The sequence below is a fragment of the Rhizobium sp. BK418 genome, assembly GCF_004341105.1.
GTDB lineage: Bacteria > Pseudomonadota > Alphaproteobacteria > Rhizobiales > Rhizobiaceae > Rhizobium.
In genome coordinates this window covers 55788-112796 of record NZ_SLZK01000008.1, presented here as the reverse complement: position 1 = coordinate 112796, position 57009 = coordinate 55788, and the positions used below count along the sequence as shown (strand labels likewise).

Below are 57009 nucleotides of genomic sequence, written 5' to 3'. Positions count from 1 at the left end.
GCGCGATCCTCTACGGGCTTCGTACGAGCATCCTCGTCGGCATCTCCAGTGCAGCAATCGCTTTGATAATCGGCGCCTCGATCGGCCTTATGAGCGCCTATACCGGCGGCCGTCTGGATTCCTTCCTGATGCGCGTCGTCGATATCCAGCTCAGCTTTCCGGCGATCCTGATCGCGCTGATCTTCCTGGCGATCCTGGGGCAGGGGGTTGACAAGATCATCCTGGCGCTGATCGTCACGCAGTGGGGCTATTATGCCCGCACGATTCGCGGTTCGGCGCTGGTGGAACGCAAGCGGGCCTATGTGGATGCCGCCCGCTCGATGGCGCTTCCGGACCGGAGCATTCTCTTCCGCCACATCCTGCCGAACTGCCTGCCGCCGCTGATCGTCGTCGCGACCATGCGTGTTGCCTATGCCATCATGCTGGAAGCGACGCTTTCCTTCCTCGGCATCGGCTTGCCCGTCACCGAGCCTTCGCTCGGCTTGCTGATCTCGAACGGATTCGAACATCTCCTCTCCGGGGACTACTGGATCAGCTTTTTCCCCGGCCTCGTGCTTCTGTTGCTCATCGTTGCCATCAACCTGATCGGCGACAGCCTGCGCGACATCCTCAATCCTCGGCGGGAAGGCTGAGACATGACCCAACCGATACTTTCGATCTCCAACCTCAACACCTCGTTCCGCGTCGGCGGCGAATGGCGGAACGTGGTGCGCGACGTCAGCTTCGACCTCGGCGCGAAGGAGACCGTTGCCGTGGTCGGCGAGTCTGGCTCCGGCAAGAGCGTGACGGCCATGTCGATCATGCGGCTCCTGTCACCGGGCAATGCGCGCGTGACCGGCAGGATCGACTTCGAGGGAAGGAACCTGCTAGACCTGCCCCTGGACGAGATGCAATCCATTCGGGGAAACCAGATCGGCATGATCTTCCAGGAACCGATGACGAGCCTCAATCCGGTGCTGAAGATCGGCAAGCAGATCACCGAGGTTCTCGTCCAGCATCGCGGCATGTCCTGGTCGCAGGCAGAAGCCGAGGCGGTTCGGCTCCTGGAAAAGGTCCGTATTCCGTCGGCGAAGTCACGTCTCAACGAATACCCGATGAATTTCTCCGGCGGCATGCGACAGCGTGTCGTCATTGCGATCGCGCTCGCCTGCGATCCGAAGCTCCTCATCGCCGACGAGCCGACGACGGCGCTTGACGTCACCATCCAGGCGCAGATCCTCGAGCTCATCAAGACGCTGCAGGAGGAGGAAGGCATGTCCGTCCTCTTCATCACTCACGACATGGGCGTGGTGGCCGAGATCTCCGACCGGACGGTCGTCATGTATCGCGGCGACGCCGTCGAGACCGGTACCACGCGCGAGATCTTCGCCGGTGCCAGGCACCCCTATACGCGGGCGCTGCTTTCCGCCGTGCCGCAGCTCGGCTCGATGACCGGGCTGGAGCGGCCGCTGCGCTTCCCGCAGGTCGACATGACCACTGGTGAAATCCAGCCTGTGAAACCGACCGTGGACACAGTGAAACATGATGCCGCGCCGATCCTGAAGGTCGACAACCTGGTAACGCGTTTCGACATTAAGAAGGGTTTCCTGCGCAGGACCATCGGCCGTATCCACGCCGTCGAAGACGTGTCCCTTGAGTTGCGGCAGGGCGAGACCCTCTCACTCGTCGGAGAGTCCGGCTGCGGCAAGTCCACCACCGGCCGCTCGATCATCCGGCTGACAGATGCGAGATCCGGCACGATCGAGATCGACGGGAAGAGGGTGCTTGGAGCGGGCAAGTCGCAGCTGGCGGATATCCGCCGGGAAGCGCAGATGATCTTCCAGGACCCATTCGAAAGCCTCAACCCTCGCATCCGTATCGGGGATGCGATCGCCGAGCCGATCGTAACGCACGGTCTCGCCGATGTTGCCGAAGCGAAGGAGCGGGTAGGCGAGCTGCTGCAGCGCGTCGGCCTCTCGGCATCAATGGCGGACCGCTTCCCTCACGAGTTCTCGGGCGGCCAGCGCCAGCGCGTCTGCATCGCCCGAGCGCTCGCTCTCGAACCGAAGCTGATCATCGCCGACGAGTCCGTTTCCGCGCTCGACGTCTCGGTCAAGGCGCAGGTCATCAACCTGATGCTGGACCTGCAGGAGAAATACGGCCTCGGCTATCTCTTCATCTCGCACGACATGGCGGTGGTGGAGCGGATCAGCCATCGGGTGGCAGTCATGTATCTCGGCGAGATTGTCGAAATCGGCCCGCGGCAGGCTGTCTTCGAGAATCCGCAGCATGAATACACCAAGCGCCTGATGGCGGCGGTACCGATCGCCGACCCCTCCCGCCGCCAGACGCGGCGGATTTCGAACGACGAGATCAAGAGCCCGTTCCGCGCGGCCGACTATGAGTCGCCGAAGCGCTCCTATCAGCAGGCCGGAGCAGGGCACTTCTTCCAGGTCGTCTGACAGGAGCGGAGACAGTGATCGTCACGTTTGGTTCAATCAATGTTGATTTTGTCTTCTCGGTTGCGGACATGCCGCAGCCCGGGCAGACGCTGCTGGCGAAAATGTCCCCTTTACAGCAGACACTATACTTGCAGGGTCCGCGCAGGTTGATCTGATGGGTGGCTATAGAGCTGATGGGTAACTGTGAGCCCTAGGCTGAAAAATGATATATGATTCCATATCGATAGAATACTTTGATACAGCTTTATATATCGATATTGTATCGCTCCTCAAACTGCTCTATATATTATCCTGTATGTTTCGGATCGTGCGATACAGGATAATGATATGGCATATAAAACGGAGTATATAACGCAGCAGCTACGCGCTGCGCGCGAAGCGCAGAAAATGAGCCAGCGCGAGCTGAGCGCACGATCGGGCCTGACGCAAAGCCATATTTCTCAGATAGAACGGGGCACTATGGAGCCCGGACTCGGCAGCCTGGTGGATGTGGCGCGCGCGCTCGACCTCGAGATCGTCCTTGTCCCGAAAAAACTGATGCCGGCAATCCGCAATATCCTCGATAGTGCATCGGCATCGAGTGATGTCCTGACATCCGGCCAGCGCAAGCTGGTGGGGCGCCTTGAGCGGTGGTTTGCGCAGCACAGGGGCGGGTTCGGTAGTGCTTCCGAGGCAGATACTTTCAAAGATAGCCTCGCGCTCTTACGGCATCTTCCTCTGTCGGCCGAGGAGATGGACACATTCAACGAGGCGACTGCACGCCTTGACCGGTGGCAGACTGATCCGCCGTCCCGTCAGGAACTGAGCAGGATCGCACATGCAGTAAGAAGCCTACGCAACGCCGCGGTGCACCGCGACCGTGACGTCGCGGTCCCTCGCTCGGCCTATGCGCTGGATGAGGAAGACGATAATGCCTAAGGTGACGGTACTCGATGTCAGGCTGTATGGGGAACCGGTTGCGACCCTGACGAATCTGCAGGACGGTCGCACCATCTTCGCGTTCAACGATGCATATATCGAAGACGAAAAGCGGCCGACGCTTAGCCTGTCCCTGAAAGACCCGTTCGGGACGCTAATCACGAAGTTCAGGCCGTATAACATGGTGGTCCCGCCCTTCTTCTCGAACCTACTGCCTGAAGGACCGCTGCGCAAATACCTCGCTGATCGTGCGGGTGTGAAGCCGTCGCGGGAATTCTTCCTGCTCTGGATGCTCGGCCGCGACCTGCCTGGGGCTGTGACGGTGCATCCCTCCGAAGGGGATGACGCGCCTCCGGATGACGAGCAGGCTATTGTCGAAGCGCGGCCGAACGCGCTGCGCTTTTCGCTGGCGGGTGTGCAGCTGAAGTTCTCGGCCTTTAAGAACGACAAAAAGGGCGGCGGCTTGACCATTCCGGCTGAGGGCACGGGTGGCTCGTGGATCGTGAAGCTGCCGTCTCAGCAATATAGTGGCGTGCCCGAGAATGAGTTCGCGATGATGACCATCGCCCGCATAATGGGCATGGACGTGCCCGAGATTCAGCTGGTTAATCTCGACGCCGTGAGCGGCCTGCCTCAGGGAGTGGGTGAACTGCATGGGCAGGCGCTGGCGATCAAGCGTTTTGACCGCACGCCGGAGGGAGCGGTGCATATCGAGGACTTTGCGCAAGTCTTCGGCGTCTTTCCCGACCAAAAATACGATAAGGGCAATTACAGGATGATCGGCCGCGTACTGGGGATCGAAACCAGCACGGCCGACGTGGCGGAATTCATCCGGCGTCTAGTCTTCAGCACGCTAATCGGCAATGGCGACATGCACCTGAAGAACTGGTCGCTCATCTATCCTGATCGCCGCACCCCTGCGCTCTCGCCAGCGTATGACCTGTTGTCGACTATCCCTTACATCGAGGGGGAAGATACGGCGGCGCTCAATTTCTCCCGTACAAAAAAGATGGCGGCGCTGTCGAAGGACGAGCTGGCGCATCTGGCTGCGAAAGCGCAGCTTTCCGAAAAGCTGGTGATCGACACGGCGCGCGAGACGGTTGAACGTTTTAGGGCGGTATGGGAGGCGGAAAAGAAAAACCTGCCGATCGCCGCCAAGGTCACCGACACGGTTGATACGCACGCACGGAAGGTCGAGCTGTATCGTGAGTTCGCGAATTAGTGCCCTGCGGCTCGACATTCAACTTACCGAGCCTTGGCGCATATTCAAGGCGTTAGCCCATCCAAAACAGGATGGCCGTTGGTTCGAATCCCGTCAACTACGCCAGATCTCAGATGATGAGGGCCTTAGGTTCTGCTCTCATCAAGGCAGTAAAGGTTCGCAAAACCTTTAAACATAAAACTCGGGCATCTAATGAGGCTCATCGGCCGGAATATGTAGTGACACGCCTGCTTTTTCGGCGGCCGCTCGCAGTCGCCTATCTCTGGTCCACAAGGTTGCTTTCTGCTCAAGACGAACGGATGCCAGCAGATGCGCATCAGTGTAGCCAATACCCATGCTGAAAATGCCGTATCGATCGATCATCATCATGACTTCGTCGTGCGTGGCGACAACAGCTCCGCGCTGAGCTGCAAAAAAAGCAATGACACTGCCGCGATCTCGAAGGCTGCCAAGAGCCAACTCTCCGATCACGCTCGGATGGCAAAGCAGTCGATCGTCTTCGATTATCCTTCGTAGCTCGGCATCGCCATATCGGAAATGATCAATCCAGATCGAGGTGTCTACCAATATCACTTAACCGCCGTGCTCCGACGGCGCGGGGCTGCCTCGGCCTCCGGCATGGTTCCTCCTAGAGCGATGAGGCGTTTTCCTGACTCCACCCGAACCAGCGTCTCCAACGCCTGGCGGACGAGTGCCGCGGTTTCCTTGGTGCCGGTCAATGATCTCGCCCTGTCCATGAGGGCGTCGTCGAGATTGATGGTTGAGCGCATCAGCTGACCTCCGTGTTAATGACGTCAGAAATAGCACCATTTGGTGAAAAAATCTACGCTTTCGCTTCCATGCACGGACGTGGTCTGCGAACGTATTGGAATTGAGCCGTGAAGTTGAAATCAGTGCCATCCGTGCCACGTGCAAAGTCCACGGTTCGAATCGGTTCACATCAATAGATCCGATTTTGTCCGACCCGGAGACATAGGTAACAGTTTGTTCCTAAGACATGGGTGACAACCTCGTGCCGAACGGGTTGTCGATGGTTTGTAAGGTTCTCTGCTCCAGATCGATATATCCGAGATCATAGGGCATGAAGCTGACGAGCCAAATACCGTCCTCGACTTGGGTAACCGATGGAAAGGGTGCTCGTCTCAACGGTCTTCGTGGCTGTTCCGTTCGCCGCGCTCAACGCTTGCCTCCCTCAATCCTTGGAAGGCTTGGCGTCCGGCTCCTGCTGCGCAGTGCTCGATTGCTGACAATTACGCCGGAGGGCACCGCATATTTATCGGCGGCGCGCAGAATCTCGCGGATCTCCGTGAAACCGAGCAGATGATCTCCGACCGGAGTTCCCCGCGCGGTCGTCTTCGGGTGACCACGTCCATCCAGTACGGGAGATTGTCGCTGGTTCCGCTGCTTGGCGAGTTCATCCGGCGGCATCCCGGCATCGTGCTCGAGGTCAACCTCACCGACACGATCGTGAACGTCGCCGCCGGGCAAGCGGACGTTGGCATCCGCTTTGGTCCCGTGACCGACGGGGCGCTGACCGCGCGAAAGCTCGGCGAAACGCGCAAGGTGATCGTCGCATCCCCGGAATACCTCGCGCGTCGAGGCACGCCGCAGGTTCCAGAGGACCTTCATGACCACGACTGTCTTGGGTTCAACTTCAAGCGAGCCGCCCCAACCTGGCCGTTTCGGAAAGACGGGCGCGATTATCAGTTGATCGTCAAAGGCAGTGTAGAAGCAAACAACGGCGAGGCGCTTGGGCAACTCGCCGCAGAGGGTGTCGGAATTACGCGCGTGGGAACGCGGACGGTCGAGGACGCGATCCGGTCTGGGCGACTCGTGCCGCTTCTCGAGGAGTTCAATCCTGGAGAGGTGGAGGAGATCCATGCGGTATTCGTCGGCGGAGCCCATGCCGGTGCGTGTCAGGTGTTTCGTCGATTACCTCGTGGAAAACTCACGCCTCCTTGGAACTGGCCGTCCGGTGCGTCTGGAACTGGCGGTTCAAATGCCTGATGTTTGAGTCTACGGGTTGAGTGTAACAGCGGTTCGATTCCCTTCAACTGCAAGATTACGACTGTGGTCAGTCGCCGTGGCCTGAAAACGTACCCTACGGCGAGTGTAGGGCGTGGGTCCGCTTGACAACAAGCTCCTCACAAAAGGAAGTTGCTGCGGTTGTATGTATGCACAAAGCCCATCTTGGCTAAATTGGCGTTCGAGATATTAGGCTTATCGGCTGATGGCACTTCGGTTTCGACCACGAACGTCGACACTCCATGATCAGCGCCTTCCTGTACGCGAGCTTGAATCAAAGCTTTCTGGGCACCGCGGTTTCGAAAGCTCGGCACGGTCGTCCCGCCGCCGAGCCAGGCAATCGATCCTGACGCGAACATCGCTCCCGTTCCCACAGGTGTCTCCCCGTCTAACGCGTAGAAACAAGACCATCTGTGTCTTCCGACGATTGCAGCCCACAGATCGGTAAGGCTTTGCGGAAAACCAAACCCGGCACACATCATGGCGCCAAACTCCTGGGCTTCATCGGGCCGAACTTTTCGTGTTTTCACTGGGCTCGGCGACAGAATAGGGACAGTGTCGGTGGTTCGTTTCAGCTTTGCCCACCCAGGACCATGAGGAAGCAACCCTTTCGACTGGATCCAACGTCTCAGGTCGTTGGATGCATCGTCGACGTTGAGCTGCAAAAACCGGTTCCCGCGTCTTTCTTTCATCCAGTTGTAAGCTTCATCGAGATCTTCACTCGTCGTAAGGCCGAGGATGCGGTTAAGGCCGGTCGCAGGCGCGTTTGGAAGTGAAATCGCGCATCCTCCATTGATGGACACACATTCGAACTGTTCCTCGCCCCGCAATCGGTCATGGGCGGCCTCATAAAGATCAATGAAAGCTTTAGCCTCAATGGCGTCTTCAACTGTAGGGCAAGGCTGATCAAAAGAACGAGGATCCAAGGGGCTACTCCTAAAGCAGAAACGTCGCCGAAAGCGGATTAAGAGACATTCGATTGGATACGGAACGATCGCCGCGGCGGCTTCCCGTAGATTTGTCCGAACGGAAAGTTGGTGATAGCATTTTGCGCAGACGGACACTGCCTGAAGCGATTTGTGGGCAAACAAAACGAACGTTCAAGCGCAAGAATCCGAGATGAGACGTGGTACACGTCGTCTCAAACCAGCATGCGGTCCAAACACGTTTATATACACCATGATAACTGGCTAAGCCGGTGCACGTCTAACTTTTCCGAGGGCTATGTGTCAAACGCCGGTGGGTCGCAAGCTTTGTCGAAACAAACCGCTTACAAATTTGGCAATTTCCGGCTCATGCCAGAAGCCCAAGCTCTCCTGCATAACGGTCAGCCTGTTGGGCTTGGCGGACGAGGTTTTGATATTCTAACTCTGCTTGTGAGGCGGGCCGGTGAAGTAGTGAGCAAAGCAGATCTTTTCGCACACGTGTGGCCTGATTATATCGTTCACGACCATAACTTGAAGGTCAATGTTGGCAATCTTCGCCGTTCGCTGGCCAAACTCGATCCTGCTGCTGATTACATTGCAACGATTCCAGGGCGGGGCTACAAATTCGTTGCTGCTTTGGAACGCGACAGCCCGCCTCCAGCTCGGCAAGTTGCTTCAACCACAAGCCACTACATTGCGCCACCCCGAATTGGGCAGCTTCTCGGCCGAGAGGACGCAATCCGACAACTCTCTGAAATGCTCGACCAACCCGGTTATGCCACCATCGTTGGGCCGGGTGGAGCAGGAAAAACATCACTTGCGGTTACGGTTGCTCAGCAATCGTGCCTGACCGGCGAAGCCATTGCCTTTGCGGATCTGTCGGCGCTCAGCGACCCGCGATTTGTGGTGCCAGCGATCGCTTCCGCTCTCGGCGTCTCCCTTGGATTTGATGACCCGATCGCAGGTGTGATCGATGTTCTTCGTAGTAATAAGCCGCTTCTGATCATTGACAATTGTGAGCATGTCATCGCGATGGCGGCGACGATCGTCGAAAGGATATCGTCAGATGTTCCTTCTGCCCGGATCATTGCGACCAGCCGCGAGCCGCTCCGGACGCGGCACGAGCAGATCCATTTTCTCGCCGGACTCAGCTATCCGGAGCAGACGGTAGCGCTTTCCCCCAAGGACGCCCTGCAGTTTCCCGCAATCCAGCTGTTCATTTCCAAGGCGCGGGGTTCAGCAGATGCTGAGCCTCCCGACGACTATGTCCGCAGCGTCGTTTCGATCTGCACACGGTTGGATGGCTTGGCCCTCGCGATCGAACTGGCTGCCGGCACGGCCAGCGTCCTTGCGCCCTCGACGCTCGATGACCTCTTCAAGGATGGCTTCGATACGATGAGCCGGGGAGCAAGGGATGCCCCCTTGCGCCACCAATCCCTGGAGGCGACCCTGGACTGGAGCTATCGGCTTCTTCCTGACCGCGAGGCAGTCCTGCTCGGCTTGCTTTCGGTGTTTTCCGGCCGTTTCAACGCTGACGATGTCGAGGCCTTGTATTCCGCCGGCGCCCTCGAGCCAATGACTGGGCGGGACGCATTGTCGCAGCTTGTGGCTAAATCGCTGGTTTCCGCAGAATATGATGGCTCAACTATGTACTATAGGCTTGCCGAAAGCACTGGCGCCTATGCCGCGCGTCGTCTTTTAGGTTCTCCCTACAGAGAAAAGGCAAGACGCCAATTTGCCGTTCGCACGCGGGATAGGCTGCAGGCTGCCGAACGGGAATGGTCGTCTCAGACCTCTCGTGAATGGCTCGGGAAATATCGGAGGCAGATTGACGATGTGCGTGCTGCGATCGCCTGGGCATTCGATCCCGTAGGCGACGCCGCATTGGGGGTCGAACTGGTGGTCGCCGCATTGCCGCTTTGGCAAGAGCTTTCCGCTTTCAGAGAAATGCTGGAGACCATCGATCTTGCAAGCTTGAACAGCACTGCCCTTGTAGGGCTTGCCCCATCGGGGCGGACAAAGCTGTCCACCGCACGGGCCTGGGCCATGACACTTGCGCGCCACATGCATCCGCAGACCGACGATGCATGGCGCGAAAGCATTTTTCATGCGAACGGTTCTCGCGATGCCGAGTTTCAGGTGCGAGCGGTTTGCGGACAAGCTGTTTTTCTGGCCTATTCCGGCCGGCCGCGCACGGCACTACGCACGATGAATGATTTTGCCGTAGCAAAGGGTTTGGACTGGGCAACCGCGCCTGATGGGAAGCGGCTGTTGGCGCATATCCAGATTTACGCAGGTGAGCTGAATTCGGCATCAGCCCATCTGGAAGCGCTGATGAATGATTGGGGCCACGTGGAAGAGGGTCATGGCCTTTCCCGGTTTCAGGTCGACTTGCCGGCCGGCATACGCCTATCTCTGGCGCTTGTGTCCTGGTTACAGGGTGACTCTAATCGTGCGTCCAATCTAGCCAATCTTGCGATCAGACGAGCCGTTGATCTCGATCACATGATATCCCTTGGCAATGCGATCTCTCTGGCGGCGTTGCCGATTGCTTTCGTAGACGGCAATCTGGAAACCGCTTCGCAGCTTCAGCGGCAGTTGGCCGACGTCAGCCGCCGTGAAAGCGTTGGCATTTACGAGGGTACAGCCACGTTTTTCGCCGGTGCCATCCAGTCAGCACGAGGTGACAAGGATGGTTTCACCTTGATGCAGGACAGCATCGCCGGATTACTGCGGGGCAGCTGGCGGGCTCGCGTCCCATTCTACCGCAGCCTGTTGGCGGAGGCCTATATAGCAGCAGGTGAGATGCAACTTGCCGAAAACACCCTGCGCGCCGTACTTGGGGAAATCGGAATACGCGAGGAACGATGGTGGCATCCTGATCTCTGGCGCGTTGCCGGAATGATTGAAGCCAGAAACGCCCGTTCAAACCAGGCGATGCGCTATTTCCAGAAATCCTTGGATAGTGCGGTTGCGATGGGTGCGGGCGCCGCGACTAGACGCACCCGCCTTGCTATGTCCGCGGTGACTGTGCGCTGAACTTGTAGCATCAATTTTTTGTAGGCTTGCGAACCCGCTCGCGAAGCGACGCATTTTCCTGCTCCAATTGAGTAATCTTGTCGATTAGGTGCTGGAAGGCCGACAGAAATTCGGCCTCCGTATATCGTGGCTCAATGTGCTGCGGACAATTCCAATCGAACGCCTCAAGCTTGAGCTTGAAAATTCGCTCGGCGTTGGCTCGATAATCGCCGTCGGTGATGCTCACCGTGAACGCTGGATCCGCGTCGAGCGCCAGCTTTTCGGCGCGGGCATAAATCTTCAGGCGCGTACGGCCGGGATAGTCCATCAGGAACAGGCATGTCCTGTCGTTTTCTGCGAGATTGCCGGTGCTGATATACTGGCGATTGCCGCGGTAGTCGAGAAAGGCAAGCGTGCGGTCGTCAAGCACCTTGAGAAAGCCTTTGGGCCCGCCGCGATGCTGGACATAGGGCCATCCCGTCTCGGAAACCGAGGCCATGTAGAAGCTGTCGCGCTGCGCAATGAACGCGGTTTCTCTCGTGGAAAACCGCTCGAATTCGCGGTGTCCCTTGAAGTCGTGCCACAGACGATCCGCTCCCATTTCCGCTTGCGCCCTGCGAACTGAAGGAGTGATCGCAATATCCATAAAACCATAAGTCATAGCGTCTCTCCTGACTGCATTGTCGGCTCGCAAGGCATCGGGGAATGCAAGTCTATATCACCTCTCTCGCCGCCTGCTGCGCGCGTTCATAGCTCTCGGCCACAGCGGCATAGTTCGGAGCAACGAGTCCATAGAGCTTACCGAGTTCTGCAGCTTCGGGACGAGCCCATGTCCGGTGGAGCTCAGACAGTAAGGCATTGGTCGAAGTCGGCTTGACACCACCTTGCACGAAACGGGCAAGCGAAATCAGAGAGACCATTTCGCTCGGATCCCCCGACGCGTCGAGGACCGCATAAACGTCGTAGCCCGCGGCACGGGCGTCAAGTGCTGGAAACATCACGCAGACACTCGTCCAGACGCCCGCCATGATGAGAGTGTTGCGGCCGGTAGCGCGTACTGTTGCAACGAAATCTCCATTGTCCCATGCGTTCACTTCGCCCTTGCGCGGCACATAGACGGCATGCGGAGCCAAATCGTGGATTTCGGGTATCAGTGGGCCATTGGTACCGGCCGGTTCCGAGGCGGTGGTGATCACCGGGATATTTAGCAACGTGGCGAGCCTGGCCATCACCTCGACATTCCTGCGCAGATCAGACACGGAAATGTCCTTGACCGTCTGGAACAGTCCCGACTGGTGATCGAGAAGCAGGATCAGGGCGTCGGTGGGGTCGATGAGGGCTGCGCCGCCACCGGTCGGAAGCACACTCGTTTTGGATTTGCTATTGTACATGGTCGTTGTCCTTCTTTGAGTTTCAGTTAATGGGTCAGGTTTCGGGCGAGGAAATCGCGCATTAGGGGGATCATCTCGTCCGCCTTTTCTTCGAGGGCGAAATGTCCAGTGTCGAGGAAATGAAGTTCGGCGTCGGGAACGTCGCGGAGGTAGGCGCGCGCACCGTCGGGCAGGAAGATGGGATCGTTCTCGCCCCACAGGATCAGCGTCGGCGGCCGATATTCCCGCAGATAGGCGTGGAAGGCCGGATAGAGAGCGATGTTGGTTCGATAGTCGTAAATGATGTCCAGCTGGATTTCGACGCTGCCCGGACGGTCGAGGAAGAGCTGATCGTACAGCCACACGGCAGGATCGATCCGCGCCTCATCGCTTGTGCCGGCGAGATACTGGAAGCGTGTGCCGTCAAGCGACAGGAACGGCCGCATGGCGTCACGGTTTGCTGCACCGTTGTCGGCCCAGTAAGCCCGCGTCGGCGCCCAGAAATCCCCCATGCCGTCTTCGTAAGCGTTGCCGTTCTGAATGATCAAGGCGGTCACCCGGTCTGGGTGTGCGAGCGCCAAGCGAAATCCGGTCGGCGCTCCGTAATCCATGACGTAGAGAGCATAACGTTCAACACCCAGCTGCTCGAGAAGACTGTCGACGACGGTCGAGAAGGTGGCAAAGCCATATTCGAAGTCGCTGGACGAAGGCATTTCCGACAGACCGAACCCCGGAAGGTCGGGCGCAATCACATGATAACGGTCGGCGAGCGCCGGAATGAGGTTGCGGTACATATGCGATGAGCTCGGGAAGCCGTGCAGCAATACCACCGCGGGTGCGCCCCGCTCGCCCGCCTCACGGTAAAAGATGTCGAGTCCGGCGACGCTGTCGGTTCTGTGGTAGGTGACGGGCTGGGTCACTGTCCGCCTCCTTGCCCCAGACCGCCGGACGAGGCCGCGGCTGCCGCCACAATGAACGCAGCGACTTCCTTTGGGTGCGAGATCATAAGAGCATGACTGCTATCGATTTCTGTAATCGCTGCTTTTGCTTGCTTGGCCATGCGTCGCTGCGCACTCGGGGGCACCATCCGGTCGGCAGATGCGACGAGATAGAAGCTGGGTTTGGTCTTCCATGCGGCATGCGTGACGGGCGCAATGACCGCTGCAAGGCCCCACGGTAGCTGTGCAGCAGACATGAACCGCGTTATAGCGGGATCGACATCGGCGGCGAACGCTTCGGGAAATCGGGCCGGGTCGACAACCAGGTAGCCATCCTGCGGAGGAAGCAATGGCGCCTTCGCTTCGCCGGGCTCTTCCGGCGCTTCGTTCAGACCCGCAACAGACTCGCCGACATCCGGCACGAAAGCCGCGATGTAGGCCAGCGCCTGGACCTTCGGGTTGACGCCGGCTTCCGTGATAACGGCTCCGCCGTAGCTATGGCCGACCAGAAGCACCGGGTGGTGAGCCGATGCGATCAGACGCTCGGTGGTGGCAACGTCACCTTCAAGTGAGGTGGTCGGGTGCTGAGCGACTAGCACTTCGAACCCGCGGCCAACGAGTTCGCTATGGACGTGCTGCCATCCGGAGCCATCAACAAAGGCACCGTGTACCAGGACGATCGAGAGGGATGGCTCCCCAGCTGCCTGGGTGCCCGAAACGGGATTGGTCATGATCTTTTCCTTTGGGCTGGGCGCGGGGCTGCTTGCCCCGCGGAACCGATTAGCTACTCGACTAATTACAAATCTTGCGGTCGAGGAAGTCGCGGATCAGCGGCGCCATAACGTCGAGCTTGTCTTCAAGAGCGAAATGGCCGCTGTCGAGAATGTGCATCTCGGCGTTCGGAAGATCGCGAAGATATGGGTGCGCGCCGGACTCAGGGAAGATCTTGTCGTTCTTGCCCCATACGATCAGCGTCGGCGGCTGACGATCGCGGAAGTAGGCCTGGAACTGCGGATAAAGTGGTACGTTGCTGCCGTAGTCGCCCAGGAGGTCGAGCTGGATGTCCTTGTTGCCAGGGCGATCAAGCAATGCCTGATCGACGATCCAGTTGTCAGGGCTGATATGCGCCACATCGGTCATGCCGTCGGTATATTGGAATTTCGTGGTTTCGAGTGTGACCAGGCCCGACAATGCCTCCCGACGCTTCGGTGTCTTCTCGGCCCAGTAGGCCTTGATCGGATCCCAGAATGCGGCGAGGCCTTCGGTATAGGCATTGCCATTCTGCACGATCAGGCTTTCGACCCGCTCCGGGTGCTTCAGCGCCAGACGGTAGCCGATCGGTGCACCGTAATCCATGACGTACATGCTGTAGCGGTCGGCTCCGACCTTTTCGGTCAGCTTGTCGACGATGTTGGTCAGGTTCGCGAATGTGTAGGAAAACTTCGTGTGATCCGGTGCGTCGCTTTGGCCATAACCGGGATAGTCCGGTGCGATCACACGGTAACGGTCCGCAAGCAGCGGAATAAGGTTGCGGAACATATGTGACGAGGTCGGAAATCCGTGCAGTAGCAGGAGGACCGGTGCGTCCTTCGGGCCGGCTTCACGGTAGAACACGTTCACACCGTCGATCGTCGTGTGCTTGTACTGGATGACCGGGACAGCCGTCCCGGCGATGACAGCGTTGTTCGGCACGCAGCGGGCTTCGGCCGCCATAGGAGAGATGGCCAAAACAAATGCGACGGTGGCGAGAAGATGTTTTTTCATAATGCTTTCCTTTTTCAGAATTGGGTGCCGATCCACATCAGCGCCTCTGGAAAAAAGGACTAGCATTGCCGGTCATCGAACCCGGGATAAATAAGGGTAAAAAGTTGAACGGTGCGCCGTTGCTGACCCACGTCAAAGCGTTAGAAGCGATTGCCTTGAGCACCAGATACGGGATGCCACCGCATCTCCGATCTCGCTTAAACTAATATTAGCAGGCCGAATTTGATCGATTGGCTCGAATGGTTCCTCGTCTGAGCTACCGCGGGCATCAATCTGAACTTCCATTATTGAACATCACACGGTCGAGTGTTTGGCACGTCGAGAGCTCATACTCGGCGCGCACCCGCGGCGTCTCAGGTCAGAGAGCGGCGATCAATCGAATCTCGACGTCCATTTGGCATGGACGTCTGAACGGACGATCCGCCCTTTGAACTCGACTACAACGTGCGCGTTCTTCCGAATGACCGTAGGAACAGATTAAGCGAGACAGCGACCTTGTCGATGTCGCGAATGTCCTGCGAATATTGACCGGTATAGAGCTTGACAATCATGTTATCGCGAGCTGAGCCACTGAGTTCGAAATGCAGGTGCAGGTAAGAAGCTTGTTTGTCGCCGCTGCGACTTATGCTCCTTCGTCGTTGAGTGACCTGTCTGAGATCCGCTTTGAACGGGGCGAAGCCGGCGAATTTCAGCGTGACCGATTTGGATTGAAATCGGGCCATGCTGGGAACTGCAACGACCGCCTTGTCCAATGCCAAACTTATAACCCGCCCGGAGACATCGTCGACTGTCGCCGCTTCGTCGAGTTTGAACGCGTGAAACAGGCGCCGGGGCTTCTCGAAGCAGATGAGAGACGCAATGAGAAGGACGACGATATTGATACCTGACCAACAGGCGGCGATCGGCGAAAACTGACCTTGTACATGCGACGTTTCCGGCACGATATTGACCAAGAGGCCAAAGACGGTGACCGTGATTAGGCTTGCGATCCAGGCAAAGCTGTAGCGGTCGAACCGGTTCGACTCGTTACCGCTGCCCTTTGGTGTCACTCTGAACGGCTTGCCAAATGGTCTCACCAGGCTGGAGACCACGGTGGGCAACATGCGGAATGTCGCAAAGGTCCCGACCGCGCTGGAAATCACAGGCAGATAGCGCGTAGGCGTGATCCACAGCATAAGCAGAAAATACGCTGCGAGCAGCGGCACCTGATGAGAAACGTAATCGGCGATGTCCGTGAAATAGAGCGGGAGCAGCCCGCACCAGAGATAGACGATCGGCACGAGCAATATCATTAAGCGGACCAGATACTGTACCAGCCATGATATTGGCAGGAACATGATCCGTTGAAAGAGCGTCAATCCGGGGCCGCGCAGCGGGCCATTGTACAAGTAAAGGGTTTGAATACCCCCCTGACACCACCGTTCGCGCTGCACAAAATAGCCGGTCAGATTTTCGGCGGCCAGTCCCATCGACAGCCGCTCATTCAGATAGCGCGTCTTGTAGCCTTTGTTGAGCATCGAAAGAGTTGTTAGCAGGTCTTCTGTGATCGATTCCGTCGGAAACCCGCCTATGGCGTCGATGGCCTTGCGGCGGGCAATCGAGCACGACCCGCAGCAGAAACTGACATCCCAGGCGTCTCGGCTGGGCGCGATCTCATCGAAGAACAAGCGCTGCTCGTCCGGCCAGATATTTTCCAAGCCGAGGTTTGATTGCACCGGATCGACGTTGAAGAAATGTTGAGGTGTCTGGACGATGCCGATGCTTTCATCGCCAAAGAAGGGCAGCGTCCGGCGAAGGAAATGTCGATAGGGAACGAAATCAGCGTCGAAGATTGCAACAAACTCGCCCGAACTGACTTTCAGCCCATTGTTCATATTGCCTGCTTTGGCATGGCTGTTGTCGCCGCGAGTGACGTGGATGGCGTTCTTCCCCTCGCAATAGGCCTTCAGCCAATCCCGGCGTTGATCGTCAAGCACGTACACATTCAATTTGTCGGCCGGATAATCCAGCGAAAGGGCGCCGATGATGGTTCGCTCGAGCACGTCGAGCGGCTCGTTATAGGTGGGAATGAAAACATCGACAGTCGGGAGTTCGCGCTCCTCGCGCGCAAAGAAAACGCGTGCTAGCCTGTCCGCTTCTCCGCTCCGATCAACGTAGCGGCTCATCAATACCAGAAAAAGGACGACCTCGACGCAAGCCAGAATCTCAACGCTAAAGAGGATCCAGACCCAATAGAAACTCGGACCGTCGTTGGGATAGGGAAGCACAGTCTCCGTCAGGCGCCAGACCATGTATCGCAATGCGACTGCCGCGACGAACGCACAGGTCACCGCTCGTGTCCAGGTGTGATGGCGCGACCAATTGAACGGCCCAAGGAAAAAGAAGGCCAGCACGAGAATGGTCGGAACCAGTGCTACAAGATACTGAACCACAGGCTTTTGACCCAATTGGACACGTCTATGCCGTGTTTGGCAAACCGGACCTGCACTGTGCGTCCCACCTGGCAGGAGTTCGCAAAGTCGTCGTTCATGAAAGATGGATCGAGGCGAACCCTTATGCGGGCATTGCGTTGTGTCGACGGCGGCAAACTGGCGGCAAACGAATCGGTCTCGACAGAAGCCGAACTGCCTCTCACAGAAATGACCGTGCCCTTGAAGACATCGCTGCGACCGAACAAGCGGACCTGCGCAACAAGTCCCGGATAGATCTCGTCATAGTCGACCTCGGGAACAAGGATATCCACGAATAGCTCTCGACAGTCGAGAAGGCGCATTAGCTCGTCGTTCAGTACGACGTTGGAGCCGTTGACAATACTTCTGCTCCACACAACGCCGTCGAACGGCGCTGTCGCGGTTGCGGATTCAAGGTTGTCGACGCGGTTTCCCTCTTCGATCAGCTGCTTTTGAACTTCGGTGGCTCGCGTCTCATTTTCCGCAATGCGCGAGTTCAAGTCGTTGATGCGAACGATAACCTCGTCCTCGCGCTGTCGCGAGTAAGGCACATCATTCTGTCCGTCGCCAAAGACAAAGATCCCTTGACGGACCGCATTGAGTCTTTGTTGCAATTGATCGACGGTTAAGTTGCTGATTTCGACCTCGCCGCCGGTCGCAGCTCCGGCGGCGCGCGCGGCCTCAACCAGCTTCTGCGTAAGAATGCCTTTCGACTCGAGCTCCATTCGGCGGTTCAGGTCGACCTGAGCGACGAGATCCTGAGCTTGTGACACCTCGACCTTCTTCTGCAGGATCTCGACTTCGCGTTCAAGATTGGCGATGGTGGTCTGCTTGTAGACTTCCAATCTGGCAGATAGCTCCTCGCGAAGTTGGGAGAGCTCCTCCCGTTCTCTTTTCAGCGCCGCAACGCGGTCGAGCGCCGTGTTGCGATCTGCTTCGAGCGAAGCAAGGATCGCGCGATTGACGCGGCTATTCCTGATTTCTGCGAGAGACTGTCCCCCTTTGACCGGGCTTCCGACCTTGAGGGGCTCTTCCGCAACCGTTCCGTCGATTGGGGCATTAACGACAGCGAACCGCGCATTGACCGTGCCATCTAGGCTCGTAAATCCGGTGATCGCCGGCAATGAGAGGACAACCACGAGTGCCAGCAGCAGCAGGCCGACAGTGATGCGTGTGATGCGATAGTTCCAGATCATCTTGGCATCCGAAGGTGTCGCTTCAGCAGCCATCTGCACCTGTCGAGCTGGCACAATGGATGCAACCACTTCTTGCATAATCTAACCCATTGAGAATTAATAGACAAGTGATGGTCGTAAACCTGCGGCAGAAAGAGGTCATTCATGAACTAGCGGACAACCGTCAGCGGCGGTCGATATCTCTCGGTGGGATGGCCAGGCGGGAGATGCGTGGGCGCTGAATTTTAGGGTGATGCCGAAAGCGAAGAAGCGACATGCAGCCAACCCCAGGCGCATCAGTCGCCGATGCAGTACCGTCATCGAGCCGGCAAAAGCACCGCTCTTACGCCGCGTTCGCCAGCTCGACGCGGTTACGGCCTGGGGTCTTGGCGCGATAGAGCGCCTTGTCCGCGGCCTCGATCGTCGTCTGAATATTGGTACTGCCTGGTTTGACTGCCACAACGCCGATGCTGACAGTAACCTTGATCGCGGCATTGCCGACAATCAAATTCTCCGCCTCCATCGTATGGCGGATTTTCTCGGCGACGATCGATGCCTCGTACTCTTCCGAATCCGGGGGAAGAATTATGATCTCTTCACCTCCGTAACGGGCGGCGATATCGCTCTTGCGAGCCGTCCGGCGGATGAGGTCAGCGACCTTCGAGAGCACAGTGTCGCCCACGTCGTGCCCCAAGTATCGTTGATCTTCTTGAAGTGGTCGATGTCGAGCAAATTGATGGAAAAAGGTCGCCTGCGATTGCCCGCTTCCACGGCGCAGCGATCTGCCGCCCGCTGAAAGACGCGGCGATTGGCAGCTTCGTCAAAGGATCGACGCTTGCCTCATTCTCAAGCACACGCACCATACGGACGCGCTGCTTTTCTCGCTCGAGCAGATCCGCAAGAAGGACGCAAGAACATTGGCAAGCATGACCGGCGCCGCCGCTCGAAAAGTGCTACAAGGATGACGCTCACCGCGCCACCTGTTGCGCCGACGCCCCCGAGAGCCAAGCGACGGCATAATTTCACTCGCTCATTTAGTTAATGCGTTCTAAGTTTTTTCGTCGCGATCAGCATGACAAGATCTTCTGAGGCGTCTGCGAGCGCCAGCGCCAGTTCCGCTGCCGACCATCCACGCTTCTGCAAATTGACGAGCATTTCCACCATCGCGATTTCGACCGCTCTTCTGCAGCTCGAAATCGGTGTCAATTCAATCTGTTTCTCATCGCATGTGGTGGTCATCGTAGCCTCCGTTCTGCCACAAGAAAGGGCAGCTTCGCATGAAATTCGCTAACCGGTAGAATAGTAAGGGTTGCGTGCAAGGTCGCGTCATTACGCACTGACACAGATGGCGCTACCGCTGCGCGCAACCCCTCGCTCTGCCGTCACCATCGATCGGCGTCAGGAGCGTCTTGCATAATTGAATCCGAGGAAACCTGCATCACCGGCGGCAAGAATTCCGCACGGTGACGGAAGGTTGTATGACGAAAAATCTCGGTCATCGACCGAAGATTGTGCAGAGAATGCACGAATATGACTCAGATGGTTACGACTATACTCCCATGTTCCCGTTTTATATTGAATAACTGTCGCTTCGCGTCCATCGCACCCTTGAAACTACATCGCGCTTGCTCATGAATATTTTGGAATTTCCGAATTTTATTCGGAATTCATCATCGCTTATTTAGATACAGGACCGGGACGCAATTGTCGTTATCCGTGCATCCTGAAAATTATCGTTCCGTACATTTCTGCTCGCAAAAGAACATGATAAATAGCTTATGCACGTGACGTTCAGCCACCTCCTTTTCAGGCGGCAATGCGGAGGTCTCATCCGCCAGAACGATTATTTCCTCTCAATTTCAGCAGCCGGATCGGCTTGTGCGCTGGAGGAATTGGATGGATACGGAGTCCGAACCGGGAGATGACCGCGCCGCTGGACAGAAGTGGCCGGCCCACATGGAGCGACGGCGCTGGCCGCGCGAACCGGCCATGGAGAAGGAGCGCCGCCTGGATATTGCGCCCGCGCTGGTGCCCTTACGTTTCTCCACACAGGATCTGCCACCAAAAGACCAGTTCCAGGCCTGGCGTGCGCATATGGCGCCGCTCGTCGACGTTCACCTGCCGGACGAAAAATCACCCGACGACGGCTTTCTTGCCGAACAGATCGGCTGGCATGTCGGCGACATACTCATCGTCCAGCAGCGCACGCAGGCTCACAGCTATATTCGCGATCAAGCCACGCTGCGATCGAGCCCGATCGACCATTGGAACGTCGGCCTGCTTCACAGCGGCCGGGTCTGGACGGAGGTCAGCCGTCACGTCACGGAGGCCGGTCCCGGCGACGTATTTTTCAGATCCCTCGGTTATCCCCATCGCGGGCGGATGATTGATTCAGTCGCGGTGCTTGTCTTCCTGCCCTATGAATTGTTGGCTGCGAATGCGAGCCTTCTCCAGGGCGCCAACAACACGCTTCTGTCCGGCAGCCTGGCCGAGCTACTCACGACCTATATGACGGATCTTGAAACGAAGTTGAGCAATCTGGCGGCAGGGGAGGTGCCCCGGATCGTGCAAACCATCTCCGACATGGTCGTCGCATGCGCCGTGTCGTCCTCAAGGCCGCAAACTGGTCAGATCCAGACCAGTATGGGAATGATGGAGCGGGCGCACCGCTACATTCACCTCAACCTCCATTCAAACAATTTGACACCTGACATCATGTGCCGTGCCTTGGGCATCTCGCGCACGCGGCTCTACCAATTGTTCGAAGCGAACGGGGGCGTCTCCAACTACATTCGCAAACGTCGATTGCTGCAGGCATATGCGGATCTCAGCAATCCTGCCGACAACAGGCCGATCTCGGAGATTGCGGAAGCGACCGGTTTTGACGCCGCTGCCAATTTTACGCGCGCTTTCAGTCACGAATTCGGGTCCAGCCCCCGTGAGATCCGAAAAAGCGCGGCGACTGAGCGCCCGGCGGTTCCGGCTGCGCGTTCCACACGGATTCATGGGACAACGATCGGCGATTGGCTGACGCCTGCAGGCTGACTCGATGTCAGCTTTGTCTTAACTAAGTCTGAGATCTACCCCCGGGTGCAATTTCTTCAAGTTCGGAAGCGACTTCGACTGCCAGGGATATTCCGAGCTTCCGCGCACCGTGAATTGAACATTCGGCTTGTTGCGAACCTCAATCGTGAGCTTCGCGAGCAGGTTGATTCCGGATGAATTGAGAAATTGTAGACCCGTGAGGTCGATGGTGACGCGATCCGGTTTGGCGTCCAGAATATTCACGACAAGGGAAAAAATGGGCGCGTAGGCCTCCGTGCTGGGCAGCCGCATGATCCCATCGAAGTAGATTTCCGTACCTTCCGACCAGACGCGATATTCTTCTTCCTTGATTTCCATATCGACCTCTCTCATCAATTCGCTGCATCTGGAACTGTGATGGATGCGTAGGTTTCCAGCGGAATTCTGCCGTCTGGCTTGCCTGCTCCAAAAACCCACGCAAAATGAGCGCCATAATCGCTCATGAGGGTCAGAAGTCCGAGACCTGAGCCGGTCACATTTGTGCCAATTGCATTCGCCTCAATTCGCCTGATGAGCAGCTCGCTCGGGTCGCCTATCGTGATTTCCGACAGCAAGTGCTGGAACTGCCGGGATGTTTGCTCATCGACAAGATTGGAGACTTTGGCGCGGAAGACATTGTTCCCAACCGAAGCCTCTATGACAATCTCGCCGGCTGCACGGAATTTTACTGCGTTCTCGACAAGCTCGTTCGTCAGATAGCTGACATTGTGCCTGACCTCCCTGTAGAGGCTGCGGGATGTGCGGTAGCGCAAGGCCACGACCTCGGCGACGAAATCCGACGTAATCGCGCAATGTTTCCAGCCGAGATCGAGGGGGCCCTCAAAAAGGCGTAACCTTGTGACATTTTCGTTTGTTCCAGTCGCCAGATCTTCCAATCCATACAAGGTCGTCATTCGTTCACCTGTGTCTCATAACCACGAGTGTGATATCGTCATGGATCTTCTGCGTGCCGATATGCGCCATCAAATCCTCGATGATCCCGGCCTTGACGTCCTCGGCGCTCAAGCCGTATCGCCGACCGGCGCTTTCGCAAAGCCGCTCGATACCAAAGAGTTCTCCGTTACGATCCTCGGCTTCCGTCACGCCATCCGTATGCAGAACGATTATATCGTCGCGGTCGAAGGACACCTCGCGCGTTGCCACGAAGGACGAAATATCCGGCTCCAGGCCGATCGGCAGGCCGAGGTCAAGCGTATCGATCCGCTCCACCTTTCCGAATTTGCGAACGACGATCAGTTCTTCGTGCTGGCCCGAAAGTGTCAGGCGTCTGCCGTCGTAGTCCAGGAAGGCGAGGGAAAGATGCTTGTTTGTGCTGGTCCTGACGAGGTTCTTATAGATGGCGCGGTTCACCCTGTTCAGAAACTGCGAGGGCTCCATGTCGCCAGCTTCCTGCAATGCCCGCGCAATCGACTGGACCATCAGCATCAAAACACCGCTTTCCAGGCCGTGTCCCGTAACGTCGCCGATGCCGATCTTCAACCGCGTTCCTTCCCTCAGGACATCGTAGTAATCGCCCCCGACCTCGTCTGCCGGACGCATGTAGGCTGCGATCTCCAGATCCGAGATCTCCTCCAATTCGCCGGCTTTGGGAAGAACCATCATCTGGATGCGGCGCGCAACCGCAAGCTCCGCGCCAAGGCGCAGGTTTTCGCTGCGTAACTGTTGGTTCAAAGTGGAGATCTGTAGGTTCGCCTCTTCGATCTCCTTTGTTCTGTCCTCGACGAGCTGCTCGAGATTTTCCGTGTGGAAACTAATCTGTTCCGCCATGCGGTTGAAGGCCGTTCCCGCTTCGCCGACTTCATCATGCGTCGGGATGTCCACCCTGACGGAATAATCCTTGGCCTGAATGCGTTTGGCGGCTTCGGCGAGCGAACTGATGCCCCTGGTGATGCGCTTCGATATGGCAAAAACGGCTGTGATGACAAAGCACAGCGATACGAGGAGTGCCAGAATCTGGTAGATCAGAATCCGATTGGTCGCCTGTGAAATTCCGGCCTGTGCAGCAAAGAGCGAGGCATAAATCTCGCGCTCCGGCACGACGATGCCGAGCAGCATGGCTTCGCGTCTGACAGGGCCGGAAAGCCATAGGTTCGTCGGCCGCAGCTGCTTCAAGACAACGAGATAGGGAACCTTTTCGCCATTTTCATCAAGGCGAATATGCCGCAACAGACCATCTTCGCCCAGCGGTAATTGGGCGACTTCCGGCTGCCGGCTTGCCTTCAGTGAACGGTTTAGGCCCGTGACACCCTCGCCGCCTTGATTATTTGATGCCTGAAGGCCGATGATTTTCTCACCCGTCGGATTGATGGCGACCACGTTGCCGTCCGACATGGCCAGAAATCCGAAGCCGCTGCTGGCAACCTTGACGCTCTCGATGATTCCAGCAAGCTGGTCGAGCGTGATATCGGTTCCGGCGGCGCCTGCGACTTTCGTCCGATCACGGGACCAGAGCGGTTGAAAGAAGCTGACGATGAGCTTTCCCGTGATTGCATCCGTATAAGGGGCCGTCTGCGTGATGTCACTGTCGACCGGGCGCTGCCCTCTGTCCTTGCCCCATTGCTCCCACGACTCATAAAGCCCGGGAAAGAAGAAGGTCCAGAACGCCGCGCTGTTGTGCCCAGGATAGAGCCTGTCGAACGTCTGGGCCTGGGCCGTATAGGGCGTTGTGCGGAAAATCGGACGCTCCATCGGGCCGATATAGTACATCTGAAGCTTCGACAGACCGTCCGACAGGAGACTTGGCGCAACCAGGTCGAGAACTGCACTGGTTTCGATGTCCTTCTCGACCTCCGGCAATGGAAGGTGATCGGATCCCAGGAGATATCCCCAGACGCTGACGACGGAAGGTGAGCCGGGCAGGTTCTGTGCCCATCCTCCGTTCACATCGTAAAAGACCTTGGTGGATCCTGGAGAACCGAGAGCCATCGCCTGGCCAATCCTGGCTTTTCTCGAGGGGTGATCGATCTGGGCCTGAAGAACGCCGGCCAACGTGCTGACATCGGAATGGACCTGGTTGAGGAGCAGGTTGACGTGTTCGGCCGTCGTTTCCGCATAGGAACGGATATAGCCTTGGTTGGCTTCCTCCAAACCTTGGCCGACCTCGGCGGCGGCATCACGCGAGAGCCTTTGCACATTCCAAAGCGCCAGGCCGCCGGTTACCAAAAGGTCGAAGAGTACGGCGCTTCCGACAACGAAGACGAACTTCGCGCGAAACGAGTGCAAGCCAAAAGGTGCGGTCCCTCGAGCGGGTGTGCTCATGACGGTTTGCGTCCGGACGCCGCCCAGATTGGCCAGCCGGCATAGCCCTTGGGATGAAGGGCAGCAAAGATGTGGTCCCTGAAACCCTGCCGGAAGCGTTCTATGAATTCGGGAGGATCCCCGCGCTTGACAGCCATTTGTCCGGCATAGACATTCTCCCAGGCTGCGATAACGTCGGCGAAATCCTGCGGATCTCCATCGAGATTGGTGACCATGAAGGATTCGACGAGAATATCCTCAAAGCCAGCGTCGGTGAGATATCGGCGGCTTTTCGGGCCGAGTTCCACGTCCATTTCGAAGTGGCTGAATAGCTTTGCCACTTCATTATACGTCCATTGAATGCTCTGTGAGCAGGGTTCGCCCAGGCAATGCGAATTCTTCTCGTTTGTTATGTATACCCTCCCGCCCGGCTTGCAGATCCGGAGAAGCTCTTTCAGAAGCACATCCGGCCGGTTGAATATCTGAAGCGAATGACGGCAGGTGACCAGGTCGAACTGGTTGTCTTCGAGCAGCATCTCGGAGGCATCGCCGTAAGTATATTCGATATCGGCAACACTGAAGCTGGCGGCGACCTCGCGCGCATAGGCGAGACTTGCCTGGGAATGGTCGAGCGCCACGATCCGCGTTGGCCGGAACTCTTTTTTGACAAGCATGGCGAAATCACCAATGCCGCAGCAAATATCGGCCATCACGATTCCTGGTCGCATGCCGTGACGGGAAAGGATCGAGCGCTCGTGGCGCCAGGTCATCCTGGTTTGTGTGCGCAATATCGGAATGAAGCTCGTATCCTCGACGAAGCTCTGGCCGGGATAAAACCCGGAATCGTAGACCTCCACCGTTACTCGCGGCTCAATGTTGCTCAGATGTTTGAACATGCGCCCGGTCCAGCCAACGACGCTTGACGTCACGACAACGAAACGAAGATCGGATCTTGTTCGGCAGGTGTCCAGCACGACGCGGGCAAAGGCCTGAAAGGCGGTGTTATTCATCTGAACGAGGCGCTTTACGTTGATGTAAAGAACCCCTCGCACATCATCGATCGCCTCCTTGAGCATGAAAATGCTGGCGGCGATCTCATCGACGGAATGTGGTCGGATCACGCCAGCCAGGACGAATTCCTGGCTTTTGGAGTCGAAGTCTGCAAAGAAGGGTGTTGTGTTCAACGCATGTTTCCTTCAAGCGGCAGGTCGACGACCAATGTGATGCTGGCTGCAGTGGGTTCCTCCAGGTCGAGGCGAGCATCGAAATTGATTGCCAGATCAAGAAGCATGACCTCCCTGTTTGGCGTCTGATCGATTGAAATCGCACTGAGATAACGTGCTATCGCATCTTCCTGTCGGGATCTCGACACCGCCTCGCGATAGAACTCCCGCTGTCCGGCGGGGCAGGTGAAACTGAGCCTCACACGTTCCGTCGCGTCGTATCGATAGACGGCACAGTCGATCAATCCCCGCGCAGATCCACCGCGAAACGATACTTCCAACAATTCATTGAGAGCAAACGAGAAGAGGTTCGAATGGCGGATCGGATCGCTGCGATTGTGGCTGATCATCCGCGCCATGAACGTCGACAGTTGATCGCAATGCTGCCAGTCGGAAAGAAATGTCGCCATGTCCATCTCGAACCGGAGGAGGGGCTTGAAGGCGACTTCCGCTGACTTGTTGCTGGCTGCATGCATACCGTTTCCTCCTCCCATATCCGCTCCGAGGGAGTTTAAAAAACTGATATTCACATTCTCCTTGGATCCAAAGGCGGCGTTCGACCGGAAATCGAGAAGTTTTCAAAGGCGACGGGTGGCATAAGCCTGCCGAGGAACACACCGAGCTCTTCGGCGGGCATCGGCTTGCCGAGGAAATATCCTTGCAGCCGGTCACATTTTGCTTTTTTGAGCCAAGCAGCTTGTTTTGCCGTTTCAACACCCTCGGCAGTGACGCGCATACCGAGCCCGTGAGCGAGGGCGATAATGGATTGAACGATCGTCCGACTCTTGTCGTCGATCTCAAGATCCTTGATGAAATACCGGTCGATCTTAATCGTATCGAAGGGAAAGTTCTTCAGGTAACTCAGCGACGAATAGTAGGTCCCAAAATCGTCGAGCGAAATCTGCACTCCCAGCACCTTTAAGGTATTGAGGGTGTCGAGATTGTTGATTGTGCGCTCCAACAGCACAGACTCAGTGATCTCAAATTCAAGTCGGTCGGCACGGATGCCAACGAGGTCCAGGGTCTGGGCAATGCGATCGGTAAGGCCTGCGTGCAGAAACTCCGCTGGGGAGAGATTGACAGCCACTGTAAAATGGGCCGGCCACGACATCGCTTCACGACAGGCCTGTTCAAGGAGCCATTGACCGATGTCTCTCATCAAACCGTCCGTCTCGGCCATGGGGATGAAGATATTGGGCGGGATGATGCCAACGACTGGATGATGCCATCGCAATAGTGCTTCGAAGCCGACGATCGAAAAAGGAGGTTGTACGAGTGGCTGATATTCGATGAAGAACTGGCCCTCTTTAAGGGCGGTTCGCAGACTGCGGCGCAGCGTCTCCCGCTGTTCCAGAACCATGAGCATGGAGCGGTTAAACTTCCTTGCCCTGTGCCTGCCGTCCTCTTTGGCCGCATAAAGCGCAATATCTGCTGCTTTCATGAGCTGTTCGAATTCGTTTCCATCGGCTGGGGCAACGGCAATCCCGACGCTTGCGCCGACAAAGACATTGATGCCTTCGACCGTGAACGGCTCCCTGAAAGCACCGACGAGCGCTTCTGCCAAGCGCTCCGCCTCCCGAGGCTGGTTGGCTCTGCGCTGGATGACCGCGAACTCGTCACCGGCTAATCGATACGCGATTTCCTGCTCGCCGAGCACGCTCCTTATCCGTTCGGCCGCCATCTTCAGGACGGTATCGCCGGCACCATGGCCCAATGTGTCATTCACAGGCTTAAAGTCATCGAGGTCGATCTGCATGAGGGCGAACTTGACCCCCTTTGATACCGGCAGGGCATCTCGCAATTGATCGCTGAATTGCCGTCGATTTGGCAGTCCGGTCAAAACATCGTGGGTAGCCTGATGAAAAAGAAGCGCACGGTCAGTTTCGGCCTGGCTATAAGTCCCGCGCAAGTTAGCATCGCCGTCCGCCTCGACCACGCCCAAGCCGCTAGAGCTGCGGAAAACTGTGAGCGTACGCTGATCTCCAGTCTTTGCATTTGCGATCTCGACGTTTCGCGGCAATCCACTCGAGAGCACGTGTTCGACCGCAGATTTCGTCGAAGGTGCTAAAAGCTCCGGATAGACATGCCACAAGGTAGCATCGACCAGAGAGTCGACTGCATGCGTCTGCCGATGCCTTGCTGAGCATTCGGTAAGATGAAAGCTCTCGTCATAGAAAGAGACGAGCTCGTCAGTATTGGCAGGGAGATAGGTTTCGACAGAAGCAAGCCGTGTCGCATCGCCATCCGGCATCCGTTCCTCCCCTTTCGTAAACTCCTCTTGGAGACACCCGCTAGTCCGTCTGCACCGGCTTGATTCTGATGTGATTCAGATAACGTCTCTAATTTAGATATTCCGGAATAATGATCGCAGAACGTGTTGCGGTCAATGCCACTCCACTGAAAGATAGTAGTTTTCCCGGTTATGTACTGCCTTGAGCTCGCACGTCGACGGCCCTTGACGACTTTCACATGTATTCGGCGGGCGTCCAAACAGCCGGAATAAGGAATTCTACGACATCTGGAATCTCAGCAGGTCATTCGATTTCGATGATGATAGATTGGCACGTGCAATCGCAGCGACCTTCGAGCGACGCGAAACTCCGCTCCCCACTGAGGTACAGACGCCTTTGCCAAGGGCGAGGAAAAGCAACGGCAATTGCACGCATTGGTGGAGCGCACGCACCCGGCGATTTGCCAGACGTCATCGCGAAGATTGCCACGGTTCCTGATGCCGTTGCGGCTGCTAGACTGGGCAATTAGCGGTTTGGTCGCCACGACTATGTCCATAGTCTCCGGAAATATCGCTTGCAATAGAAACCGAATGGTTCCATATTACGTTCATGGTTAAACACGATCAGACCTCCCCGTCCGTCGGTCGCCCTCGCGAATTCGAACTCGATGACGCCGTTCGTAAGGCAATGGGCGTTTTTTGGGATCGTGGATATCACGATGCGTCTTTGCCCGACTTGCTTGAAGGAATGAACCTATCGCGGGGTAGTTTCTACAAGGCGTTCGTAGACAAGCGAGGCGTCTATCTCCGCGCGCTTGATGTCTACATTGAGGATGCTATTCGCAAGGTCGGCGAAATCCTGCATTCCAACGCGTCGCCCAAAGCCGCCATCAAAGAAGCATTTTCGCGGCAGGTTGAAGAGTCCTCCGGCAAGGAGGGGCTGCGTGGATGTTTTGTGGTGTTGTCGGCTGTCGAAATGCTTCCAGGGGACGAAGAGGTTTCCGCGCGAATTTCCCGTCTTTTTCGGCGACTGCAAGATCTCTACGCAGCAGCGATCATAAGAGCTCAAGCCCTCGGTGAGATTGATCCTGGGCTGGACGAGCGAACACTGGCGAGGTTTCTCGTCTGTCAGATCCAAGGAATGAGAGTGCTGGGAAAGGCAGGAGCAGATCGCGACGTCACCAGGGCAATGGTCGACTTCGCGCTGAAGCCGCTCGACTGACTTCAATTAGGAACCGAATGGTTCCTAAAATCGTGTACTTTTAAGCCGTTCAGTCGGCTTTGCAAATCGAATGGAGATACATTCTGAAACCTTCTCGCGACTCCGAGGACAGCCTCGACCCGCACAGATGGACGGCGTTGGTCATCCTGTTGACCGGAGCTTTTCTGCCGCCTCTGGATTTCTTCATCGTCAACGTGGCGCTGCCCTCGATCCGTGAGGACTTTCAGGCCACTGCATCAACAATGCAGCTGATCATTTCGGGCTATGCCACAACCTACGCCGTCATGCTGATCACTGGGGGCAGGCTTGGGGATCTCTACGGTCGCCGGAATGTCTTCCTGGCAGGGATGGTTGCGTTCGCAGCCGCCTCCGCCTTATGCGGCTTCGCTTGGTCTCCAGCGGCACTTGTTGTCGGCAGGGTTCTTCAAGGGTTTGCTGCGGCAATCATGGCACCGCAGGCTCTGGCATCCATCAATGCGATTTTTCCCGATCACGAGAAATCGAGGGCACTCAGCTTCTACGCTCTGACTTTCGGTGTGGCATCGATGGCTGGGCTATTTCTCGGTGGAGCGCTGATCGCGCTGAATATCCTCGATCTCGGATGGAGGGCCGTTTTCCTTATCAATCTTCCAGTGATCGCCATAGCGGCGCCTTCCGCGATGATGGTACTGCGCGAGACGCGATCGGAGCACGCAAGCAAACTGGACGTTGGCGGAGCAGTGCTGATCGCACTTGCACTATTTGCACTGATCTCGCCGCTCATCGAGGGCCGCGAGCAGGGGTGGCCGATCTGGTCGCTCCTGATGCTTGCCGGTTGCCTGCCACTTCTTTTCTTATTTTGGCATCATGAGCAGAAGGTAGAGGCGGCCGGTAGAGACCCGATCCTCGCACCGCGCTTGGTTCGGACTCCGGGACTGAAGCGCGGGTTGCTCGCCGCATTCTTCTTCTATGCCTTTGCGGCCTTCTGGCTGACATTCTCGGTCTACCAACAAGGCGGCCTTGGTCGCACACCATTCGAGGCCGGCCTTGCAATCCTACCCGCGGCGGTCGGCTTCGTTCTCGGGCCATTCGCGAGTGGCTACATCTTTCACGTCTTCGGCAGGTATTCCACCGCCGCGGGCATGTCCCTGGAGGCGGCCGGATTGTTCGGGACGGCAGCACTGGTCTCATTTGGGGCGCCAGAGTTTCTCTACGTGGCACTTTTCTTCGTTGGTGCCGGACAAGGCATTGCACTTCCCAATCTCGTGAGGACAGTCGTACAGCGGGTTGACACGGCGCAGTCTGGTTTGGCTTCCGGTCTGGTCAATTCGATGCTTCAGATCGGCGGCGCTTTAGCGACAGCTTTGATCGGCGGACTGTTCTTTTCAGTCCTAGGCTCCTCAACTGATGTGATATCCATCGGACATGCCTACAGCATTGCAGCAGTCGCGATCGCTTTCTGTCTTCTCATTGCAGGTTGGCTTTCCGCCGGCCTTGGAGCAAAGAAAGAGGCCCTCCGATGAGCGCGAAAATCGGTCGGTTGGCCATCGCTTCGTCCGATGGCGGTGTTACCATTCCCGCCGTCTCAGTTGGTACTCGCAGCTCCGACAACCTGGCGCGCGTCAAGCTCAAGGGCATACCAATCCCGGAAACGTGATGCCTGTCTACCGGCAGACGTCAAAGAATATAACGAATTCCAGCGAGACAGGACTGCGGGATCCGCGCGCTTGTGTCAATTCGACGGCGTATCGCAGATCGGGATGGGCTTGTGCGGAGGAGCAGGATGGTCTTTCTTGTATTTGGCGATAAGCAGTTCGAGCTTGTCCCTGCTCCAGAACCGCGGCGTGCCGATCTGCTTAAGGCAGAAAGCATTCCACTAGACGCCCGATTGGGCCGAACTCTTGGCCTTGGAAATGGCCTCGATGTCGCGGGGCTCTGGATAGATGTAGACGGTTGTGGGGTTGTCCTAAACGGTGGAAAGCAATGCGGCGCCTCCGCCGGAGACCAAGTCGTGCAGCCGTTGCTGCGGCCGCCGGCATAGTTGATGATTTTGCCGAGCGGCACGCAGCCCTTTTCGTCAGCGTAAGGGCTGCTCGGCTTCTTCAGCATGCAGACGCCGGAAACCAGCGATGCCGGGTGCCCGCCGATTGCGCGCTCCCGGGCGTTCGCCGTATCGCCGACGCCATCGAACTGCACGAAAGAACGGGTCAGGGAGGATTGCTGGCCGGGCGAGCCGGAATAATAGCCTTTGAACGAAGTCTTGATCTCGCTGGTCAGATAGGCGCCGCCGCCGGACGCGAGAGCCACCGAGCCCTGGACGACAAGCCCGGTGGCTTTCTGGGTGAGCCCGAGCACCAGAAGCTGGTTCGCCACAGCCCCCGCTCCGGCGAGACGAACTGCGGCAGCAAGGCGAACATATGAACAGGAGGGGCTTGGGATTGGCCAAATTGTTGATCAGGCCCTCACGGATCGTGGCCAGCGCCGACCAGCGCCCGACCTCCGCGGTCTTAGCCATGTCGCTCGCGTGCCGGGTCGACCACAGCAGCTTGGCACCGAGCTAGATGAGCTAGGCAGCGCCCGCCCAACGCATGAAGTCAAAGGCAAAGGACGTAGCGTTTAGGAGTGAAGCGACCCAAGTCCTAGGAGCGGCACCTCGATAAGGCCAGCCAACATGAAGCCCGATACGGTGCAGAACGCCACCCCGCAGCCGTGGCCTACTCCGCGTCCGATCACGAGCGGAATGTCAGGCCCCGGCGTGATCTGCATCACGAGAACGGCGCCAAGAAAGGCTATGTACACCGCAAGGTCCGGCATGATGGCGAGAACGCGAGCACGCCTGAGAGGTTCCGACTATGCGCCTGATCAGCAATGATCAGATCATCTGGCGATCGGGAGGTGCCCGCCCATCGAAAAGGCCTATCTTGCCAAATTTTGCCATTGCAGCTATAGGTATTCATATGAGCACGATGAACATTTCCCTCCCAGACCATCTTAAGAGCTTCGTTGATGAGCAGGTCGCGGGACGTGGCTATGGGACGAGCAGCGAATATATCCGCGAATTGATTCGACGAGATCAGGACCGTCTTGTGTTGCGCGGACTCTTGGTTGCCGGAGCATCGTCCGTACAATCCGATCCCGCCGATGGGCGCTATTTCGGCGAATTGCGTGATCGTGTGCGTGGCCGGCACAGCAAGTGACAAACAAGTCCGTCGTCCCCCGGGAATTGGCTCGCAGTGACGTCGAAGCGGCCGTAGACCACTCCATACTCGAGGCTGGAACCAAGGTTGCCTTTGGCTTTATTGACGCTTTAGAGACAGCTTATGACCTGATCGCAAGGCATCCGGAATCGGGATCGCTACGATATGGATACGAGCTGGGATTGCCTGACCTGCGCAGCATTTCACTGAAACGATACCCGTATATCGTCTTTTATTGTGATCAAAAGGATCATGTGGATGTGTGGCGTGTGCTCCACGCGAAGCGGGACATTCCACGGTCGATCCACGAGCCCGAGAATCATTGATTATCAGGACATATTTGCAACTGCCGATTTCCCTGGCTTTAGGTTTCAACCCCATCAAGAGCAAGACGATGATGTTGGCTCAGATGTAAGCTCACGCCGGTTGCTAGGACCGGGTAATCTTGAATCGCAAGTCCATCGAAAATTGCGCCCTCGCGTGTGGCCGCAGGATCTTGCAGCCGCTGCGGTTGATCAATGCAGCGCCGTGGATCGGAAACGGCGGCATGCCGTGCCATGGCTCGAGGCACAGAAACGGGGCGCCCGGCTTTTGCCAAACCGAGAAGACCGGCAGGTTGGTCGCACTCAACTCGATTTCTGCCGTCGGAGCCGAGTAGGTGAACCTGGTTCCGGCCCCATCGGCGAAGATCATCGCCCCGCGCTCAAAATGGGAGGCTGAAATTTCCAGCCGGCCGGCGCGAAACGGCGAAGGCAGAGGCTGCTCCAGCATCAGACCTGCCGCATCGAGGCGCAGCATCCGAGGCTCGGCGGTGCCATCCAATTCTATGGAATGAGGCTGTCCCTGTGCGCCCGGCAACGGCCAGGCAAATCCGGGATGAAAGCCGAACTGGAAGGGCATTTCCCGCTCATCGCGGTTTTCGATGGTTACCGTGCAGCACAGGCAATCCGCTTCCAGCCGATAGGTAACGCTCAGCTCGAAATCGAAGGGGTAGACCGCTTGCGTTGCATCGTTCGATTTCAGAGCGAATGTGATGGCATCATCTCCGGCTTCGACGATCCGGAAGGCGCTGGTGCGAGCGAACCCGTGTGGCGGCATGTCGTAGGAGGCGTCGGCAATCGTGACTTTGCCATTCGGGCTTTGGCCGATTACCGGAAAGAGCAGCGGCGAGCGCCCCGCCCACCAGGCGGGGTCGCCCTGCCACAGCCATTCCGCACCATCCGCTTTGGTTTTGACAGAGCGGAGTTCGGCTCCAGCTTCGGCGACCTCGATCCCCAAGTGCGCATTTTCCAGAACTGCCAAGCTTTCCTCCATCCCAGTGTGCGCCGATGCCGCGAGTACGGCCCCGATTTGGCTCATTTCCGATTGTTCAGTCCAGCAGACAGCCAGGGTTCATGATGCCGTGCGGATCGATCGCAGCCTTGAGCCTGCGCATCAGCAGGAGTGCTGCCGGATCGGTTCGCTCGATCAGTTCCGCGGTGAGTTTGCGACCGATGCCATGCTCGGCGCTGAAACTGCCGCCATGCGCCTGCGCGCAGTCATTGACGATCCGGCGCACCGCAAGCACCGTCCCGGTTTGATCGGTGAGCGCCTGCCAGTCTCCGGCGGCGAAGCGCGTGCCGAAATGTACGTTGCCATCGCCCATATGGCTGACAACGACGATATCCGCCTGCGGAAACGAAGCGCGTACGGCGCTTGAGGCCGAAGCCAGGAAATCCGGCACGGCCGAGATGGGTACCGAGACATCGGACGACAGGACATGACCGCTCCGCCGGTTTGCCTCCGCGGTGCCGTGACGCAGGGCCCAGAATTTCGCGCGCTGCGCACTGTTCTGCGCCGGAAAGGCTTCGGTGATCTCACCGGCATCCAGTGCCGCGCCGATCGTTTCGAACAGCATGGTCTCCAGCGCCTCGCCCTGCGAGAGGTCGGCAAGCTCGACCAATAGATGCCAGGGTCCTTCCGTGGGCAGACGCAGTGCCGGCTGGCAGGCGATGACCCCGGCCAGCTGCGCGGCGTTCATCAGTTCGAATGTCGTCAGCCGTTCGCCGCAGGCCGTTTGCAGCCGGTTCAGGAGCGCGAGCGCCCGGGCGGGGTCGGCAATGCTGAGCCACACGGTGGCATGCGCCCTGGGCAGAGGATGCAGCTTCAGGACTGCGCCGGTGACGATGCCGAGGCTTCCTTCCGCGCCGATGAACAGATGGCGCAGATCATAGCCGGCATTGTCCTTTCGCAGGCCCTTCATGCCGTTCCAGATCGTGCCATCCGGCAGGACCACCTCGAGGCCGAGCACGTTTTCCCGGGTCGAACCATAACGCAGCACGTTCGTGCCGCCGGCATTGGTGCTGATGATGCCGCCGATCTGGCACGAGCCCTCTGCGCCAAGGCTGACTGGAAACAATCGACCGACAGCCAGTGCCTGCGTCCTCACGTCTGCGAGAATGCAGCCGGCATCGACGCTCATCGTCCCGTTGGCGGGATCGATATTCCGGATCTGCCGCATACGTGACAGCGACACGATAATCGGTGGATTGTCGTGACGAACTGGCACGCCTGCACCGGTCAGGCCCGTATTGCCGCCCTGCGGAACGATGCCATGGCCGGACGCAGCACAAATGGAGACAATAGCGGCGACGTCCTCGCGGCTGCGCGGCAGGGCAACGCAAAGCGCTGAACCCTGCTGGCGACCCCACCAGTCCTGAAGGTGGCCGGCCATGTCATTGCCGGTCAGCACCGTATCATGCGGCAGGACCGATCGGAGACGGCCGAGCAGATCCATCAATATCCACCTGTCAGGAAGATCGACTCGCCGGCCATGAAGCTGCAGGCCTGCGAAGACAGGAAGATGGCGGCGCCCACCATTTCCTCCGGCTGCCCGGCGCGCCCCATCCAGTTGAGCGTGCGCGCATAGTTGGCCCAGCCCTCTGGGTCGTGATCGCGGCGATGGGCGTTGCGGTCGGTATCGATCAGGCCCGGAGCAAGCGTGTTGAGAAGGACGTTGTGCTGCGCATAGTCGCGCGCCTGGCTCTGGATGAGATTGTGCTGGGCCGCCTTCAAGGCGGCATAGGCGGTGACGATCGCCTTGGGGCGCAGCTGGTTGACGGAGCCGATGGAAACGACCCGACCCCACTTGCGGGAGGACATGCGGGGCAGTGCCGCCTGCAGCATGTCGATCGTTGAGCCGAGATTGACCGAAATCTGGAATGCGAGGTCTTCGGCGGACAGGTCCGCCAACGTGGCGTTGATCTGCGCACTGGCGTTGATCACCAGAATGTCGACTGGTGCGATCGCCTCGGCCCGTTCGACCAGCTCCCGTCCGGCCTGCGGCGCGGAAAGATCGGCGGCAAGTTCATCCACCCTGCCGCCGAATGCGAGGATCCGCTGTCGCACGGTGTCGGCGCCGCCGGGCTTTGTGCCATGTAGGATGACATGAGCGCCGGCGCTGGCTAGGCCTTCGGCGATCGCCGCTCCGATGCCGCGGCTGGAGCCGGTGACAAGGGCGGTGCGGCCCTTCAGGCCGAAGACGGTTTCGAGATTCATGTTCTATCCCTCGAAAAGATCGACCTGCGCGCCGGCCACGCCGGGACGACAGGCAAAAAGCCCGCCGGAGAGCGGTGCGTCCGCCAGCGTCGTGGCCGGCAGTCGCGTGCGGGCGGTGGTGATGTAGAGCGTCGATAAATCCTCGCCGCCGAATGCGACGCTGGTCGGCCGGGGAACGGGAAGTTCGATGTTCTGGTCGAGACGGCCGTCCGGCAGATAGCGGCGCACCGACCAGCCGTCCCAGATGGCGCACCAGACAGCCCCTTCGGCATCGACCGCAAGCCCGTCCGGCCGGCCGTCGCTGACCGGAATTCGCGCAAATTCGCGCCGAATACCCAATGCCCCGGTGGATGGATCGCAGTCATAGGCGTGGATCAGGCCCGGCACCGTGTCGACGAAATAGAAAGTGCGGCCATCGGGGCTCCAGCCAAGACCGTTCGAAACGATGATGCCGCCTTCCTTGCGCTCGGCCGCGCCGTCGGCGCCGATCCGGTAGAGGGCACCGGTCGGCTTGGAGGCATCAATTCGCATCGAGCCGACCCAGATGGCGCCGTCCGGGCCACATTTGGCGTCGTTCAGCCGGTTGTCGGAGATGCCTGCTTCCGGGCTTGCGAACGGGGTGAGCCGTCCCGAGGCAAAATCCAGCCATTCCATGCCGTCCTGCGAGGCGACCAGCAGCCGGTCTGCGGCAACCGGTATGACGGCGCTGACCAGTTTGCCGGTCTCGCAGGTCTCGTTTCGGCCCGTGACAGGGTCGAAGCGATGGACCGCGGGATGCAGGATGTCGACCCAGTACAGCGCCCGCTCGCTCTTGTGCCAAGCCGGGCTTTCGCCTAGCTGCGCGCCCCAAGGCAGTACGCAGCTGAGTTCCGCCATCGGTCGGCCCGTGGCGGTGCGCGGGCGCGGGCGCGAGCTGATGGCGACGGCGCCGGCGGCGCCGGTGATGCGCCGGGCGGCGGCGATGAGTTCGCGGCCGGCGGGATGGATGTTGGCGGCATCGAGACGCGATGATGGCCCGAGCGCGACGAGCACGCCGATCGGCGTGTTGTCGCGTCCCATGACAGGCGCCGCGACGGAGTTCACGCCCCGCAGATGCTCCTCGTAGGAAATCGAATAGCCGCGGGCGCGCGTCAGGGTCAGATCGGCCTGCAGCGGCTCCATGGCGGTAATCGTGTGGGACGTGTAGCGATCAAGCGTCAGCCGTTCGATCAACGCGCGGCCGACGGCCGGATCCTGGAAGGCAAGCAGGGCCTTGCCTGGGGCCGTACTGTGCAGCGGCACACGGCGACCGACCTCGACACGCACCGAAAGGCCGGCGCCAGAACGTTCCGCCAGGTAGAGCGCCATCACACCATCGAGCTTGCAGAGCGCCACCGTTTCACCGAGTTCGCCAGCCAGCCGCTCGAGTTCGGATGCCGCGGCCGAGGCCAGGTCGAAGCTTTCCCAGACGCGATGCGACATTTCGAGAAAACGCTGGCCGAGCACATAAGTGCCGCGCGCCTCGTCCTGCCGGACGAGGCCATAGGCGATTAGCGTCCGCAGGATCCGTGCGAAAGTCGGCTTAGGCAGGCCGGACGCCCGCAAAAGCTCGGCAAAGCGAAGCGGTTCGGGCGCATCGGCGACCATGTCTAGGAGCGTCAACCCTTTGGCCAGGGCTGCCGTTCCGCCCGGCGTTTCAGGTTTCATGACGCCTTGCCCACCGCCTGGCGATGCTGGCGTGCCGAGAGCGCTTCCTGCAGCATCCGGTCCATTGTCCATTCCGGCTTAAACCCCAACGTTTCCGTGATTCGCCTGTTCGACGTGTGGTAATAGACACCGGCGCCGGGAAGATTGACAGTCACCACGGGCAGTCCCGTCATGGCGGACATGCGCGGCACGATATCGGCGAAATCGACTGGCTCGTCCGAGCCGAGATTGAAGACGCCGCCAGCTGCGTCGGGATGGTCGAGGGCCAGGAGAATGCCCGCCACCATGTCGCGCGTATCAGTAATGTGCATGCGAAATGGCCGGCCGTCCTGGTTGCGGGCGAGCACATGCGCCGGTTGTCCGATATCTGCCGCCCGCAACAGATCCGCGATGAGCTTGTTGCCGAAATTCTCCTGCTGCTTCACGCGTGAGCGCAGGAAGAATCGCGGGCCGGAAAAGAAGCTTTCTTCGTCCAGCAGTTCGGCAGCATCCTGCGTATGGGAAAATCGCAAAATGACCGTTTCCATCTTTTTCTGCCGCTGGTGGAAGCGGACAAGCTCCTCGCCGAGCAGCTTGGTCAATCCGTAGGGCGAGTTCGGCCGCAACGGATGGTCCTCAGTGACGGGCAGGAATTCCGGTAGGTTTTCCGGGTAGACTTCGCCCGAGGAGGCGAACACGAACCGCTTCACCCCGGCGCCGGCAGCCGCATCCAGAAGCCGGCGCGTGCCGTCGACATTGGACGAGAACATCCGGTCCCGGTCCGCGGCCGCCCAGGACATGAATGCACCGAGATGTAGCACGCCGGTCACCTCGGTGACCGCGCGTGCAACGGAGCCGGCGTCTTCTAACGATCCGACCACCTCGTCGCCGCCCGTTCCCGAAGCCCGCAAGTCGAAGCCGCGAACCTCCCGGCCTGTGCTGCGCAAGGCCGCGACGACACTGCGCCCGACGCGTCCGGCAGATCCGGTGACGAGAATCATAGTCTTTCCCCCGTTTTGGAATCGAAAAGGTAGATTTGTGAGGGGTCAAAGCCGAGCCGCAGCTCGTCGCTGTTCGACAGGCTTCCGGAATGCGAAACGCGGGCGATCAGCCCCTTGGATTTGCCGTCCTCGCTATCCGCGGCTCGCGCGCCTTCGGCTTCGAAATAGATGTATTTTTCCGACCCGAGGCTTTCGATCAGCGACGGGCGCACGTTGAACGTCACGGGTGCGTCGCCGAGAACGATATGCTCCGGACGAAGGCCGACCACTACCGGTCCCGGCAGATGCCGACCCCGAGGCAGAAAGACCTTCTGGCCGAATATGCTCAAGGTCCCGTCATAGACTTCGCCGTTCAGGAAATTCATGCCCGGCGAACCGATAAAGCCGGCGACGAACAGATTGGCGGGGTTGTTGAACAAGTCGTCCGGTGCGGCGATTTGCTGGATGACTCCGCCCTGCATGATGACCACGCGGTCGGCCATGGTCATTGCCTCCACCTGGTCATGCGTCACATAGACCGTGGTGACGCCGATCCGCTTGTGCAGGGCGCCGATCTCGGCGCGCATGTGGACACGCAGCTTGGCATCGAGGTTCGACAGCGGCTCGTCCATCAGGAAGGCCTGTGGCTGCCTGACAATCGCGCGGCCGAGCGCGACACGCTGCCGCTGTCCGCCCGAGAGGTCCTTGGGCCGGCGTTCCAGATAAGGCATGACTTCGAGAATGCGGGCGGCCTCTTCGACGCGCCGGTCGATTTCTGTCTTATCGGTACCGCGCATCTTCAGGCCGAAGCCGATATTCTGCCGAACCGTCAGGTGCGGGTAGAGCGCGTAATTCTGGAACACCATGGCGATGTCGCGATCGCCGGGTGCCAGGTCGGTCACTTCGCGCTCGCCGATGAAGATCTGGCCTTTCGTAGCGGGCTCCAGCCCCGCCAGGATCTTCAGCATCGTCGACTTGCCGCAACCGGACGGTCCGACAAGCACCACGAACTCGCCGTCCTGGATCTCAAGCGAAAACGGCCGCAACACGTTCAACGCCCCGTAGGACTTGCTGACGTCGCGAATGGAAATATTGGCCATGCTTACTTCTCCGCGCCAGCGGTAAGACCGCCGACCAAATAGCGTTCGAGGAACAGGTAGATGACAATGATCGGCAGGGCGATGAAGATCGACGCCGCGGCAATGTCGTTCCAATAGGTGACGTATTCGCCCTGCATCGTAGTAATGCCGAGATTGGCGGTCCAGTTGTCGGGCGAGTTGACGAGGAATGTCCGGGCGTAGGCATAGTCTGCCCAGCTCAGGACAAATGCGTAGAGTGCGGTTGCCGCAAGTCCAGGGGTGGCGATCGGCAGGACGACCCGTACCATGGCGCCGACTGGCGAGCAGCCATCGACCATGGCGGCTTGTTCCAGTTCGCGCGGGATCGTGTCAAAATAGCCCTTCAGCATCCACACGGCGAAGGGAATGATCATCGTCGAATGTGCCAGCACGAGCGTCCAGAGGCTGCCAACCAGACCGAAGCTGGAGAAGATCGAAAACAGCGGAATGACCAGCAGCGTCGCCGGCAGCATCTTCGCAGTCAGGATGAACAGGCCCATCGTGGCGCCACCCCGCATGGAGTAGCGTGACAGCGCATAGCCGGCACTGACGGATACCAGCATGGAAAGACCCACTGAGCCGAAGGCGGCTAGCATGGAATTCCACAGCCAGAGGAGAATGGGCTTGGCGGCCCAGACGCGGGCGAAGATCCCCCATTGCGCATCCTGTGGCCAGAAGGTCGGCGGAAGGCGGTAGAGTTCGTCTGTGGTCGACAGTGCGGTGACGATCAGCCAATAGATGGGAAACAGGATCATCACCACGGTGAAGACCACCGTGGTATAGAGGGCAAGGCTCTGAAAGAACGTTCGTCTCATGAAGCCATTCCTTAATAAATGGATTTCGAGCGCCGGCCGAGCATCAGCAGGCTGGCGATAATGCAGATCACCAGGGTCAGGACGCCGACGGCGGCGGCACGGCCGAAATTGTGATATTGGAAGGCTTGGTCATAGGTCATGATCGACAAGGTCTGGGTTGAGCGCAGCGGGCCGCCGCCGGTCAGCACCTTGATGATCGAAAAGTCGCGGAACACCCAGAGCAGTGTCAGGACCAGCGTGACTCCGAGCACCGGCATCAGCAGCGGCAGGGTGATCCAGCGGAACCGCTGCCAGACGTCGGCGCCATCCACCTTCGCGGCCGCATAATAGTCGGACGGGATCGATTGCAAGCCGGCAAGGCACATAATCGACACGAAGGGAAATCCCTTCCACACCATGGTGATAGCGACGGCCCAGAAGGCCGCGGTCGAGCTGCTGACCCAGGGGATCATGTGATCGGTGAAGCCGAGCTTGATGGCAAGCCATCCGAAAAGCCCGAACGAGGTATCGAACATCCAGGCAAAGATGACCACGGCGATGATTTCCGGCACCGCCCAAGGCAGGGCCATGACGAGCCGCGCGGATGTTCTGCCCTTGAACCGGTTGTTGACCAGGAGCGCCGTTCCCAGCCCAACGAGAACGCTGCCGATCGTAACGACGATGACCAATTTCAGTGTTACCCAACAGGCCGACCAGAATTCGTCGGAGCTGAACAGCCAGGTGTAGTTGGCCAGCGAAAACGGCCGGCCGGCGCCGCCCAGCCGCGGAATCTTGACCTGCTGGAACGACAGGTCGATCGCCAGCAGCAGAGGCCAGACGATGATGCCGGCCACCATCAGCACCGCGGGCGCGATGAGAATGTAACCAAGAAGATGCTGTCGGCTTGGACGCGCAAGATCGAAATACTTACGGCGCCCTGCGTGCGGAGGGATGGTCATAGCAGTTCCTGTTGACTGGTCGGCATTGCCGGCGTGGCTGTCGTGTGCCACGCCGAAAGGGCGTGGCGTGCTTCAGCCCTTAATTGACTCCGCTTTAGCCTGCATGGTCTTCGCCACCGTCGCCGGGTCGAGATCCTGGATGATCATCCGCTGGGTCTCTTCCATCACCATCTTGCTGAACTCGTTATAGTAGAGTTCAAGTCCGGTCGGGACACGGTCAACGCCCGCATCCGACGCAGCCTTCATCGTCTGGATCAGCAGCGGAAAGTGCGGGATCGTCTTTTCGACACCGGAGACGTCGGCGGTCGGGCTTGGCGGAGTATTGCCGCCAAGCGTGGCATAGCTACGCTGGAATTCCGGTGTCATCGTCAGTTTAATGAAGTCCCATACCAGGGCCTTCCGGTCGTCGGAAATGTCGGCCGGCATGGCAAGGACATTGGAGGAGCCGCCAAGTGGTGGGTGCAGCGGCGGCGCAGCATAGACAATATCGGCTTTTGCAAGACCTTTTTCCGTCGTGCCGTAGAGCCACGGCCCGTCCAAGCGCATTGCCATCTTGCCATCGGCAAACAGTTTGCGCACGTCACTCGCGCTCATGTCGACGGGGCCGACGCCGCTTTTCATGACGGTCTTCCAGCGGGTCAGCCCTTCGACCATCTGCGGCGTGTCGATGGTGATATTGCCGTCCTTGTCGGTCCAGTAGGCACCGGCATCGAGAATGTAGTTCAGCATCTCGGTCAGGTATTGGCCGGGACCGCCCTTGGTCTCGTGCCCCGTGCCGAACTGGTCGACGATGCCGTCGCCGTTGAGATCCTTCGTGGTCGCCTTGGCGGCGGCCAGGAACTCGTCGTAGGTCTTGGGCACGGCGACGCCGGCGGCATCGAGGATCTTCTTGTTATAGGCCATGACGAAGCCGAAATAGTTCATCATGATGCAGACGGTTTCGCCGTTCCACTGGCATTTCGACTGGCCGGCCCAGCCGGTCAGGTCGAGGCCGTCCTTCTTGATCCAGGGATCGAGCGGCTCCAGCCAGCCATTGTCGGCAAACATCTGGAATTCGAAGGACGCCAGATGGACGATCTGCGGCGGCTGGTTCGCGGCAAACAGTGTCGTCATCGTGTCCGCATAGGAACTGCGGTCGGCCTTGGTGAACTCGATCTTCACGCCGGGATGCCGCTTTTCGTATTCGGCGATCACCGATCGCCACCAGTCGCCGGTGCCGGCGTCATCGGTCTGCCAGGAAATGAACTTCAGGACGGTATCGGCCATGGCCGGGGCAAGGCTGCCCAGGGTCACGCACATGGCGGTCGCGGCGCCAAGCGCCAGTTTCGTCAGCCTGTCATACATTGGTTTCTCCTCCAAGAACCGTCTTCAAATGCGTTCAAGCAGTGACAGCGCCGTCTGTGACGGCGTCACGCCCAGTCCCGGTCCGGAAGGCAGGTAATACCGGCCCTCCCGGCAATCCATGTCGCCATCCAGCAGGCGGCGGTTCGGCTCGAAAATCGAGTGCTGGAATTCGTGCCCCTTCAGCGTTGGCAGGGTAGAAGATGCCTGCAGGCTGGCTGCCAGGAAGATCCCAGCCCCGACAGTCGCATGCGGGATGACATCGATGCCGTGCTCCTGCGCCAGAGTGCCGATGCGGGTGAAGTTGGTAATGCCCTTGTGGCCCATTTCCGGCTGAACGATTGAAATGCGGCAGCGCTCGACGCGGGCGCGCATATCCCAATGGGTCCGCCATTCCTCGCCGACCGCAATCGGAATGTCGGTTCCTTTTGACACTCTCTCGAGGCCGGCAATGTCTTCCGTCCAGACGGGCGCTTCGGCAAACCATGGCTCGTAGGGGGCCATTTCGGAAATCAGTTCCAGGGCGCGTTCCGGCGTCTGGTTCCAGTGCATGTCGGCGGCGATCTTCGCGTCCGGCCCCAGAACCCGGCGCAGATTGGCGATTTCGGCGGCCGGGCCGTCATCAGCAACCGGGGTGGCGAACTTGAAGGCATTGAAACCGCGGTCCTGCCAGTATTTCGCCAGCTCGCCACGCGCCTGCAGCGTCTTTTCCGGCAGGCCCGAGACATAGGCCGCAAAGCTCTCGACCCCGCCGCCCAGCAGTTCGCGCACCGACCTGCCGGCTTCGCGGCCGGCGATATCCCACAGGGCAATGTCCAGCGCCGCTAGCGCGTCGACATAGAATCCGCCCGTATAGCCGCGCACCCGCATCATATCGTAGAGATCGTCATAGATCGCCGAGGGGTCGGAAGCGTCGCGTCCCACCACGAAGCCGGCCAAGAGATCATTGATCAGAGCCGCAACGGCGCCGGGTGCGACAATGCCGTAGGTCTCTCCCCAGCCGACCGTGCCGGACTGCGTGGTCATCCGGACAAGAACGCTGCGGTCGAAGGTCGGATAGACGGTGCGGTTGCCCTTGCGGACGATGTAGCCGTTCGGGTTCACCACCTCGCCCGGCCGCAAGGCGCCAAGATAGGGGACCCTGCGCGGCTGGGTCAGCGTAAATACCTCGATGGAAGCAATCGGGCTGTTCATGCGGCCTCCGAAGCGACGAAGCCAAGTTCCACCAGGTTGGCGTCGATATCCGAAAGGGCCGCAGCGTCCAGTTCCGGCGTCGGAGCGCGCACGCCCACGCCGTCAATGATGCCACGTCGCAGCAGCACGTATTTGGTAAGCCGCATGCGGTAGACCGCCTGGAGGACCAGCAGCGGCAACGTGCGGACATAGATCCTGCGGGCCTCCGCATGTTGGCCGGCGCAAAGGGCGCGGTCGATGGCGACATGCTCGTCGACGATTTCCAACGCCGGCATCGCCGCAATCGCGCCCCGCGCATATTCGTCGAGAATATATCGGGCGCCGCCGCCGCCGATTACGCCTTTCAGCGTCGCGGGCGCATGCCCGACGATATGGCTGATTGCCGGGCCAGCCGGGAGGGTTTCTTCCTTCACGTAGGCGACGCGCGGCAGAGCTTTGACGATTTCGACAATCGCCTGTGGCGACAGGTCCGAGCCGCGAGGCGCCGGCGCGTTCTGCAGGATGATTTCGATATCGGGCAGGGCGTCGAGCACGTGTCCGAGAAAATCGATCAGTGCCGGCGCATCGACGCCGACGGATTTCGGCGGCTGCACCATCAGATGCCGGACGCCGAGCCGGGCGGCGACTTGTCCATGCTGAACGACATCCCGCCATTCGGCGGCGCTGGCGCCGGCCACGACTGGCACGCGGCCAGCGGCGGTCTTGACGACGATCTCGAGCAGCATGGCCCGTTCGTCGGCGGTAAGATTTTCGACCTCGCTGGCAAAGCCTGGAAACACCACGCCGTCCGCTCCGTTATCCAGTGCAAACCGCACAAGTCTTTCCATGGCCGGCGCATCGACGCTGCCGTCCGCGGCAAAGGGCGTGGGCAGAACAGGCAGGATGCCCTTCAATCCGGTCGCCATGCTTGGTCCTCCAAAGTATCATATTGTGGTACTATATATTCATCTATTGACACTACATGGCTTGAGCGCCTATGGCAAGCCCCAGCGAAACACCGAAGGGGAACCGCCGCATGGAGGCATCAGCCGCATCCGTCATCGTCGACTGGGGCACCACATCGTTCAGAGGCACGCTGGTCAGCGCCGATGCCGGCGTGCTGGATCACTTGGAGACTGGGCAGGGCATTTCCACCCTTTCCAAGGGTGAACACGAAGCTGTGCTCATGGGCGCGCTCGGCCCCTGGTTCGAAAGGCACGGCGCATTGCCGGTGGTTGCTCTGGGCATGATCACCAGCCGCAACGGCTGGATCGAAGTTCCCTACGTTCCATGTCCGGCCGGCGCCGCGGAGCTGGGGGCAGGAACCACCCGCCTGAAACTGCCCAACGGTTCGGACCTGATCTTATTTGCAGGCCTGACGGATCCCGCGCGAACGCCGTTTCCCGACGTGATGCGCGGAGAAGAGACGCAGATCGTCGGCTTTGGGCTGGACCGGGACATGGCGATCATCCTGCCCGGCACGCACAGCAAGTGGGCGCGCGTAGCCGACGGCCGTATTGCCGGTTTCCAGACATTCGTCACCGGAGAAGTCTTTGCTCTGCTGATGAAGCATTCCTTCATTGCACGCGGCGCGAGCAAACCGCCGGTCGATGATCCGGAAGCGTTTCGCTGGGGACTCGCGGAGGCCCGGAAAACCGGTGCCATGCTGTCGCTGCTGTTCTCGGCCAGAACCGGCGGGCTGGCCCAGAAGCTGTCAGCCGAACAGTTGCGCTCCTATGTGTCGGGCATGGTTATCGGCCAGGAATTCCGTCAGGCGCGAGAAGCGGGCTGGTATGTGGACGGCGATCAGGTGGCGATCGTGGGCAATGACGGGCTGAACGCCCTTTACGGCATCGCCGCCGATGCGTTCGGCCTCAAGGTCCTCGAGGGCAGGGGCGAGGAAGCCATAAACGGCGCCCTGGCGATCCTCCGCGAGGCACTCGGGTGGGCCGCCGTGCATCTCGATAGCGTCTAAGCCCGCAGACACTCGATGTCGGGACATGTCATCGAAGCGGAAACTGCCTCCGTGCGGTTCATCCGCTTTGATTATTTGAGAGTTACAGCTAACGAGATCGCATGCGCGGATGTAAACCCCAGTTGAGGGCTCGATCCCCATCAACTGCAAATCATGCCTAGCTTGGCCGCCGCCTAAAATTCTGCGCAACTAGTGGACGTACCTTTTCAGAAGGCGTATGCGCCGCTTCATCTTGCGAGCCTTCTGGAGCCGAACCTCCAGAAGGGGAGGGCGAAAATCTTTGCAGCCGTTTCAAACCATGCATCCTCTATCGACAGCTTCGAAGGATCACGCGGTTTTGCCTATCGCGCATCCAAAGCCGCATTGAACCAGATGTGGCGCAACCTTTCGGTCGAATGGAAGTCGTGGGGCTGCATCTGTCTCCTTCTGGAACCGGGAAACGTCGAACGCCTAGGTAAGCATGAAGATGGCGGCGTTTCAGCGCAAAGCGTTGCAGCATCATTTCGATCCATCATCGCTTCTGCAACTTCGAAGGAAAGCGGCAATCACTGGGCGTGCGACCGATCTCTCGTACCTTGGTAGCACTTCCATCTGCATTGTTAGTGAGCAATTCAAGGTCACCTATGGTGATCGTCTTCAGCTCGGTCGACCGCACCCATGAGCTTCGGGATGGAGGGTGAGGACGTCAGGGAGTCATTCATGAACCCGCGCACATTGGCTCGGCGTCGAGCTAGATTTGCTCTGTCTAAGGAGCTCTGCATCTTGCAATTCCAGGTCATACGGATTAAATGTGGTTACGTAACCACGAATGTTGGAGGCTTGTCATGACCGTTACCACGCTTTCAGGCCGAGAACTCAATCAGGATCTTGGCCGCGCAAAGCGCGCCACCAGGGATGGACCGGTCATCATTACCGACAGGGGCCGACCTGCGCATGTTCTCCTGTCGTTCGATGAGTACAAGCGGCTTACCGGTAAAATGCGGACACTCGGTGACATGCTGGCCGCGCCCGGAGCGGATGATATTGACTTGCCGCTCCCGCAGCGCACGGAACTTGCCCGGCCAGTCGACCTGTCCTGATGCTGTTGCTCGATACCAATATCGTGTCCGAACTTCGCAAGGTGGCGAGCGGCAAGGCTGATCCTAATGTCGTCGTCTGGAACGAAACCGTCGATCCGGCCGAGACTTTCATTTCATCCGTAGTCCTGCACGAGTTGGAGATCGGCGTTCAGCTGGTGGAGCGTAATGATGCAGTCGCCGGGAAGGTGCTGCGTAACTGGCTGGAAAATACGGTCCTCACGGCATTTTCGGGCCGCATCCTGCCTCTGGACGAGGCGGCCGCCGTTCAGGCGGCCCAATGGCATGTGCCCAATCCCAAACCAATCAATGACGCCTATATTGCCGCGACAGCCTTCACTCGGCGTATGACGCTTGTCACGCGCAACGTCAAAGATTTTGAAAGCATGGGAGTGGCGCTCGTGAATCCGTGGGATTTCCCGATATCACATTCTTGAGAATCCACAGAGATCGTTTGATGCGATTACACGCAGCACCCAGATGCCGACCGATCCAAGATCGCGGAGATGTCGACGGTAGATTTCCGCAGACTGTTGATCTGCGATCGGAATGGTGATCGTGCCTGCGGGAATGCGATCCATAAATAGGCGTCACGCCCAGAAATTGGATTTTCAAGCACTTAACCCCATCTGAGTAGTGGCGCCGCTGGTTCGATTCCTGTCAACTGCTGCAAGCGAGGCGTCGAATGACAATCGCGTCGATCCCGCAAGGCGACCGCGCACTCAGCACGATACTCTGCTAACGGCGTTAGCCTCGCCGCCCTGGGCGCAGATTCGTAGGTGGCTCTTCTCCTTCTGCAGGTTCTGCGAGAAGCTCGCATACTCTACATTCGAGAACGCCCGCGATCTTTCCAAGAGAATCAATACCTAGGTTGATTTGCTTGCGTTCGATCTGAGAGATTGAGATGCGCTCTAGATTGGCTTCAAGAGCATGACGCTCCTGCGAGAGGCCGCGAGCGACCCTCAACTTCCGGACATTCCAAGCTAGCAGATCACGTGGCTTCATGCGCACACACGACCATTGCGTGTGGAATTAAATAATTGGCTATTCTATACGGAAATCGCTTATCGCGATCTCGTTACCCGATCCGGTGAGGAACTGTTCTGAATGGAACTACGCCAGCTGTCCTACTTCGTTGCGGTGGCCGAGGAGCTGCATTTCGGTCGTGCGGCGGCCAAGGTGCATATCGCCCAGCCGGCTTTGTCGAACCAGGTGATGGCGCTGGAGAAGGAACTCGGCGTGCAGCTGTTCATCCGCTCGACCAGGCGGGTGGAACTGACGAGGGCAGGGGCGGCGTTCTATGAGCGCTCGGTGCGGATCCTGAGTGAAGTGGATCTGTCGAGGGAGATCGCGAGGTCGGTTGGGGGTAAGACGGCGCGCCGGATTGCCATTGGTACCGTCTATCCCGCCACCATCGGCGTGCTGCCGTCCTTCCTGTCGCGCATTGGCCGCAAATATCCCGATATCCGCATGCATATCGAAAGCGGCACCACCGATGACATCATCCGCCATATCGAGGCAGGCCGCATCAATCTCGGCTTCATTAGGCCGGTGGAGAATATCGGTTCGTTGCGCTTCTTCTCGATCGCCCATGAGCGTTATCTTCTGGCGGTGGCCAAAGAGAGCCCGCTGTCCTTGAAGAGCGAGATCGATCTTCAGGACCTGCGCTCCGAGAAGATCATCTCCTTTTCCCGTCAGAACCTCTCCTACAGCGAGCGGTATTTCGCCGAAAAGTTCGAGGAGCACGATCTGACCGACAATGTCACCTACACCTGTGACGACACCTTCTCGCTGGTCTCGGGCGGTCTCGGCATCGGCTTCGTGCCGGAATGGACGCAGGATCTGCCCAACCGCGGCTTTGAGCTGAAGAAGGTGAGGGGTATCGATTTCAAGATCGGGCTCGGTGTCGCCTGGAACAGGGAGGATCCGACTGCCGGCCGTGACGACATCATCGATATTGCGCGATCGCTGGTGCGGGTGGGCAGGTGAGGGTCTTCTTTTGCGCGGGCTGTTGTTTGACGGAGCATCGTCCGTGCAATCTGATCCCACCGATGCGCGCTATTCACCGACTTGCGCGATCGCGTGCATGGTCGGCACAGCAAGTGACAAGGCTAGAGCGATCGATGCGCGACCACAGCCTAAACGCAACCGGCGTATTTCGGTATTTTCTTCAAAGCGCGGTGTCTTGATCTGCGACCTGCGTCACGCGCATCTGTCTTACCTCTCGAATGGCTCCCCAAGCGACGCGACGCCGTTGAGTTTCAGCAGGCGGCGATCTGCCGAGATGATGCCGAGCACGACGATCGTTACCAGATAGGGGAGGCATGCCAGCAACTGCGAGGGCACATCGAGGCCGGTTGCCTGGGCGGCGAGCCCCATCAGCGATACGGCACCGAAGAGACACGCGCCGAGGAAGATCCGGCCTGTCAGCCAGGTTCCGAAGACGACGAGCGCAATGGCGATCCAGCCGCGGCCCGCAATCATTCCATCCGCCCAGAGCGGCGTATAGATCGTCGACGCATAGGCGCCGGCAAAGCCTGCCATCATGCCGCCAAATGCCACGGCGGCGCAGCGGACGGCGATGACAGGGTAGCCGATCGCATGGGCTGCTTTCGGGTTTTCACCGACCGCGCGAATGACCAGTCCAACCTTCGCATAGGCGAAAGTCGCCCAGATCGCGACCGTCACCAGAAGCGAGAGCCAGACAACGATATCCTGTGTGAAGAGGCCGCCGATGACCGAGATCTCGGAAAGGCCCGGAATGGTAATTTTCGGGAGCGCCTTGACCGTCAGGCTTTCATAGCTCTTGCCGAACAGCGCAGAAAGGCCCTGGCCGAGAATGCCGATCGCAAGGCCGGTCGCGACCTGGTTCGCGTTGAAGCCGAGGATGATGCCGGCAAAGATCAGCGACAGCAGAATCCCGCCGAGCCCGGCCGCGACAAATGCGAGGACGTGGCCGCCGCCGTTATAGACGATAATGAAGGCGATGACGGCGCCGAATGCCATCAAGCCCTCGACACCGAGATTGAGAACGCCGGCGCGCTCGACCACCAATTCGCCGAGGGCTGCCAGCAGGAAGGGTGTCGCAGCCGCCAGCATGCCGGTCAGGATGAACTCGATCGCATTCATAATGAGCTCCGGATGGCGGCGGGGCGCCACGCAAGGCGATAGCGGACGAAGGCGACGGCAATCAGATAGACAAGCAACAGGCTGCCCTGAAAGACGCGGACGGCGGCAATCGGCAGGTTGGCCGAGACCATGGCGTTGTCGCCGCCGATATACAGTGCGGCCATGACGACCGAGGATATGACGATACCAACAGGGTGCAGGCCGCCGAGATAGGCGACGATGATCGCCGCATAGCCGTAGCCGGTCGCGATCGAGCGCTGCAACTGGCCGAGCGGGCCGGCGACTTCGGCTGAACCCGCAAGTCCGGCGGCGGCACCACCGATCAAGAGCGACAGCCAGATCGCCCAGCCCTCCTTGAAACCGGCATAACTGGCCGCACGGGGCGCCAGTCCGCCGACCTGCAATTTATAGCCGATGAAGCTTTTCTGCATGAAGATCCAGGCGGCGATCGACAGGGCAACGGCAAGGATCAGCGAGACATTGACGCGCGTTCCCTCGATCAGGATAGGCACCATGGCATCGTACTGGAACATGACCGACTGCGGGAAGTTGAAGCCATTCGGATCCTTCCAGGGGCCGAGCAGCAGATAATTGAGAAGCTGCGCCGCAACGAAACTCAGCATCAGCGAGACCAGGATTTCGTTGGCGTTGAGCCGAACGCGCCAGAAGGCAGTCAGCGATGCCCAGGACGCGCCGCCGATGGTGCCGAGCAGCAGCATTGCCGGCCAGATCCACTGGCCGGTGGCGTCAGGCCACCAGACCGGAATGGCAGAGGCAAAGATCGCCCCCAGAACGAATTGCCCTTCGGCACCAATGTTGAAGACCTTGGCGCGAAAGCCGATCGCGAGCCCCTGGGCGATAAGCAGCAGCGGCCCGGTCTTCAGGAGGACTTCGGAGAAAGATGCCCAGGAGAAGAAAGGCTCGATCAACATCGCGTAGACGACTGCGGCCGGGTCGCGTCCCATGACGGCATAAAGGCCCAGATTGAGGATGATCGTGACGACGAGCGCGATCGGCGGGGCGAGCAGCGTGGCGGCGAGTGAAGCGCGTTCCCGGCGGACAAGGGTTGGCAGGGCGGCAAACAGGGGTCTGCTCATACGGTCGCTTTCTCGCGCTGTGATTGGGCGCCGATCATGTATCGACCGATATCCTCGGGTCTCGTGTCGCGCGCGACGAGCGGTGGGCTCAGCCTGCCATGATGCAGAACCTGGATGAAGTCGCTGAGTTCGAACAATTCCTCGAGCTCTTCGGAAATGACGAGGATCGCCATGCCTTCATTGCGCAGCGTGATCAGCCGCTTTCGGATTGCCGAGGCAGCGCCGATATCGACACCCCAGGTGGGCTGGGCGAGAAAGAGCAGCTTCGGCGCCAGCATGATTTCTCTGCCGACGATGAACTTCTGCAGATTGCCGCCGGAAAGCGAGCCGGCTTCCGCCTCGGGGCCGCGCGTGCGCACGTCGTAGTCGCGAATGCATTCATTGGTAAAGGCGGTCGCCTGCACCTTGTCGAGCAGGCCCCCTTTGACGAGGCTGAGAGGATGGGCCGTCAGCAGGCTGTTGAGGGTGAGCGACATTTCGGGGACCGCGCCGCGGCCGAGCCGGTCTTCAGGCACGAAGGCAAAGCCAAGCCGCCGGCGGCCTGCCGGGTCGAGCATGCCGACATCCCTGCCCATCATGAAGATCTGGTCGCGCTGCTCGCGCGGCAGGATCGCCTCGCCGGAGATCAGTGCGGCAAGCTCGCTTTGGCCGTTGCCGGAAATCCCGGCAATGCCGAGGATTTCGCCTGCACGCACCGTAAGGCTGACCCGGGATAGCGGCACGGCGAAAGGATCGTCTGGCCTATAATCGAGGCCGATCAGTTCCAGCCGCTTCTCGCCTTCGGCAAGCGGCAGCGCCGGCATTGGTTCCGGCATGTCGCGGCCGATCATCATGCGGGCGAGATCATGGGCGTCGTGCTCGCGCGGATCGACATGCCCCGTCACCCGTCCGCCGCGCAGGATCGTCGCGCGGTCGCAGAGCGACTGGATCTCTTCCAGCTTGTGGGAAATGAAAAGGATGGAAACGCCGCCGTCGCGCAGCCGGCGCAGGGTCTCGAACAGCTTTTCCACGGCCTGCGGCGGCAGGACCGATGTCGGCTCGTCGAGGATCAGCAGTTTCGGATCGGTCATCAGGCAGCGGATGATTTCCACCCGTTGCCGCTCGCCAACGGAAAGCGAATGTACATGGGCGAACGGATCGACCTCGAGGCCGAACTCCTGCCCGAGCTTGCGGATGCGCTCCGCAAGTTCGCCTTTCTTGCCGGTGACGATCAGGCGGATATTCTCGACGACCGTCAGGCTTTCGAACAATGAGAAATGCTGAAAGACCATGCCGATGCCGGCGCGCCTTGCCTCCGCGGGAGAGGCAAGGCTGAGGTTCTGCCCGTTCCAGGCAAGGGTTCCGCTGTCCGGCTGCTCGACGCCATAGATCAGCTTCATCAAGGTCGATTTGCCGGCCCCGTTTTCACCGAGGATGGCGTGGATCGAGCGGGGAGCGACGTCGAGGTCAATCTGCCGGTTGGCATGGACCTGGCCGTAGCTCTTGGAAATGCCGCTGAGCGACAGGAGCGGGCTTTCCATGGCTTACTTCGGCAGCGGCGTCTTGACACCTTTGACATGCCAGTCCATCGCAACGATCTGGGCGTCCGTCAGCGTCACGCCGGAAGTGACGCCTTCACTGCCATCGGCCTTGGTGATCGGACCCGTAAATGGCGAGAAGCCGCCGGCGGCGATTTTGGCCTCGATTTCCTTGATCTTGGTCATCGTATCGGCCGGGATTGCCGGGTTCCAGTCGACGACCTCGACCACCTTTTCGGCTACGCCGAGGAAGGTGTTGGCGCCCTTGAAGGTACCGGCAAGATGCGCGTCGACCGACGCCTTGAAGAAGGGCGACCAGTCGGTGGAGACGCAGCCGAGATAGGTCTTCTCGGCATATTTCTTCATCGAGGAATTCAGGTTGAAGGCATAGATGCCGGCTTCCTCGCAGGCGGAAATGACCGAAGGCGTATCCTGCGCATTCGAGAAGATCACGTCGCAGCCCTGCGAGATCAGCGCCTTGGCGGCTTCCTGTTCCTTAGCCGGATCGAACCAGGAATTGACCCAGACGACCGAGACTTCGATGTCGGGCTTGACGGACTGGGCGCCGAGCGTGAAGGCATTTATGGAGGTGATGAGTTCGGGAATGGCAAAGGCCGAAACCGAGCCAAGCTTGCCGGTCTTGGAGACGGCGGCGGCCGCCATGCCGAGCAGGTAGGTGCCTTGGAAATATTTAGCCGCAAAGGGCGAGAAGTTCGGCGCAACCTGGAAACCCGAAGCATGCAGGACGGTGACCTTGGGATTGCGGCGGGCGATCTGCAGTGCACCGTTCTGATAGCCGAAGGAGCCGGCGATCAGGAAATGGTTCCCGTCGGCGACCGTCTTGTTCATGATGCGGTCGGCATCCGGGCCTTCGGCAATGTTCTCGAGGATCGTGACCTTCACCTTGTCGCCATAGGCCGCCTTGATCGGATCGATGCCGGCTGCGAGCGCATGGCCCCAGCCGACATCACCGATCGGCGAGGGCACGACGAGGGCGATGCCGAGCGATTCGTCGGCAGCAAGTGCGGACCGGCCGGCAAGGGCGGTGGCGAGGCCGGCAGCGGCGGCGCTCTTCATCAGCGTTCTTCGCGTCAGATTGTTAAACATGTCAGTTCCCCTCTTTTGGTTTTCAGAATTCGACGGCCGCGAGCGCGGCTTCGGCGTCCGCGAAAAGCTTGGATTCGTCGAGGCCGGCAAATTCACCGGCCTGCCAGACGACGCGCCCATTGATCATCGTGAGGTCGGTCGGCATGCCGATCCCGACCTTGGCGATCAGGCTCAGCGGGTCGTGCCGCGTGCCGACATAGTCCATCCGCCGTGTGTCGATCGCGAAAAGGTCTGCCGCCATGCCCGGCGCTAGACGGCCGATATCGTCGCGGCCGAGCAGGCTTGCGCCGCCCGCGGTTGAGTAGCCAAGGAAATCGACCGGCGGCGGAACAGGGTGTGCGCGTGTTGATGCCAACAGGCATTGCAGCATATAGGCGGAGTGGATGCAGTGCATGAGATTCGAATTGTCGTTTGAGGCAGCGCCGTCGCAACCAAGCCCGACGCGTAGGTCGAAGGCCGACATGGCCGGAATATCCGTCACCTCTGCGCCGACGAGATAGACCGGCTCCGGGCAATGGGAGACGCCGGTTCCGCTTGCCGCCATCTTGCGGAGTTCGTCATGCGTCAGTTCCCAGCAGTGGGCATAGAAGGTGTCGGGACCTGCAAATCCGAGTTCCGTGCAGTAATCGACCGTGCGCATCCCATGCCGCGCCTCGATGACCGGGCTTTCTCCTTCACCGACATGAGTGTGCAAAAACACGCCGCGGTCACGGGCAAGTGCAACGGATTCAACGAAGGTCTCGCGGTAGCAGTTGACCGGCTGGCAGGGCGCAACGACCACCTGCCGCATACTGAAGGGCCTACCGTCATGGTAGCTGTCGATCAGCCGGGCGCAATCGGCTATGAATTCATCCGTCGTTTCCAGCATGGCGTCCGGGATCGTCGATCCCTCGGATGTCGGCAGCGTATTGCCGCCGCGGCCTGCATGGAAACGCATCCCGAGAAGCTCGGCCGCCTCGAATTGCCGGTCGATCAGGCGCTTTCCGGCGTGCCGGGGAAAGCAATATTGGTGGTCGAAAGCCGTCGTGCAGCCATGCTTGATCATCTCGGCCATGGCCGTGACGGAGGAATGGTAGAAGCAATCCTCGTTCAGCCGCGAGAAGATCGGGTAGATCCGGTCGAGCCACTCGATGACCGAGAGCTTCGTCCAGTCGAGGTCGGCGCGGTTGCGCACGAAGCACTGGAAGAAATGGTGATGCGTGTTGACGAGGCCGGGGTAAACGAACCAGCCGGTGGCATCCTGCACGATTGTGCCGGCGGGCAGTGTTTCGGCCGCCAGGTTCGCTCCGATCGCCTGGATCGCCGGACCATCCGTGAGCAGATCGACGTTCCGGCATACGGCCGGGCCGTTGCCCTCGTCGACGATGATGGCCGCGCAGTTCTTGAGGAGGTAGCTAACCATGTCAGCTCTCTTCCTTGGCAGGATGCGGATCTGGCTTCAGCTCGTGCAGGCGGTGAATGCCGGGCATTTCGATGAAGCCGTCGATGCTGCGGACGGCACGCAGCCAAAGCCGGATCGTTGGGTATGGATCGAGCGAGATGCCGCCATCGGGCGCGAGCGCAACATAGGGGAAGCAGGCGATATCGGCGATCGTGGCGCGGTTCGACGCGAGGAACCGCATGCCGCGAAGCTGCTGTTCGAAGAGGCCGGCTTCCAGTTCGCGCAGCGCGGCGACGCCCTGCCTCTGCAGGACGTTAATATCGCCAGGGCGCAGAAGCATCTCGTGCAGCCGCGCGCCGCCGAGATTGGCTGTCAGTCGATGCGAGAAGGAGAGCCACTGCTGCACCCGCGCCGTTTCTTCAGGCGTACCTGTACCCAGCCATTCCGGGGCGTTGCCGGCGGCGAGATAGGCGAGCATTGCGGAGGATTCCGTCAGAACGAGATCGCCGTCCTCGAGGATCGGTATAGAACCCGCCGGATTGAGCGCCAGGAGTTCGGGTCCGCGATGTTCGGCGCCCGGATGAAAATCGACCGGCCGGATATCCAGCTTGATGCCGAGGATCGCCGCCATCAGGCGAATCTTATAGCAGCTCGGCGAGAGAATGTAGTCGTAGAGCTTCATTGCGCGACCAATTGTGCGCCGTAGGTATAGTTGTGGCGCTTGAGCCAGCGCCTGTAGGCGATCGAGGTCAGGTCGGCGCGGGTCGGGATTTCCATGCCGGGATCGAGCGGCAGGAGGGCCGGGATCTGGTTTTCAAGGATTGAGCGATCCTGCAGGAAGATCATCTGCTGAAAATGGATGAGGTCTGTCATTGGTGTCACGTCATCAAAGAGGGCCATCCAGGGCCATACGTCGCAAAGATCTTCTGCAAGCGGCTGCACGAAGAGAGTAATGACATCCCATTCGCCGGGCCGGGGAGGGCAGGTCTTATAGAGCACCGAGCAGGTCGGTGCAGGCACGCGGTACATATATTCGGTGGTAATGCCGCCGGTGGCTGATTTGGCCGCCTGCGGCTGATAGAATTTCACCTTCGTTGCCCAGACCTCGTCCGCGTCTTCGCGAATCTCGACCTTGTAGTTCTCGACTTCCGTGTGTGGCTCGGCACCGAGAATGTCGGTATGGACGAACGGGAAATGGGCGATGTCGAGGAAGTTCTCCACCGCGCGTAGCGGCGAGCAGCGCACCCGCACCACGCCGACATCGACAAAACGGCGGCCAGGCTGATCTGCCTCGGGAATGGCAAAAAGCTCCTTACCGGGATTGCCGAGCGACGACCAGACATGGCCGTAGCGGATGCGGACCGGAAGGTTGCGCCCATCGGCTGATGTCACCTGCGCATTGTCATCGGAAATGCGCGCGACTTCGATGGGCTCGCCCATCAGAGCGGTCTTTGTGCCGATTTCGCCGAGGCGGGAAAAAAGGCCGACCGGATACCATTCGTCGATCATTGCGCCAGCCTTCGTCATTCCACCTCCTTCTGCCGCGCTTCCGCCTGCCGACGCACGGCTTCGGCGATGCGGGACGCGGTGAGCCGGTCCGACAGGCTGCGATCCTTTTCGATCATGACGTGAACGAGTGTGCGCCCTGCTTGCTCGGTCGGTAGCAGCCGGACCCATGGACAGTCCGCAATTGAAATCAGTCCGTCCATTCCAATTTTCGCACCGGCTGCAGCTTCGAGCG

Annotated in this window: 54 protein-coding genes and 2 pseudogenes (2 of these 56 running past the window's edge); 18 read left to right on the top strand and 38 right to left on the bottom strand. The window is 59.2% G+C overall.

What is annotated here, in order from left to right:
* The 4 genes from EV281_RS26850 to EV281_RS26835 form a co-directional block, all read left to right on the top strand.
* Positions 1 to 632, top strand: partial view of an ABC transporter permease gene (locus EV281_RS26850; RefSeq protein ID WP_207896896.1) — the 3' portion only. Its footprint begins 304 nt before the window's first position; only the last 632 of its 936 coding nucleotides appear in the window; its start codon lies beyond the left edge, outside the window; it ends in the stop codon at positions 630 to 632.
* A gap of 3 nt (positions 633 to 635) precedes the next feature.
* The gene (locus EV281_RS26845) at positions 636 to 2441 is read left to right on the top strand and encodes an ABC transporter ATP-binding protein (protein WP_132657415.1); all 1806 of its coding nucleotides are present in this window, start codon (positions 636 to 638) and stop codon (positions 2439 to 2441) included.
* Positions 2442 to 2768: 327 nt separating this feature from the next.
* Complete coding sequence (locus EV281_RS26840) at positions 2769 to 3359, top strand: helix-turn-helix transcriptional regulator (protein ID WP_132657413.1); 591 nt, start codon at positions 2769 to 2771, stop codon at positions 3357 to 3359.
* The gene (locus EV281_RS26835; RefSeq protein ID WP_132657411.1) at positions 3352 to 4581 is read left to right on the top strand and encodes a HipA domain-containing protein; all 1230 of its coding nucleotides are present in this window, start codon (positions 3352 to 3354) and stop codon (positions 4579 to 4581) included. Before EV281_RS26840 ends, EV281_RS26835 begins: the two co-directional genes overlap by 8 nt.
* Positions 4582 to 4770: 189 nt before the next feature.
* On the opposite strand, the gene EV281_RS26830 is transcribed toward EV281_RS26835, so the two are convergent.
* Entirely contained in the window at positions 4771 to 5154 is a 384-nt protein-coding gene (locus EV281_RS26830; protein WP_132657410.1) for a type II toxin-antitoxin system VapC family toxin, read from the bottom strand.
* Complete coding sequence (locus EV281_RS26825) at positions 5151 to 5351, bottom strand: type II toxin-antitoxin system VapB family antitoxin (RefSeq protein ID WP_113354669.1); 201 nt, start codon at positions 5349 to 5351, stop codon at positions 5151 to 5153. The genes EV281_RS26830 and EV281_RS26825 overlap by 4 nt, the downstream gene beginning before the upstream one ends.
* A 589-nt stretch (positions 5352 to 5940) precedes the next feature.
* Here EV281_RS26825 and EV281_RS26820 point away from each other — a divergent pair.
* The gene (locus EV281_RS26820) at positions 5941 to 6588 is read left to right on the top strand and encodes a LysR substrate-binding domain-containing protein (RefSeq protein WP_245508367.1); all 648 of its coding nucleotides are present in this window, start codon (positions 5941 to 5943) and stop codon (positions 6586 to 6588) included.
* A 137-nt stretch (positions 6589 to 6725) separates the two neighbouring features.
* Here EV281_RS26820 and EV281_RS26815 read toward each other — a convergent pair whose 3' ends face one another.
* Complete coding sequence (locus tag EV281_RS26815) at positions 6726 to 7532, bottom strand: GNAT family N-acetyltransferase (protein WP_132657408.1); 807 nt, start codon at positions 7530 to 7532, stop codon at positions 6726 to 6728.
* 369 nt (positions 7533 to 7901) lie between these two features.
* Between EV281_RS26815 and EV281_RS26810 the strand changes: the two genes are divergently transcribed.
* The gene (locus EV281_RS26810; protein WP_245508375.1) at positions 7902 to 10571 is read left to right on the top strand and encodes a winged helix-turn-helix domain-containing protein; all 2670 of its coding nucleotides are present in this window, start codon (positions 7902 to 7904) and stop codon (positions 10569 to 10571) included.
* 10 nt (positions 10572 to 10581) lie between these two features.
* Here EV281_RS26810 and EV281_RS26805 read toward each other — a convergent pair whose 3' ends face one another.
* From EV281_RS26805 to EV281_RS26765, 9 genes and pseudogenes are all read right to left on the bottom strand, one after another.
* Positions 10582 to 11211 (bottom strand): pyridoxamine 5'-phosphate oxidase family protein, encoded by a 630-nt coding sequence (locus EV281_RS26805; protein WP_132657559.1) that lies wholly within the window; start codon positions 11209 to 11211, stop codon positions 10582 to 10584.
* Positions 11212 to 11263: 52 nt separating this feature from the next.
* Positions 11264 to 11941, bottom strand: coding sequence for an isochorismatase family protein (locus EV281_RS26800; RefSeq protein ID WP_132657405.1), 678 nt, complete (start codon positions 11939 to 11941; stop codon positions 11264 to 11266).
* A gap of 26 nt (positions 11942 to 11967) precedes the next feature.
* Positions 11968 to 12840, bottom strand: coding sequence for an alpha/beta hydrolase (locus EV281_RS26795; protein WP_132657403.1), 873 nt, complete (start codon positions 12838 to 12840; stop codon positions 11968 to 11970).
* Positions 12837 to 13589: an alpha/beta hydrolase gene (locus EV281_RS26790; protein ID WP_132657402.1), complete on the bottom strand. Its 753-nt coding sequence runs from the start codon at positions 13587 to 13589 to the stop codon at positions 12837 to 12839. Before EV281_RS26790 ends, EV281_RS26795 begins: the two co-directional genes overlap by 4 nt.
* A gap of 61 nt (positions 13590 to 13650) precedes the next feature.
* Positions 13651 to 14622 (bottom strand): alpha/beta hydrolase, encoded by a 972-nt coding sequence (locus EV281_RS26785; protein ID WP_132657400.1) that lies wholly within the window; start codon positions 14620 to 14622, stop codon positions 13651 to 13653.
* Between the two features lie 437 nt (positions 14623 to 15059).
* Complete coding sequence (locus tag EV281_RS26780; protein ID WP_132657398.1) at positions 15060 to 17054, bottom strand: glycosyltransferase; 1995 nt, start codon at positions 17052 to 17054, stop codon at positions 15060 to 15062.
* Positions 17036 to 18268 (bottom strand): HlyD family efflux transporter periplasmic adaptor subunit, encoded by a 1233-nt coding sequence (locus tag EV281_RS26775; protein WP_132657557.1) that lies wholly within the window; start codon positions 18266 to 18268, stop codon positions 17036 to 17038. Before EV281_RS26775 ends, EV281_RS26780 begins: the two co-directional genes overlap by 19 nt.
* A gap of 322 nt (positions 18269 to 18590) precedes the next feature.
* Positions 18591 to 19018: pseudogene (locus EV281_RS26770) on the bottom strand (GGDEF domain-containing protein).
* Between the two features lie 267 nt (positions 19019 to 19285).
* Positions 19286 to 19486 carry a hypothetical protein gene (locus tag EV281_RS26765; protein ID WP_132657394.1) on the bottom strand — a complete coding sequence of 67 codons (201 nt, stop codon included), beginning with the start codon at positions 19484 to 19486 and terminating at the stop codon, positions 19286 to 19288.
* Positions 19487 to 20143: 657 nt separating this feature from the next.
* Here EV281_RS26765 and EV281_RS26760 point away from each other — a divergent pair.
* Complete coding sequence (locus EV281_RS26760) at positions 20144 to 21292, top strand: AraC family transcriptional regulator (RefSeq protein ID WP_132657393.1); 1149 nt, start codon at positions 20144 to 20146, stop codon at positions 21290 to 21292.
* 18 nt (positions 21293 to 21310) lie between these two features.
* On the opposite strand, the gene EV281_RS26755 is transcribed toward EV281_RS26760, so the two are convergent.
* Genes EV281_RS26755 through EV281_RS26730 form a run of 6 tightly spaced genes read right to left on the bottom strand, consistent with a single transcriptional unit; the run spans position 21311 to position 28042 of the window.
* Complete coding sequence (locus EV281_RS26755) at positions 21311 to 21649, bottom strand: hypothetical protein (RefSeq protein WP_132657391.1); 339 nt, start codon at positions 21647 to 21649, stop codon at positions 21311 to 21313.
* 14 nt (positions 21650 to 21663) lie between these two features.
* A complete protein-coding gene (locus EV281_RS26750; protein WP_132657389.1) occupies positions 21664 to 22224 on the bottom strand; it encodes an ATP-binding protein in 561 nt (186 codons plus the stop codon).
* 4 nt (positions 22225 to 22228) lie between these two features.
* Complete coding sequence (locus tag EV281_RS26745) at positions 22229 to 24589, bottom strand: SpoIIE family protein phosphatase (protein ID WP_132657388.1); 2361 nt, start codon at positions 24587 to 24589, stop codon at positions 22229 to 22231.
* The gene (locus tag EV281_RS26740) at positions 24586 to 25752 is read right to left on the bottom strand and encodes a class I SAM-dependent methyltransferase (protein WP_132657386.1); all 1167 of its coding nucleotides are present in this window, start codon (positions 25750 to 25752) and stop codon (positions 24586 to 24588) included. Before EV281_RS26740 ends, EV281_RS26745 begins: the two co-directional genes overlap by 4 nt.
* A complete protein-coding gene (locus EV281_RS26735) occupies positions 25749 to 26267 on the bottom strand; it encodes a ubiquinone biosynthesis methyltransferase UbiE (RefSeq protein ID WP_132657556.1) in 519 nt (172 codons plus the stop codon). Before EV281_RS26735 ends, EV281_RS26740 begins: the two co-directional genes overlap by 4 nt.
* Positions 26268 to 26317: 50 nt before the next feature.
* Positions 26318 to 28042, bottom strand: coding sequence for an EAL domain-containing protein (locus EV281_RS26730; RefSeq protein ID WP_132657384.1), 1725 nt, complete (start codon positions 28040 to 28042; stop codon positions 26318 to 26320).
* Between the two features lie 229 nt (positions 28043 to 28271).
* On the opposite strand from EV281_RS26730, the pseudogene EV281_RS26725 reads away from it, so the two are divergent.
* The 6 genes and pseudogenes from EV281_RS26725 to EV281_RS26705 form a co-directional block, all read left to right on the top strand.
* Positions 28272 to 28551: pseudogene (locus tag EV281_RS26725) on the top strand (nucleotidyl transferase AbiEii/AbiGii toxin family protein); the annotation flags it as partial.
* 158 nt (positions 28552 to 28709) lie between these two features.
* Positions 28710 to 29243 carry a TetR/AcrR family transcriptional regulator gene (locus EV281_RS26720; protein ID WP_132657554.1) on the top strand — a complete coding sequence of 178 codons (534 nt, stop codon included), beginning with the start codon at positions 28710 to 28712 and terminating at the stop codon, positions 29241 to 29243.
* Positions 29244 to 29326: 83 nt separating this feature from the next.
* Positions 29327 to 30745, top strand: coding sequence for an MFS transporter (locus tag EV281_RS26715; RefSeq protein WP_132657552.1), 1419 nt, complete (start codon positions 29327 to 29329; stop codon positions 30743 to 30745).
* On the top strand, positions 30742 to 30879 hold the full coding sequence (locus EV281_RS31290; protein ID WP_165911962.1) for a hypothetical protein: 138 nt from the start codon (positions 30742 to 30744) through the stop codon (positions 30877 to 30879). Before EV281_RS26715 ends, EV281_RS31290 begins: the two co-directional genes overlap by 4 nt.
* 1300 nt (positions 30880 to 32179) lie before the next feature.
* Positions 32180 to 32419: a type II toxin-antitoxin system ParD family antitoxin gene (locus EV281_RS26710; RefSeq protein ID WP_132657550.1), complete on the top strand. Its 240-nt coding sequence runs from the start codon at positions 32180 to 32182 to the stop codon at positions 32417 to 32419.
* The gene (locus tag EV281_RS26705; RefSeq protein ID WP_132657382.1) at positions 32416 to 32745 is read left to right on the top strand and encodes a type II toxin-antitoxin system RelE/ParE family toxin; all 330 of its coding nucleotides are present in this window, start codon (positions 32416 to 32418) and stop codon (positions 32743 to 32745) included. Before EV281_RS26710 ends, EV281_RS26705 begins: the two co-directional genes overlap by 4 nt.
* A gap of 103 nt (positions 32746 to 32848) precedes the next feature.
* On the opposite strand, the gene EV281_RS31850 is transcribed toward EV281_RS26705, so the two are convergent.
* The gene (locus tag EV281_RS31850; protein WP_245508365.1) at positions 32849 to 33319 is read right to left on the bottom strand and encodes a hypothetical protein; all 471 of its coding nucleotides are present in this window, start codon (positions 33317 to 33319) and stop codon (positions 32849 to 32851) included.
* Between EV281_RS31850 and EV281_RS31845 the strand changes: the two genes are divergently transcribed.
* The gene (locus EV281_RS31845; RefSeq protein ID WP_245508364.1) at positions 33296 to 33817 is read left to right on the top strand and encodes a hypothetical protein; all 522 of its coding nucleotides are present in this window, start codon (positions 33296 to 33298) and stop codon (positions 33815 to 33817) included. The genes EV281_RS31850 and EV281_RS31845 overlap by 24 nt on opposite strands.
* Here EV281_RS31845 and EV281_RS26695 read toward each other — a convergent pair.
* The 10 genes from EV281_RS26695 to EV281_RS26650 form a co-directional block, all read right to left on the bottom strand.
* On the bottom strand, positions 33789 to 35195 hold the full coding sequence (locus EV281_RS26695) for an FAD-binding oxidoreductase (RefSeq protein ID WP_132657378.1): 1407 nt from the start codon (positions 35193 to 35195) through the stop codon (positions 33789 to 33791). The genes EV281_RS31845 and EV281_RS26695 overlap by 29 nt on opposite strands.
* Positions 35195 to 35956: an SDR family oxidoreductase gene (locus EV281_RS26690; RefSeq protein WP_132657376.1), complete on the bottom strand. Its 762-nt coding sequence runs from the start codon at positions 35954 to 35956 to the stop codon at positions 35195 to 35197. The genes EV281_RS26695 and EV281_RS26690 overlap by 1 nt, the downstream gene beginning before the upstream one ends.
* A 3-nt stretch (positions 35957 to 35959) precedes the next feature.
* Positions 35960 to 37642, bottom strand: a complete 1683-nt coding sequence (locus tag EV281_RS26685) for an SMP-30/gluconolactonase/LRE family protein (RefSeq protein WP_132657374.1) — start codon at positions 37640 to 37642, stop codon at positions 35960 to 35962.
* Positions 37639 to 38622: an NAD(P)-dependent oxidoreductase gene (locus tag EV281_RS26680; protein ID WP_132657373.1), complete on the bottom strand. Its 984-nt coding sequence runs from the start codon at positions 38620 to 38622 to the stop codon at positions 37639 to 37641. Before EV281_RS26680 ends, EV281_RS26685 begins: the two co-directional genes overlap by 4 nt.
* Positions 38619 to 39701, bottom strand: a complete 1083-nt coding sequence (gene ugpC / locus EV281_RS26675) for a sn-glycerol-3-phosphate ABC transporter ATP-binding protein UgpC (RefSeq protein WP_132657372.1) — start codon at positions 39699 to 39701, stop codon at positions 38619 to 38621. The genes EV281_RS26680 and ugpC overlap by 4 nt, the downstream gene beginning before the upstream one ends.
* Positions 39702 to 39703: 2 nt before the next feature.
* Positions 39704 to 40534, bottom strand: coding sequence for a carbohydrate ABC transporter permease (locus tag EV281_RS26670; RefSeq protein WP_132657370.1), 831 nt, complete (start codon positions 40532 to 40534; stop codon positions 39704 to 39706).
* A gap of 11 nt (positions 40535 to 40545) precedes the next feature.
* On the bottom strand, positions 40546 to 41472 hold the full coding sequence (locus tag EV281_RS26665; protein ID WP_132657369.1) for a sugar ABC transporter permease: 927 nt from the start codon (positions 41470 to 41472) through the stop codon (positions 40546 to 40548).
* Positions 41473 to 41544: 72 nt separating this feature from the next.
* On the bottom strand, positions 41545 to 42816 hold the full coding sequence (locus tag EV281_RS26660) for a sugar ABC transporter substrate-binding protein (RefSeq protein ID WP_132657367.1): 1272 nt from the start codon (positions 42814 to 42816) through the stop codon (positions 41545 to 41547).
* A gap of 24 nt (positions 42817 to 42840) precedes the next feature.
* The gene (locus EV281_RS26655) at positions 42841 to 44007 is read right to left on the bottom strand and encodes a mandelate racemase/muconate lactonizing enzyme family protein (protein WP_132657365.1); all 1167 of its coding nucleotides are present in this window, start codon (positions 44005 to 44007) and stop codon (positions 42841 to 42843) included.
* Positions 44004 to 44912 carry a dihydrodipicolinate synthase family protein gene (locus EV281_RS26650; protein WP_132657363.1) on the bottom strand — a complete coding sequence of 303 codons (909 nt, stop codon included), beginning with the start codon at positions 44910 to 44912 and terminating at the stop codon, positions 44004 to 44006. The genes EV281_RS26655 and EV281_RS26650 overlap by 4 nt, the downstream gene beginning before the upstream one ends.
* A gap of 110 nt (positions 44913 to 45022) precedes the next feature.
* Here EV281_RS26650 and EV281_RS26645 point away from each other — a divergent pair, with 110 nt between their 5' ends.
* The 3 genes from EV281_RS26645 (at position 45023) to EV281_RS26635 (ending at position 47474) form a co-directional block, all read left to right on the top strand.
* Positions 45023 to 45961 (top strand): 2-dehydro-3-deoxygalactonokinase, encoded by a 939-nt coding sequence (locus EV281_RS26645; protein WP_132657361.1) that lies wholly within the window; start codon positions 45023 to 45025, stop codon positions 45959 to 45961.
* An 824-nt stretch (positions 45962 to 46785) separates the two neighbouring features.
* A complete protein-coding gene (locus EV281_RS26640) occupies positions 46786 to 47040 on the top strand; it encodes a type II toxin-antitoxin system Phd/YefM family antitoxin (protein ID WP_132657359.1) in 255 nt (84 codons plus the stop codon).
* Entirely contained in the window at positions 47040 to 47474 is a 435-nt protein-coding gene (locus EV281_RS26635) for a type II toxin-antitoxin system VapC family toxin (protein ID WP_132657357.1), read from the top strand. Before EV281_RS26640 ends, EV281_RS26635 begins: the two co-directional genes overlap by 1 nt.
* Before the next feature lie 310 nt (positions 47475 to 47784).
* On the opposite strand, the gene EV281_RS26630 is transcribed toward EV281_RS26635, so the two are convergent.
* Entirely contained in the window at positions 47785 to 48042 is a 258-nt protein-coding gene (locus EV281_RS26630) for a helix-turn-helix domain-containing protein (RefSeq protein ID WP_132657355.1), read from the bottom strand.
* 102 nt (positions 48043 to 48144) lie between these two features.
* Between EV281_RS26630 and EV281_RS26625 the strand changes: the two genes are divergently transcribed.
* Positions 48145 to 49026 (top strand): LysR family transcriptional regulator, encoded by an 882-nt coding sequence (locus tag EV281_RS26625; protein ID WP_132657354.1) that lies wholly within the window; start codon positions 48145 to 48147, stop codon positions 49024 to 49026.
* A 228-nt stretch (positions 49027 to 49254) separates the two neighbouring features.
* On the opposite strand, the gene EV281_RS26620 is transcribed toward EV281_RS26625, so the two are convergent.
* The 8 genes in view from EV281_RS26620 to EV281_RS26585 are tightly spaced (at most 22 nt apart) and all read right to left on the bottom strand, a layout consistent with a single transcriptional unit that may run on beyond the window.
* Positions 49255 to 50166 carry an ABC transporter permease gene (locus EV281_RS26620; RefSeq protein WP_132657352.1) on the bottom strand — a complete coding sequence of 304 codons (912 nt, stop codon included), beginning with the start codon at positions 50164 to 50166 and terminating at the stop codon, positions 49255 to 49257.
* Positions 50163 to 51263 (bottom strand): ABC transporter permease, encoded by a 1101-nt coding sequence (locus EV281_RS26615; RefSeq protein WP_132657350.1) that lies wholly within the window; start codon positions 51261 to 51263, stop codon positions 50163 to 50165. Before EV281_RS26615 ends, EV281_RS26620 begins: the two co-directional genes overlap by 4 nt.
* Positions 51260 to 52783 (bottom strand): ABC transporter ATP-binding protein, encoded by a 1524-nt coding sequence (locus tag EV281_RS26610; RefSeq protein WP_132657349.1) that lies wholly within the window; start codon positions 52781 to 52783, stop codon positions 51260 to 51262. The genes EV281_RS26615 and EV281_RS26610 overlap by 4 nt, the downstream gene beginning before the upstream one ends.
* Positions 52784 to 52786: 3 nt before the next feature.
* Complete coding sequence (locus EV281_RS26605; RefSeq protein ID WP_132657347.1) at positions 52787 to 53887, bottom strand: BMP family ABC transporter substrate-binding protein; 1101 nt, start codon at positions 53885 to 53887, stop codon at positions 52787 to 52789.
* A 22-nt stretch (positions 53888 to 53909) separates the two neighbouring features.
* On the bottom strand, positions 53910 to 55289 hold the full coding sequence (locus tag EV281_RS26600; protein WP_132657346.1) for an amidohydrolase: 1380 nt from the start codon (positions 55287 to 55289) through the stop codon (positions 53910 to 53912).
* Position 55290: 1 nt separating this feature from the next.
* Positions 55291 to 55950 (bottom strand): glutathione S-transferase family protein, encoded by a 660-nt coding sequence (locus tag EV281_RS26595; protein WP_132657344.1) that lies wholly within the window; start codon positions 55948 to 55950, stop codon positions 55291 to 55293.
* On the bottom strand, positions 55947 to 56795 hold the full coding sequence (locus tag EV281_RS26590; RefSeq protein ID WP_132657343.1) for an aromatic ring-hydroxylating dioxygenase subunit alpha: 849 nt from the start codon (positions 56793 to 56795) through the stop codon (positions 55947 to 55949). The genes EV281_RS26595 and EV281_RS26590 overlap by 4 nt, the downstream gene beginning before the upstream one ends.
* Positions 56792 to 57009: the final stretch of a Rieske 2Fe-2S domain-containing protein gene (locus EV281_RS26585; RefSeq protein ID WP_132657341.1), read on the bottom strand. It continues 424 nt past the right edge of the window; the window shows 218 of its 642 coding nt (coding positions 425-642); the start codon falls outside the window, past its right edge — the gene reads right to left on this strand; it ends in the stop codon at positions 56792 to 56794. The genes EV281_RS26590 and EV281_RS26585 overlap by 4 nt, the downstream gene beginning before the upstream one ends.

Bases quoted from the DNA above. Each gene is read 5' to 3' on its own strand.
- EV281_RS26845 (WP_132657415.1), top strand. From the start codon at position 636: ATGACCCAACCGATACTTTCGATCTCCAACCTCAACACCTCGTTCCGC.
- EV281_RS26840 (WP_132657413.1), top strand. From the start codon at position 2,769: ATGGCATATAAAACGGAGTATATAACGCAGCAGCTACGCGCTGCGCGC.
- EV281_RS26835 (WP_132657411.1), top strand. From the start codon at position 3,352: ATGCCTAAGGTGACGGTACTCGATGTCAGGCTGTATGGGGAACCGGTT.
- EV281_RS26825 (WP_113354669.1), bottom strand. From the start codon at position 5,351: ATGCGCTCAACCATCAATCTCGACGACGCCCTCATGGACAGGGCGAGA.
- EV281_RS26810 (WP_245508375.1), top strand. From the start codon at position 7,902: ATGCCAGAAGCCCAAGCTCTCCTGCATAACGGTCAGCCTGTTGGGCTT.
- EV281_RS26805 (WP_132657559.1), bottom strand. From the start codon at position 11,211: ATGACTTATGGTTTTATGGATATTGCGATCACTCCTTCAGTTCGCAGG.
- EV281_RS26800 (WP_132657405.1), bottom strand. From the start codon at position 11,941: ATGTACAATAGCAAATCCAAAACGAGTGTGCTTCCGACCGGTGGCGGC.
- EV281_RS26790 (WP_132657402.1), bottom strand. From the start codon at position 13,589: ATGACCAATCCCGTTTCGGGCACCCAGGCAGCTGGGGAGCCATCCCTC.
- EV281_RS26785 (WP_132657400.1), bottom strand. From the start codon at position 14,622: ATGAAAAAACATCTTCTCGCCACCGTCGCATTTGTTTTGGCCATCTCT.
- EV281_RS26775 (WP_132657557.1), bottom strand. From the start codon at position 18,268: ATGATCTGGAACTATCGCATCACACGCATCACTGTCGGCCTGCTGCTG.
- EV281_RS26765 (WP_132657394.1), bottom strand. From the start codon at position 19,486: ATGACCACCACATGCGATGAGAAACAGATTGAATTGACACCGATTTCG.
- EV281_RS26760 (WP_132657393.1), top strand. From the start codon at position 20,144: ATGGATACGGAGTCCGAACCGGGAGATGACCGCGCCGCTGGACAGAAG.
- EV281_RS26755 (WP_132657391.1), bottom strand. From the start codon at position 21,649: ATGGAAATCAAGGAAGAAGAATATCGCGTCTGGTCGGAAGGTACGGAA.
- EV281_RS26750 (WP_132657389.1), bottom strand. From the start codon at position 22,224: ATGACGACCTTGTATGGATTGGAAGATCTGGCGACTGGAACAAACGAA.
- EV281_RS26745 (WP_132657388.1), bottom strand. From the start codon at position 24,589: ATGAGCACACCCGCTCGAGGGACCGCACCTTTTGGCTTGCACTCGTTT.
- EV281_RS26735 (WP_132657556.1), bottom strand. From the start codon at position 26,267: ATGCATGCAGCCAGCAACAAGTCAGCGGAAGTCGCCTTCAAGCCCCTC.
- EV281_RS26730 (WP_132657384.1), bottom strand. From the start codon at position 28,042: ATGCCGGATGGCGATGCGACACGGCTTGCTTCTGTCGAAACCTATCTC.
- EV281_RS26720 (WP_132657554.1), top strand. From the start codon at position 28,710: ATGGGCGTTTTTTGGGATCGTGGATATCACGATGCGTCTTTGCCCGAC.
- EV281_RS31290 (WP_165911962.1), top strand. From the start codon at position 30,742: ATGAGCGCGAAAATCGGTCGGTTGGCCATCGCTTCGTCCGATGGCGGT.
- EV281_RS26710 (WP_132657550.1), top strand. From the start codon at position 32,180: ATGAGCACGATGAACATTTCCCTCCCAGACCATCTTAAGAGCTTCGTT.
- EV281_RS31845 (WP_245508364.1), top strand. From the start codon at position 33,296: ATGAAAGCCGAACTGGAAGGGCATTTCCCGCTCATCGCGGTTTTCGAT.
- EV281_RS31850 (WP_245508365.1), bottom strand. From the start codon at position 33,319: ATGCCCTTCCAGTTCGGCTTTCATCCCGGATTTGCCTGGCCGTTGCCG.
- EV281_RS26695 (WP_132657378.1), bottom strand. From the start codon at position 35,195: ATGGATCTGCTCGGCCGTCTCCGATCGGTCCTGCCGCATGATACGGTG.
- EV281_RS26690 (WP_132657376.1), bottom strand. From the start codon at position 35,956: ATGAATCTCGAAACCGTCTTCGGCCTGAAGGGCCGCACCGCCCTTGTC.
- EV281_RS26685 (WP_132657374.1), bottom strand. From the start codon at position 37,642: ATGAAACCTGAAACGCCGGGCGGAACGGCAGCCCTGGCCAAAGGGTTG.
- EV281_RS26680 (WP_132657373.1), bottom strand. From the start codon at position 38,622: ATGATTCTCGTCACCGGATCTGCCGGACGCGTCGGGCGCAGTGTCGTC.
- ugpC (WP_132657372.1), bottom strand. From the start codon at position 39,701: ATGGCCAATATTTCCATTCGCGACGTCAGCAAGTCCTACGGGGCGTTG.
- EV281_RS26670 (WP_132657370.1), bottom strand. From the start codon at position 40,534: ATGAGACGAACGTTCTTTCAGAGCCTTGCCCTCTATACCACGGTGGTC.
- EV281_RS26665 (WP_132657369.1), bottom strand. From the start codon at position 41,472: ATGACCATCCCTCCGCACGCAGGGCGCCGTAAGTATTTCGATCTTGCG.
- EV281_RS26660 (WP_132657367.1), bottom strand. From the start codon at position 42,816: ATGTATGACAGGCTGACGAAACTGGCGCTTGGCGCCGCGACCGCCATG.
- EV281_RS26655 (WP_132657365.1), bottom strand. From the start codon at position 44,007: ATGAACAGCCCGATTGCTTCCATCGAGGTATTTACGCTGACCCAGCCG.
- EV281_RS26650 (WP_132657363.1), bottom strand. From the start codon at position 44,912: ATGGCGACCGGATTGAAGGGCATCCTGCCTGTTCTGCCCACGCCCTTT.
- EV281_RS26645 (WP_132657361.1), top strand. From the start codon at position 45,023: ATGGAGGCATCAGCCGCATCCGTCATCGTCGACTGGGGCACCACATCG.
- EV281_RS26640 (WP_132657359.1), top strand. From the start codon at position 46,786: ATGACCGTTACCACGCTTTCAGGCCGAGAACTCAATCAGGATCTTGGC.
- EV281_RS26635 (WP_132657357.1), top strand. From the start codon at position 47,040: ATGCTGTTGCTCGATACCAATATCGTGTCCGAACTTCGCAAGGTGGCG.
- EV281_RS26630 (WP_132657355.1), bottom strand. From the start codon at position 48,042: ATGAAGCCACGTGATCTGCTAGCTTGGAATGTCCGGAAGTTGAGGGTC.
- EV281_RS26625 (WP_132657354.1), top strand. From the start codon at position 48,145: ATGGAACTACGCCAGCTGTCCTACTTCGTTGCGGTGGCCGAGGAGCTG.
- EV281_RS26620 (WP_132657352.1), bottom strand. From the start codon at position 50,166: ATGAATGCGATCGAGTTCATCCTGACCGGCATGCTGGCGGCTGCGACA.
- EV281_RS26615 (WP_132657350.1), bottom strand. From the start codon at position 51,263: ATGAGCAGACCCCTGTTTGCCGCCCTGCCAACCCTTGTCCGCCGGGAA.
- EV281_RS26610 (WP_132657349.1), bottom strand. From the start codon at position 52,783: ATGGAAAGCCCGCTCCTGTCGCTCAGCGGCATTTCCAAGAGCTACGGC.
- EV281_RS26605 (WP_132657347.1), bottom strand. From the start codon at position 53,887: ATGTTTAACAATCTGACGCGAAGAACGCTGATGAAGAGCGCCGCCGCT.
- EV281_RS26600 (WP_132657346.1), bottom strand. From the start codon at position 55,289: ATGGTTAGCTACCTCCTCAAGAACTGCGCGGCCATCATCGTCGACGAG.
- EV281_RS26595 (WP_132657344.1), bottom strand. From the start codon at position 55,950: ATGAAGCTCTACGACTACATTCTCTCGCCGAGCTGCTATAAGATTCGC.
- EV281_RS26590 (WP_132657343.1), bottom strand. From the start codon at position 56,795: ATGACGAAGGCTGGCGCAATGATCGACGAATGGTATCCGGTCGGCCTT.